Here is a 57,671-nt window from a genome sequence, read left to right on the forward strand (position 1 = left end):
CCGTGCGGTGAGCACCCGACCCTCCGGCGCGGTCAGCGCTCCGACGGAGGCCACGGCTTCGGCGAGGCCCACTTCGGCGTGCGGCCGTCACCGCTCGACGTGCCCCGGATCCGCCGCTGCACCCACGGCACGACGTGCGCCCGCGCCCACTGGGCGTCCTCGCGGGCCCGCTGGCGCAGCCGCGGCGCCGTGACGGCGGGCATCGGGTCGTCGAAGCGTTCGTCGTCCGGTGCGAGGCCGAGACCCACCAGCGCCGCGTTCGCGACGCGACGGTGCCCCTCGTCGGTGAGGTGGATCCGGTCGTCGGACCACATCCGCAGGTCGAACAGGGACTTCAGGCCCCAGTTGTCCAGCACGTACGCGCCGTGGCGGCGGGCGATCGACCAGATCGTGGCGTTGTACTGACCGACCCGCCCGCTGGTGAAGCTGAGGGTGCCGCCGGCCCGGAACCCGGTGCCCATCAGGACGTCGGTGCCGGAGGCGCGCAGCCGCCTCACCGCGTCCTCCAAGGTCGCCGTCAGGGCGTCGAGGTCGGCCTGGGGGCGCAGGATGTCGTTCCCGCCGCCGACGAGCGAGACGAGGTCCGGCTGCATCTCGAGCGCGACGGGCAGCTGCTCGTCCACGATCTGGCGCAGCTTCTTGCCGCGGATCGCGAGGTTGGCGTACTCGAGGACCTCGTCGCCGCGGCGTTCGGCCAGGTGGTCGGCGAGCCGGTCCGTCCAGCCGCGCTGCACCGCCGTCGTCTCCGTGCCGGCCGGGGCTCGCGTGCCGTCGTCGTACGGGTACGGGTCCCAGAGTCCCTCGGAGAACGAGTCGCCGATCGCGACGTAGCGGGACCACGGGGGGATGCTGTCGTGCGAACTCACGGGGCCATTCTGCACCCCTCGCGGGATCAGTTGCTCAGGGCAGCCGCCAGTCGACCGGCGTCCCTCCCTGCTGCTCGAGAAGGGTGTTGACCCGGGAGAACGGTGCCGACCCGAAGAACCCGCGGTAGGCGGCCAGCGGGCTCGGGTGGGCGGACTCGACGGTGGGCGTGCTGCCCAGCCAGGGCTTCAGCGAGGCGGCGTCACGGCCCCAGAGGATCGCGACGAGCGGTCCGCCGCGTGCCACGAGCGCCTTGATCGCGGCCTCGGTCACCTGCTCCCACCCCTTGCCGCGGTGCGAGGCCGGGCGGCCGGGCTCCACGGTCAGCACCCGGTTGAGCATCATCACACCCTGGTCCGCCCATGGGCTGAGGTCGCCGTTCGTGGGAGCCGCACCGCCGACGTCGGCGGTGAGCTCGGTGAAGATGTTCACCAGCGACTTCGGCAGCGGGCGGACGTGCGGCTGGACGGAGAAGGACAGCCCCATGGGGTGCCCGGGCGTGGGGTAGGGGTCCTGGCCGACGACGAGGACCCGGACGTCCGCGAGCGGGCGCCGGAAGGCCGCGAACACGTCCGCGGGGGCCGGCAGGTACTGGCGCCCGGCCGCCACCTCGGCGCGCAGGAAGTCGCCCATCGCGTGGATCTGCGGTTCGACGTCGGCCAGGGCGGCGGCCCAGTCCGGCGCCATGACCCGGTCCAGCGGCGGCCGGCCGGTCGGCGACGGGGCGTCCGACGGCGGTGCGGCGGCAGGTGCGGACGGGGCGGTGGCGGCAGGGTCCGGCGTCGTCTCCACGACGGCGACGCTAGCAGGGCGACGGCGAGGGGCGACGGCGAGGGGCGACGCGCGGGGCCGGGCTGCCGGAGGTGGCGCCCGGAGTGACCCATACTGGGCCGCATGAGCGAGATGCTGGTCCAGGAGGTCGACACCACGACGCAGGCTCCGGCGTCGGACGCCGCCGAGGCGCTGTCCGACCGCGACCGGGAGATCCTGGCTTTCGAGAAGCAGTGGTGGAAGTACGCCGGCTCGAAGGAGCAGGCCGTGCGCGAGCTGTTCGACATGTCGGCCACGCGGTACTACCAGGTGCTCAACGCGCTCATCGACACCCCGGAGGCGCTGGCCCACGACCCCATGCTGGTCAAGCGGCTGCGGCGGCTCCGTGCGACGCGTCAGCGGGCCCGCAGCTCGCGTCGTCTCGACGGTTCGCGGGGCTGACGCGGTGCGGCTGAACAGGTTTGGCCGCGTGCTGAACAAGCTCTGTACTTCGGCCCATCCCGACCCGCTACCCTGTGCGGCGTGACGAAGAGCCACTACCCGTACCCGCCTGACGAGTTCGACGTCCGCGGTCCCGAGGGGTCGCCCGTCGGCGTCCACCGCGAGCCCCGCAGCGGGTGGAGTTCGGCCTGGCCGTTCCTGCTGGTCGCCGTCGTCTTCGCCGGCCTGGCGGTCGCCGTCGTGGGGTTCCTGTCCGACGACCCGGGGGCCACCGAGAACCCGCCGGCCGCGCAGCAGGAGTCCGCCGCGCCCGAGTCCTCCGCAGAGGGCGAGGCGTCCGAGGATGACGGTTCCGGCGAGGAGTCCGGTGACGGCTCCGGTGAAGAGTCCGGCGAGGAGTCCGGTGACGGCTCCGGTGAAGAGTCCGGCGAGGAGTCCGGTGACGGCTCCGGTGAGGAGTCCGGCGAGGCGACCGAGGAGCCTGCCGAGGGCTCGGAGGAGCTGCCCGGCGATCCCGGTGCTGCCGACCTCTCTGCGCGTGTGGTCGTGTACAACGACGGCGCCGGCAACGGCGAGGCCGGGAATGCGCAGAGCGTCGTCGTGGGCGACGCCGGGTTCGCCGACGTCGCCATCGACAACGCGTCGAACGCACCCGTGGCGCTCGAGGGCGTCTACGGCACCACCACCGTCCTGTACGCCGACGGACGTGCGGACACGGCCTCTGCCGTCGCCGAGTCGCTCGGCGTCACCGGCGCGAACATGGAGCTGTCCGACGACCTGACGAACAGCCCGACCGACGCCGTGTGGGTCGTGCTCAAGGAGCCTGTCGGCTGACGCTGGTTCGCGGGGCCCGTGCTGGAGCCACGGTGCGCTGCCCCTCGGTGCGCTTCGCCCTTCCACGCCGGGGCCCTCGGACTCGTCCCGAGGTCATGAAGCACCCCATCTTGTCTAAAACGGACATACTCTGCCATTCTCCTCGAGAGGGGCGCAGTCGCTGCGCTCTTCGCTCGATCCCGTGCCGACTGTCGGCGTGGGCGGACTGAAGAGGATTCGATGGTGAATGCGTCTAGGCGCCTCATGGCGGCGCTGGTCGCGGCGTTCGTGCTGCTCGCGGGGGGTGTCGCTGTGGCTGCGCCCGCCAGCGCGTACGGCTATACCTGCAACGACCGGATCAACGGCTATGTGCCGGCGTACAACAACGGACTGAGCATCGTGGACGGGGGCTTCGCCACGCAGAGCTGCTATCAGAACTCGGGCCGCTACCGGTACGCCAGCACGGTCGGGATTCAGAAGAGCTTCAACAAGTGCTATGCCGAGAGGTACGGCTGGTCCAAGATCGCGGTCGACGGGATCTACGGGTCGAAGACCACGGCGGCCGTGGCGAAGGTGCAGCGCAAGCACGGCATCACGGACGACGGGAAGTACGGTCCGCAGACGGCGAGCTACTTCCGTTCGTATGTTGTGAACAGCTACTACAACGGCAGCTGCTTCCACTGGACGCCGTGACTCCCATGGGCAACACCGAGGGGACTCGGTCGCGAGACTTCCGGCGAACGTCTGAGGCCTTCATGTGACGCTGGAGCGATGCTCCTGTCGGGGCCGGTGCCCGACGACGCTCGTCGCGTCGCGGGTGCCGGCCTTCGCCGTTGCCGGCAGGGCGTGCGGGCAGGGGGCGTGCCGACGTCGGGCGCCGCTGAGCAGTGCCGTTGTGCGCCGGGGGCGAACATCTTGCACTCTCGGGGTGAGAGTGCCAATAATGTCTTAGCACTCTCGACTGTCGAGTGACAGCCGACCGGAGTGACCCACTCGGTCCATCGGTGAGGCTCGGTCGCGTGCGTGATGTGAACGCACGCGGACGGGTCGTCCGTCGCGGGCACCGGCAGACCACGACACGCCACAGCGGAGGATCAGTCCCCATGGCCAAGATGATTGCGTTCGACGAGGAAGCTCGTCGGAGCATGGAGCGCGGGCTCAACCAGCTCGCCGACACCGTCAAGGTGACGCTCGGCCCCAAGGGCCGCAACGTCGTCCTGGACAAGAAGTGGGGCGCCCCCACGATCACGAACGACGGTGTCTCCATCGCCAAGGAGATCGAGCTCGAGGACGCCTACGAGAAGATCGGCGCCGAGCTCGTCAAGGAAGTCGCCAAGAAGACGGACGACGTCGCGGGTGACGGCACCACCACCGCCACCGTGCTCGCCCAGGCGCTCGTGCGCGAGGGCCTGCGCGTCGTCGCCGCCGGTGCCAACCCGATCGCCGTCAAGCGCGGCATCGAGAAGGCCACCGCCGCGGTGACCGAGCAGCTGCTCAACGCCGCCACCGAGGTCGAGACCAAGGAGCAGATCGCGGCCACGGCCGGCATCTCCGCGGGCGACCCGGCGATCGGCGAGCTCATCGCCGAGGCCCTCGACAAGGTCGGCAAGGAAGGCGTCGTCACCGTCGAGGAGTCGAACACCTTCGGCCTGGAGCTCGAGCTCACCGAGGGCATGCGCTTCGACAAGGGCTTCCTGGCCCGCTACTTCGAGACGGACCCGGAGCGCCAGGAGGCCGTCCTCGAGGACCCGTACGTCCTGATCGTCGAGTCGAAGATCTCGAACGTCAAGGACCTGCTGCCGCTGCTCGACCAGGTCATGAAGACCAACCGGTCGCTGCTGATCATCGCCGAGGACGTCGAGGGCGAGGCCCTGGCGACCCTGGTGCTGAACAAGATCCGCGGCACCTTCAAGTCCGTCGCCGTCAAGGCCCCGGGCTTCGGCGACCGCCGCAAGGCCATGCTGCAGGACATCGCGATCCTCACCGGTGGTCAGGTCATCACCGAGACCGTCGGCCTCAAGCTGGAGAACGCCACCCTCGAGGAGCTCGGCCAGGCGCGCAAGGTCGTCGTCAACAAGGACGAGACCACGATCGTCGAGGGTGCCGGCGACGCCGACCTCATCGAGGGTCGCGTCCAGCAGATCCGCTCCGAGATCGAGAAGTCGGACTCCGACTACGACCGCGAGAAGCTCCAGGAGCGCCTCGCCAAGCTGGCCGGCGGCGTGGCCGTCATCAAGGCCGGTGCGGCCACCGAGGTGGAGCTCAAGGAGCGCAAGCACCGCATCGAGGACGCCGTCCGCAACGCGAAGGCTGCCGTCGAGGAGGGCATCGTCGCCGGTGGCGGCGTGGCCCTGCTGCAGGCCGGTGCCGTGGCGTTCGAGAAGCTCGAGCTGGACGGCGACGAGGCGACCGGTGCGCAGATCGTCAACGCGGCGATCTCGGCCCCGCTGAAGCAGATCGCCATCAATGCCGGCCTCGAGGGCGGCGTCGTGGCGGAGAAGGTCCGCAACCTCCCCTCGGGTCACGGCCTCAACGCCGCGACCGGCGAGTACGAGGACCTGCTGAACGCGGGCGTCAACGACCCCGTCAAGGTCACGCGCTCGGCGCTGCAGAACGCCGCGTCCATCGCCGCGCTGTTCCTCACCACCGAGGCGGTCGTCGCCGACAAGCCGGAGCCGGCCTCGGCCCCGGCCGGTGACGGCGGCATGGGCGACATGGGCGGCATGGGCTTCTGATCCCTGCGCGTCCGGCGCGGTCCTGACCGCGCCTCGCTGCGAACGACGGCGGCCGGTCACCTCTGCGGAGGTGGCCGGCCGCCGTCGTGCGTGGAGCCCCTCGACGTTGTGGGCATGAAATCTGCGCCCTCGGACCACGTCCGGCCCGCAGATTTCATGCCCACAACGATGGGGGAAGGCCGTGGTGTGGGTCAGCGGGTGGCGAACAGACGCGTGGCCTGGTTCTCCGCGTCGGAGTACGTCTGGGACGCCGCCTGCAGCGCGGCGGTGACCGAGTCCAGTGCGGCCTCGACCTGCGTCTGGGCGGACTGCCACTGCGTCATCACCCCGGCGAACGACGTCGCCGCGCTGCCGTGCCAGCTCGCCTGCAGGTCCTGCAGGTGCCGCATCAGGGCGCCGACCTCGGCGCGGATCGCCCCGACGGACCCGTTCACCGCCGCCCCGGCCTGCGCCACCCGATCGCTGTCGACCTCGTATCGCACGTGCTGCTCCTTCGTCGTGGGTCCCGGGAGGGCCGGGCTCGCCACGACGCTAGGTGTGCGGGCGCGCAGCAGGCCGCCGTCGTCCACAGGGTGTGGACGAGCGGCTGACCCGCGCAGGACCGCCCTGACTCGCGGAGGACGGTCCTGACTCGCGCAGGGACCGCCCTGACCCGCGCAGGACCGCCCTGACTCGCGGAGGACGGTCCTGACTCGCGGGAGCAGTGCGTGCGCCGGGCGGCTACTGACGGGCGGGGCCGGCCGGGGTCTGCGCCTCGAGCCGGCGACGCTCCTTGACCAGCCGGTGCATCTCGGCGTCCAGGTTCTGCCGCGCCGGCTCCTCCCAGGTGAGCCCGAGCGGGCTGACGTAGAGCTGGGGCCGTCCGAGGAGCTTGGAGATCACCTTGATGCGGGCGTCGAGGTAGTCCGGCAGCGGGATGTGCGCGTACTCGGCGCGGATCGCGGCGACGTACTCCTTGTAGCGCTGCGGCTCCGCGGCGAGCATGCCGAGGTCGGCGTCGTTGAGGACCGCCGAGTCGAAGTCGCCGGGCAGGGCCTTGTGCCGCGCCATGGACTCGACGAGCTCGGCGACACGGTCGGCCCGCCGCGCGGCCACCCCGAGCTCGACGAGCTGCTCGCGCGCCAGATCGGCGCTCAGGGTGGTCTGCTCACCGCCCCGCGTGGCGTACGCGACCTTGCGGTCGGCGTCGAAGACGGCGCCGTGGTACCAGGCGGCCAGCCGGACCAGGTCGGGCTCGTGCGTCTCGTGCGCGAGCTCGTCGACGCGGTGCAGGACCGCGGCCAGGTGACGCAGGTTGTGGAAGTGCCGGTCCGTCTCCGACCACCGGTCGATGAGCTCGGACCCGACCGCGCGGATCTCTTCCTCCGTGGCGGTGGCGCCGGCGCCGTGACACGTACGGACGAACGCGGAGAGGAACCACTGTGGTGCGTCGGCGTGGAGCACGCCCATCGCTATCAAGACCTTCGTCTAGGGGCCGGATGCTGTGACCAGCCGTAGTTCCAGATTACGCCGCCCCAGCGACGTTGCTGCGCAGGCGAACCGGAACCAGGCCGTCACGCATCGTAGTCCCCGGGGAGCGGAAGGTGAACTCGCACCGTCAGACCACCGCCGGGTGTCTCGTGCACCGAGGACCGGCCGCCGTGGGCGCTCAGGATCGCGGCCACGATCGCGAGCCCCAGACCCGAGCCCCCGGACTCGCGGTTGCGGGAGGAGTCCGCGCGGTAGAAGCGCTCGAAGATCTTGTCCGCCTGGTCCTTCGAGACGCCGGGGCCGTGGTCGCGCACCTCGACGACGGCGTCACCGTCGGGTGTCGTGCCCAGGGCCAGCTCCGCCGGGGAGCCCACCGGCGTGTGCCGTGCGACGTTGCCCACGAGGTTCGTCAGCACCTGCCGCAACCGGTCCCTGTCGCCCGTCACGCGGAGCGACGACGGTGCCGCCTCGCCAGGACCCAGCCCGGTCACGCTGACCACACGCTCCGGGTCCAGGGCGTGCAGGTCCTGGGCGGTGTCCCGGGCCAGCGCGACCAGGTCCACCGACTCCTGGCGCAGGGGCCGGCGCTCGTCCAGGCGGGCGAGCACCAGCAGGTCGTTGACCAGGGACCCCATGCGCCGCGCGGAGTCCTCGATGCGCCCCATGGTGTCCTCGACCTTGTCCGGGCTGTCGAGGGCACCCATCCGGTACAGCTCCCCGTAGCCCTTGACCGTGGCCAGCGGCGTGCGCAGCTCATGGCTGGCGTCCGAGACGAAGCGACGCATCCGCTGCTCGGAGGCCTCCTGGGCGGCGAACGCGGCCTCGACCTGGGTGAGCATCGCGTTCAGCGAGTGGGACAGGGAGCCGACCTCGGTGCTGGCGGGCTGGTCCTCGGGCACGCGGCGGGACAGGTCGCCGTCGGCGATCGCCGCGGCCGTGGACTCGATACGACGCAGGGGCCGGAAGGAGCGGCGCACCAGCCAGAACGCCAGGGCGCCCCCGAGCACCACGATGCCCAGACCGATCCAGAGCAACGCCTTGCCCAGGTACTCGCTCGTCTCCTCGACGTTCGACAGCGGCAGCGCGACGTAGGCGGCGCCCTCGACCTCGGCGCCGCGGAACGGGCTGCAGGGGATGGAGACCACCCGCCACTGCGACGGGTCGCTGCCACCCGTGGAGTCCACGGTGAAGGGGTCGATGCCCCGCGCGACGACGGTCTCGACCGACTCGTCGGGGATCTGCGGCTCGCCGAACCGGTCCAGGGTCTGCGTCCAGCCCACCGGGCCGCCGTCGAGCCCGTTGCAGCTGTGCAGCGTCACCGCGTAGTCGCTCGGGATGCGTTGGGTCGTCTCACCGGGGTTGAGCGTCGTCAGGCGTGCCACGCCCTGGGCCGACTGGGTGAGCTGCTCGTCCAGCTCGTCGATCAGGTAGTTCGACACGACGGTCCGCGCCGTCAGCCCCGCCAGCACGAGACCGGCGCCGAGCAGCAGCACGGTGATCGCCACCAGGCGGACACGCAGGGGCGTGCGGGCGAGCCAGCCCCACCGGCGCGCGCCGTCGGGGTGCGCGTCCGTCATCGCGGCGGCGTCCGCAGCAGGTAGCCCACACCTCGCTTGGTGTGGATCAGCGCGGGCAGCTCGACGTCGGTGCCGTCCGGTCCCGGGACGGTCAGGTGGTCGATCTTGCGTCGCAGGTAGGAGATGTAGGACTCGACGATGTTGGCGTCGCCACCCCAGTCGTACTGCCACACGTGGTCGAGGATCTGCGCCTTGGACAGCACCCGCCCGGCGTTGAGCATCAGGTAGCGCAGCAGCTTGAACTCGGTGGGGGAGAGGTCGACCTCGACGCCGGCGCGGTGCACCTCGTGGGAGTCCTCGTCGAGCTCGAGGTCGCCGACCCGGAGCACGGCGTCGTCCTCCGGCTCACCGCCCGCCGTACGCCGCAGCACCGCCCGGATCCGCGCCACGACCTCCTCGAGGCTGAACGGTTTGGTCACGTAGTCGTCGCCGCCGACCGTCAGCCCCTGGACCTTGTCCTGGGTGTCGTCGCGGGCGGTCAGGAACAGCACGGGGGTGTGCCGGCCCGTCGCGCGCATGCGCCGGGTGACGGTGAAGCCGTCCATGTCGGGCAGCATCACGTCGAGCACCACGAGGTCCGGCTGCGTGTCCGACACCAGCTGCAGGGCGCTCGCGCCGTCGGCGGCCGCATGCACCTCGAAGCCCGCGAATCGCAGGGAGGTGGACAGCAGCTCGCGGATGTTGGGCTCGTCGTCGACGACGACGAGCCGTGCCTCGGGGGCGTCGGCGTCGGTGGTAGCCATGACTCCAGTGTGCGCCGACTTGCTGGACGTTACCTGGACAGGCGCCGTGGACGGCCGACCCGTCCGTCCGGCGGGCCGGGGACGACCTCGGTAGGCTCGGCCCAGCAGTCCCGACCAGGGAGGACGTCCCCGTGACGCAGCACTCGACGCCCGAGCAGCCGGTGCGGTCGTCGCGGGCTCCCGTGGTCCGCCGCTGGGTCGCCGGGGCGATGGTCGTGGTCACCATGCTGCTCGTGGTGGCCTCGTCCCTCGTGGTGTGGGCGCACCGCACCGTGCTGGACACCGACCGGTTCATGGACACCGTGGGGCCCGCCCTGGACGACCCGGCGTTCGCCGACGCGCTCGCGGACCGCGTCTCCGACGAGGTGCTGCTCGCCCTCGACCTGGACGCCCGGGTCGCAGACCGGCTGGCCCAGCTCGACACCGCCCTCGTGGCGGCGCTCGTGGCGCGGGGCGACCTCGCGCCGGGGCCGCTGCTCGACGCGCTCTCCGGGGATGTCGACCGACCGACGCTCGCGGCGATCACGCCGCTGATCGTCGAGCCCCTGGAGCAGCGCATCGACGCGGCCGTGGAGCGGGTGGTGACGTCCGACGCCGTCGCGGACCGGGTGCCGGATCTCGTGGAGCGGGCGCACTCCGGAGTCGTGGCGCTGGCCCGCGCCGACGTCGCGGACCACCCGAACGTCTACCTGACCGACGACGCGGTCATGCTGAACACGCTGCCCCTCGTCGCCGACGCCGTGCGTGAGTCGCTCGGTGGTCTGGAGGACGTGCTCGGCGACATCACGCTCCCGGACGCCGTCTCCGAGAGGGCGCCAGAGGCTCGCGCCCAGCTCTCCGAGGCCCTCGGGGTGGAGCTGCCGGAGGGTATCGGCCAGGTGGAGCTCATGGACCGTGCGACCTTCGACGGGCTCCAGGGCGCCGTGACGACGGCGGACCGGGCCGGGTGGCTGCTGGTCGTGCTGACGCTCGTCGCCGTCGTGGCCACTCTGTGGATCTCGCCCGACCGGCGCCGGGGAGCCGTCCAGCTCGGCATCGGCGTGCTCGTCGGCGTGGTGATCGTGACCGCGCTGATCTCCCGGCTGCGCGGCGTCGTGGTGGACGTGGCGCGGACGCCCGACGGCGAGCGCGTCGCGACCGTGCTGTTCGAGTCCGTGGCCGGCGAGGTCCACGAGATCTTCTGGCTCGTCGCCGTCGTCGCCGCCGTGACGGTGGTCGTCGGCGCGCTGCTGGGCCGGCCGCGGTGGTTGGTGGACGCCGGACGTCGGTGGCCGTGGGTCGCCACGGTCACGGGGCAGGACGGCCGCCTGGGCCGGTGGGTCGCCACGCACGCGGACGTGCTGCGCCTCGCCGTGCTGGCCGTGGCGGTCCTGGTCGTCGTGGCGACCGGGTTCCTGTGGGTGGTGATGGTGCTGACGGTCCTGCTGGCGGCCGCGGCGCTGTGGGCGATCACGGTCACGCGGCGGTCCGCCGGCCTGCCGGGAGAGCGACGCGGCAGCGAGCGTCCGCCGGCCGAGCAACCGCGCGGCTGACGCCCGCCCGGCCGGGGACCGTCAGAGGAAGCGCAGCGGGTCGAACTCCTCGATCGGGATGATCCGCACGCGCGGCAGGGGGCTCGTGAACGCGTTGGCGTCGCCCTCGAGGTCGAAGATCTCCAGGCCGGACTCGGACAGCCCGGCGAGCTGCATGTTGACGAACTCGCGGAACGCCAGCAGGCCGACGCGGCGGTCCTGACCCAGCAGCCGCTCGACCTGCGGCAGGAAGTCGCCGTCGTGGCTGGCGAGCAGCACGTCGGCGTCGCGGTCGGCGATGGCGTCCAGGGTGCGCTGGATACCGACGTCGACGACCTTCTCGTCACCGCTGGCCGCCAGGGGGATCGGCCGGTAGCCCATCGCCAGCAGCGCCTGGACGAACGACATCGGCATCTGGCCGTTCGTGGCGTTGAGGAAGAACAGCGGGACGACGTCCTGGTTCCAGACGCGCTGGGCGAAGCCGGTGATGCGGTCCCAGCGCGGCCGCTCCTCGGGGTTGGGGCGCCGGTTGAGCACGTTCATGCCGAGGGTGGCGTCGATGTTCTCGCCGTCCACCAGCAGGTAGGTGGTGCGCGCGGTCCCGCGCGCGGGAACGGTGGTCGGCTCGGAGAAGGGGGAGGCCATGGGCACAGCGTACGCGGGGGGCCGGTCGACGGGGGGGGGGTGACCGACGGGGGCGTGCGGAGTAGTCTCAGCGCTCGTGTCCGAGATCGAGTTCTCAGCGGTGCCTCGTGTCACCGTGCTGCAGCACAGTTCCGACGTCCCCGTCGACCGGTTCCGCGGGCTGCTCGGCGACCTGCGCGTCGTCCGTCTCTTCGACGGCGACCCCGTGCCGACGCTCGACGAGTGCGGCGACGGCCTCGTGGTGCTGGGCGGTCAGATGAACGCCTACGCCGACGACGCCGCGCCGTGGCTCCCCGCGGTCCGGTCCCTGCTGGCCGACGCCGTCGCCGCCGACCTGCCCACGCTGGCCGTCTGCCTCGGCGCCCAGATGCTGGCGGTCGCCGGCGGGGGCACCGTGGCCGTGGGCGCCCCGCCCGGTCGCGAGGCCGGTGTCCTGCCGGTGTACTGGCGGGCCGAGGCGCTCGAGGACCCGGTGCTCGCCCCGCTCGCCCGGGCGGCGGGTGCCGAGACCGCGGAGGACCTCGACGGCCGGGGCGTCGCGACCTCGTTCGTGCAGATGCACGCCGACGCCGTCATCGAGCCGCCGGAGGGCGCGCAGTGGCTGGCGTGGTCCGAGATGTACCCCTACCAGGCGTTCCGCTGGGGGTCCGCGCTCGGGGTGCAGTTCCACCCGGAGGCGGGGCCGACGACGGCGGTCCGCTGGGCGCTCGGGTACACCGAGGTGGAGACCGCCGCCGTGCACGCGTGCGCGGTCGAGCACGACGACGAGCTGCGCCGGTCCGGCGAGCTGCTCGCCGGCGCGTTCCTCGACCACGTGCGCGCCGCGGTCGCCGCCCGTCGGCAGCGCGAGGAGGCCGCCGTCGTCGCCACCGGCCCGGACGAGCAGGAGGTCGACGGCAGCGCGGAGCTGCCGGAGTCCGTCGAGGCACCCGCGGCCTGAACGCACCGCCGCGCCGTGGGTCAGGGCCTCGACCCGCGAGTCAGGGCCTCGGGCCGTGGATCAGGGCTCGGGTGCGACCGGTCGGCATCCTGACCCGTCGCACCCGAGCCCTGACTCGGCCGGCGCGGTTCTGACTCGGCCGGCGCGGTTCTGACTCGGCCGGAGCTGACCCGCGGCGGCGGTCAGGACTCGATCTGGCCCGGCTGCGGCGACCCGGACTTGAGCGCCGCGAGACGGGCCTCCAGCTCCAGGTCCTCCATCGAGCCCTCCAGCTCGGCGAACTGCGAGTCCAGCGACGACGCCGCGATCTCCGCCTGGCCCATCGCGTGCGCCTCCTCGCGCCGCACGGCCTCCTCGAACCGGTTGAGCTCGCTGGTGGGGTCCATGACGTTGATCGAGCTGATGGCGCCCTGGACGGTCTGCTGGGCCTCGGCGGCCTTCTGGCGGGCCACGAGCTGGTCGCGCTTGGACTTGAGGTCGACGAGCTTGTCCTTCATCTGCGCCAGCCCGGTCTTCAGCTTCTCGACCGTGACCCGCTGCTGCTCGATCATCGGCTGGGCGGTCTTGACCTCGCTCTCGGCGTCGAGCTGCTTGCGCAGCGCCACCTTGGCGAGCTGGTCGAACTTGTCGGCGTTGGCCGCGTCACCCGCGGCCCGCCGCTCGTCGGCCTTGCGCGAGGCCGCCAGCGCCTTGGCGCCCCACTCCTGCACGGACTGCACGTCCTCGTGGTAGTCCTGCTCGGCCATGCGCAGGTTGCCGATGGTCTGCGCGATCGCCTGCTCGGCCTCCGCGATGTTGTTCGTGTAGTCGCGGATGAGCTGGTCGAGCATCTTCTGCGGATCCTCGGCGCGGTCCAGCAGCGCGTTGATGTTCGCCTTCGCGAGCTGGCCGATCCGGCCGAGGATGCTCTGCTTCTGGTTCATTGAGGTGCCTTTCTGGTGCCAGGTTGCCCGTCACTAGGTCCGACGTCGGTGGAGGCCTTGGGGTTCCCGCCGGCCGGGTCAGAAACGGCCTCCGGCACCGCCGCGGCCACTGCCGCCGAAGCCACCGCCGAAGCCGCCGCGGCCACCGCCGCCGAAGCCTCCACCGAAGCCGCCGCGGCCACCGCCCCCGAAGCCGCCGAACCCGCCCCGGCGTCCGCGCCGTCGGCCGCCGCGCATCATCGAGTCGATGAGGATCCCCCCGAGGATCATGCCCCCGATGTCGGCGCCGCGGCGCGAGCCGACCGTGCCCTGGCCGGCGTCCCACCCGCCGGTGTCCTGCTGGGCCATCTGCGCGGCCTGCTGGCCGTAGCGCTCGGCCTGCTGCGCCGTGGCCAGCGCCGCCTGGGGGTCGCTCGCCTGCTGCTCGCGGGCCTGGGCGACCAGGCGTTCGGCCTCCGCCAGCCGGGTCCGGGCGTCGGGGCCGACGGCGCCGCGTCGCGTCGTCACGTAGTCCCGGGTGGAGCGCAGGTGGGACTCGGTGCGCCCCAGGACGTCGCGCAGCAGCGCGCGGGCGCGGGCGTCGGCCTCGGAACGGTGCCGCGAGGGAGCCAGCGCGTCGTCGAGGGCGGCCTCGGCGGCGGCGAGTCGGCTCAGGGCGGCGAGGGGGTCGCCGCCGTCCTTGGCGGCACGGGCCTGGTCGACGGCGGCGCGGGCCTCGGCGGCTGCGTCGCGGACCCGGACGTCGTCCGGGGCGAGCCGGTCCGCGTCACCGATGTCGTGGGTGATCGAGGCGATGCCCGTGTCGAGGCTGGATCCCGCTGTCGCCAGGTCGTCGCCGGCGGTCGCCACGGCCTCGAGCAGGGTGACGGCCTGACCGAGCGCGTTCTGCGCGGCCCGGGCGTCGGCGACCGCGACGGCCCGGCGACGCCGGCGCACGGCGGCACGGCCGGACTCGATCATCTCGCGGGCGTTGGCGACCAGGGTCTCGGCCTGGTCGGGGTTGGTGCGGATCGAGGCCAGGGCCGTGTCCGGGTAGGTCGCGGTCAGCCCCGCCAGGGTGTGCCGGGCGAGCTCGACGCGGGCGGTGATCTCGGTGGCGCGCTGCTCGGCCTCGTCGAGGATCTCCGGCGCGCGGGCGCGGATGCGACGCAGCTCGTCGAACGCGTCGGTCTGCGCGTCCAGCGACGCGGCCGCGGTCTCGCACCGGGTGATGATCGCGGCCAGCTCGGCGTGCTCGCCCAGGGCGTTGCCCGGGGTCTCCTCGAGCACCTGCCGTTGGTGGAACGCCTCGGCGACCTCCTGGCGCGCGGTCTCCAGGGCGTCCCGGAACTCGCGGGTCTCCTCGACGCCGAACTCGGCCTCGGCGAACGCGAGCTCCTGCTCGGAGGTCTTCACGGCGTCGTCCACGGCGACGAGGGCGCTGCCGGCACGACGCCGCATCTCCTCCAGACCGAGCCCGGCGAACCGTTCCAGGTCCGGGCCTGCGGACTGGCGGCGACCGGCGGCGCCGACCACACGGCGGGCCCCTTCCGCGGCGCGGCGACGGCGGGCGGCCGCGGCAGCCGCGCCGCGCTCGGCGAGCTCGGCGTCCCGACGGCGTGCCCGGCGCACGAGGACGAACCCACCCACGACGACCACCAGGCCGATCGCGGCCCAGAGCACGACGTCGGGGATCCCCCCGCCGTCGTCCTGCCCGACGCCGGTGCCCGTGGTGGCGCCGGACCCCCCGGTGGTGGCGAGCAGGGCGTCGACGGCGGCGACGGTCGCGCCGGCCCAGTCGTCGTCCCGCAGCCGGTCGACGGCGGCGTCCCGGACGGCGTCGAGCTGGCCGTCGGTGAGGTCGACGTTCTGGTCCCAGCTCATGCCGTACAGCCGGTCCTCGGTCGCGACGGCGAGGAGGAGGTCGTCGGTGCCGAGCCGGGCCCGGTTCGCCGTGGCGTCGGCCCACTCCCGGCCGTCCAGGCCGTCGAAGCGCTCGACGTAGACGACGAACAGCTGGTAGGAGGTGTCGGCGGCGAGCTCGTCGAGCGCGGACTGCACCTCGGCGGTGCCCTCCTCGTCCAGGACACCCGCGACGTCGGTGATGTCCCCGTCGAGCTCGGACAGCGGGGCCTCGGCGGCGACGGGTCCCACCGCGTGCGTCGGACCGGCGGTCAGGGCGACGAAGGCGGCTACCGCGGAGGCGAGGGTGAGGACGGCGACGGCAGCTGAGACCGGACGTCGCCGCGCGGCCGGGAGGGACGGGGTCACGGTCTGCATCGTGGCGCGACCGGGGGTGCGACGCAATCCCGCAGCGGGTGAGGTTTGTGGCGGTTCCCGCCGTGACCCGGACGTGACCTGGGCCTGCTTCGATGCTCGTGGGTCGGGTCAGGGGACCCGCCGACCGACGACGGAATGAGTGGACACGTGCTGAGGACCAGGATCACCGCCCTGCTGACGGCGGGCGCCGTCGGACTGACGCTGTCGGCCTGTGCGGGAGCGGACGACGAGGCCGCCGACCCAGAGGTGTCGGCCGCCGAGGCCGCGGCCACCGCCGAGGAGGCCACCGGCGGGCGCCCCGTGGCGGGCGACGTCGTCGAGCTCTCGGAGCGGATGGCGCAGGCCCAGGAGGGGCACTCCACCGTGCACGTGGAGAGCGGTATCGCGGGTGAGGCGGTCGAGCTCGCGGGGATGGACGGCGTCTACCAGAACGCGGACATCGTCCTGGGTGCCACGCTCGACGAGATGCGGATGCGCATGACCACCGACGCGATGGGGATGACGGTCGAGGCCGTCATCGTCGACTCGACCATGTACATGGACATGAGCGGGTTCAGCGCCGGGGAGGTCGAGTACGTCGCGATCGACCTCGACGAGGCGCAGGAGGAGGCCGGTGTCGCCCAGGCGCTCGACCTCCTGGAGAACGCGGACCCCGCCGCGCAGGCCGAGATGATGGCCGACGCCGTGGAGTCCTTCGAGTACGTCGGGACGGAGCAGGTCGGGGGCACGGAGCTCGACGTCTACGCGGTGACGATCGACGCGGCGGAGGCCTTCGACCCCGCCCTGCTCGGCGTCGACCAGTCGACGCTCGACGAGATGGACGAGACCCCGGTGGACATGGTGTTCCGGCTGGACGGGGACGGCCTGCCGGTGTCCTTCGACATGACGATGACGGTCGAGGGCCAGGAGGTCGTGCTGACGACCACCTACTCCGACTGGGGCAAGGACATCAGCATCGAGGCGCCGCCGGCCGACCAGGTCGCGGACTACGAGGAGATGATGGGCTGACCACGTCGCGAGGCGCCGGGCCGGCGCTTCACGCCAGACCGTCGGCCCGGCGCTCGTCGACGGTGCGCGCGGCCTCCTGGGCGGCACGCAGGTTGCGGGACCGGCGTGACCCCTTCGGCGGCTGCCGGCCCGGGTCGCGCAGCATGTCGGAGTCGACGAGCTCGTGCCGGGTCAGGTAGGTGTTGGCGACGGCCTGGATCGTGGCGGCGATCGGCAGCGACAGGAACGCGCCCAGCGCCCCGAACACGGCGCCGAAGGCGAGCACGACGACGAAGCTGACGGCCGGGTTCATCTCCAGCGCCCGCGCGGAGATCTTGGGCGAGAAGTAGAGGTTCTCGAGCTGCTGGTAGGCGATGATGAACGCCAGCACGGCGACCGCCTGCGGCACCCCCTGCGACGTCAGGGCGACGGCCACCGGCAGCGCCCCGCCGATGTAGGTGCCGATCGTGGGGATGAACTGCGAGACCAGGCCGGTGAACAGGGCCAGGGGCAGGGCGTACGGCGTGCCCAGGATCACCAGGAACACGGCGGTGAACGCGGCGGACAGCGCTGCGAGCACCACCCGGGAGCTGATGAAGTCCGAGACCTTCACCTGCGTGATCTCCCACAGGCGCAGCACCTCGGTCTGCCGGTCCGGGCGGAGCCAGCGGCACACCGCCACCCGGAACCGCGGGCCCGCCGCCAGGAGGTAGTAGGTGACGAGGCCGATCGTCAGGGCGGCGAACACGAACCCGACGATGGTGGTGCCGACGGCGAGGGTGCCGGAGGCGACGTCGGAGCCGTACTCCTGGACGAGCTGCTGCAGCAGGTCGTCGGAGGACGGCAGGTCGACGTCGAGGTTGGCCTGCAGACGTTGCTGGGCCGCCACGTACACGTCGGGCAGGGTGCTGACGAGCTGGACGAGCTGCTGGATGAAGAGGTTGCCGAACAGCGCCAGGATGCCGATCCCGAGGATGACGGAGCCGAAGAACGCGGCGGCGGCCGCGGCTCCCCGTCGCCAGCCGTGCCGCACGAGCCATACGACGACCGGTTCGAGGGCGAGCGCGAGGAACCCCGCGATGAGCAGGTAGACGAGGACGGTGTTGAGCTGCTGGATCGCGCCCCAGACCCAGATGGCGGCGAAGACGGCGACGGCGCCCATGACGAGCACGCGCGGTACCCAGCGCGGGGGTCGGCTCGTGTCGTGCTGGAGCGGACGGTCGGTCCCCTCCCCGGTGCCGTCGTCCGGGGCAGGGGGCGCGGTCTCGCGGTCCGCGGCGGCGTCTTCGGCCATGCTGGCACCGTAGGGCTCCGCCAGACCGTTTGCCCGTTGTCACGCGCTCCCTGCCCGGGCGGCGGGCGGTCTACTTCACCTGGTCGAGGTCCTCGGCGTCGACGATGCGGTAGGCGTACCCCTGCTCGGCGAGGAACCGCTGGCGGTGCGCCGCGAAGTCCTGGTCGACGGTGTCGCGGGCGACGACGGCGTAGAAGTGCGCCGTGCGGCCGTCCTGCTTGGGGCGCATGACCCGGCCCAGGCGCTGGGCCTCCTCCTGCCGGGAGCCGAAGGATCCGGAGACCTGGATCGCCACCGACGCCTCGGGCAGGTCGATGGAGAAGTTCGCGACCTTGCTCACCACGAGCCGGGAGATCTCCCCGGCGCGGAACGCGGCGAACAACTTCTGGCGCTCGCGGACGGTGGTCGACCCGGTGATCAGCGGCGCGTCGAGGTGCGCGGCCAGCTCCTCGAGCTGGTCGATGTACTGGCCGATGACCAGCACCTGGTCGTCGGGGTGGTCGGCCACGATCTGCTCGACGACGCGGTTCTTGCCCGGGGCGCAGGCGGCGAGCCGGTACTTGTCCTCCGGCTCGGCGGTGGCGTAGAGCATGCGCTCGTGCTCGGGCAGGGTGAGCCGCACCTCGACGCAGTCGGCCGGGGCGATGTACCCCTGGGCCTCGATGTCCTTCCACGGGGCGTCGTAGCGCTTGGGGCCGATGAGCGAGAACACCTCGTCCTCGCGGCCGTCCTCGCGCACGAGCGTGGCCGTCAGGCCGAGCCGGCGGCGGGCCTGCAGGTCGGCGGTCATGCGGAAGATCGGGGCGGGCAGCAGGTGCACCTCGTCGTAGACGATGAGGCCCCAGTCGCGGGCGTCCAGCAGCTCCAGGTGGGTGTAGACGCCCTTCCGCTTGGTCGTCAGCACCTGGTAGGTCGCGATGGTGACGGGGCGGATCTCCTTGCGGGAGCCCGAGTACTCGCCGATCTCGTCCTCGGTGAGGGAGGTGCGGCGCACCAGCTCGTCGCGCCACTGCCGCGCGGAGACGGTGTTGGTCACCAGGATCAGCGTGGTCGTCTTCGCCTCGGCCATGGCCCCGGCGCCGACGATCGTCTTGCCGGCGCCGCAGGGCAGCACGACGACGCCGGACCCGCCGTGGAAGAACCCGTCGACCGCCTGCTGCTGGTAGGGCCGCGGCGTCCAGTCGGCGGCCTCCTCGCCCGGGTAGACGGGCGTCGTGGTGGTGCGCAGGTCGATCGCGTGCGCCTCGCCGTCGACGTACCCGGCGAGGTCCTCGGCGGGCCAGCCGAGCTTGACCAGGGCCTGCTTGAGGTTGCCGCGCTCGGAGGGGTGCACGACGACGCTGCTCGGGTCGAGCTTCTCGCCCACGAGGCCGGTGGTCCGCTTGGACTTGAGCACCTCGGCGAGCACGGCGGCGTCGGTGGACTCCAGCACGAGCCCGTGCGTGGGGTGCGAGTGCAGGGTCAGGCGGCCGTAGCGGCCCATCGTCTCGGCCACGTCGACCAGCAGCGAGTGCGGGACGGGGTAGCGCGAGTACTCGATGAGCGTGTCGACGACCTGCTCGGCGTCGTGACCGGCCGCCCGGGCGTTCCACAGCCCCAGGTTGGTCAGCCGGTAGGTGTGCACGTGCTCGGGGGCGCGCTCGAGCTCGGCGAACGGCGCGATGGCGCGGCGCGCCTCCTCGGCGCGCGCGTGGTCGACCTCGAGCAGGATCGACTTGTCGCTCTGGACGATCAGGGGGCCGTCGGGCATGCGTGTCCTTCCGCGGGGCAGGCGTCCAGGATGCCAACGCACCGGCCGCCCGTCGTGTTCCTGCGGGCGGTGAGCGGCGCGAGGGGGCGGATGTCGATTCCGTACCTGTCGGCGGTCCGTGAACCGTGACTGCTGCGTACGCACCAGTCACGGATGGCGTGAGATTCACGCTATCCGTGATCGGCGCGCGCCACGGTGCCGTGGATCCTGCGGAGCGCACAGGCCCCAGATCGAGTGTCGCCCGGAGCCGGGTCGTGCCGAGCTGGTCGTCCCGACCGACCATCGGCGACTCCCACGGCGGACCCGGTCGGCGGACCGAGAGGCTCAGTCGGTCGGCTGCACCGAGGCGATCCGGTGCACGGCGATGGTGAGCTCGGCCTCGCGCACGGGGTCCAGGGCCCGCAGCCGCCCGCCCTCGAGCCGCATCGGCCGCAGCTCGCGCCGCTCCAGCGCCCCGGACCCGCCGACCAGCTCCACCCAGACCGTCCGTCCGTCGCGCAGCGCCTCGCTCAGCTCGGCCTGCACGTCCCCGGGTTCGCGCACCGCCCGCCCGACGCCGACGCCCTCGCCGAACGGCGACGCCGCGTTGCCCCCGCGCCCGGGCCCGGGCACGGACCCGAACCCGGGTTCGGCGCCGGCCGGTGACGCCCCGGCGTCGGGGGAGCCCGCCGACGCCGACGTGCCGCCCCGGCTCGTGCCGCGGATCCGGGCGACGAGCTCGCGCCGCCCGGCGTCGGTCATGCCGCGCACCGACCCGCCGCCGCGTCGTCGCGACCAGGCGTCCCGGTCCAGGCGTGCCCCGCGCCGGACCCGGCCCAGCGGGCGGCCGTCCGGTCCCTCGAGCGCGGAGAGCAGACCGCGTTCGCGCAGCACCTCGTGCAGCTCGGCGGCCGGCACCGACGCCGCCAGCACGGTCGGGGCCAGTCGCACCAGTCCGAGGGAGGCCAGCCGCGGGTCGTCGGCCAGGCCCGCGAGCGTCGCCGGGTCGGCCGTGCGGACGTAGGACTGCGCGGACCCGACCCGGAGCGCCTCGTGCCGGCGGGCGGTGTCCTTGACCAGGTACTCCAGGGGCTGCGGCACCGGGACCGCCGAGCGCTGCGCGATCTCCGCGAGGAGGTCCTCGCCGCTGCGGCCGTGGTCGAGCGCCCGTGTCACGGACCCGGTGGTGAACCGCACGGTGGTGGCGGCCCCGCGGGACTCGACCTCGGCGGCCTGGTCGATCAGCCGGGCCAGCTCGGGCCCCGGGCGACCCGGCACGATGCCGGTCAGGTCACCCTGCAGGAGGAACTCGTGCACCTCCTCGGGGAACACCGTGCGCATGGCCCCGGCGAGGTCCTCCTCGCCGGGGTCGTCGCCCGCGGCGAGCACCGCGCGGCCGGGTGAGGACAGCACCCCCGCCCCGGTGACGCCCAGCAGCGCCGCCTCGCGCAGCAGCCCGGCCACGGCCGCCTCGGGGGGCACGGCCCGCGGTGACCGCCAGCGCAGCACCTCCAGGACGTCGTTCACCCCGAGGGCCACCCCCGGCTGGGCGGCCAGGACGGCGAGCACCTGCTCGCGCAGCCGCGGCACCCACGGCCGCTGCAGGTCCGCGGACAGCGGCGCCCGCACGGTGCCCTTCTCGTCACGGGTCCCCACCTGCCACGGCGTCCGCCGGGACCGGCGCCAGGCCGTCGCCAGCGTCGCCCACCGGTCGGCGTCCTCGGCCTCCTCCCAGCCGTCCGCCCGGGTGGTGGGCACGTACGACGCCGGGGCGTCGCCGTCGTCCGCGACGAGGCCGGCGCTCGCGGCGAGCTCGACGACGGTCGCGGCGGTGGCCTCGTCGGTCTCGAGCAGCCGGGCCGTGCGCCGCAGGTCGCGGACGGCGAGCCCGCCGGCGCGGAGCGTCGACGGCGGGGTGTCGTCCCAGGCGACGACGACGTGGGCCACCTGGCGCACGATCTCCAGCGCGGCGCCGGCGGCCTCGGCGTCGACGGTGGCGTCGGGGACGACCGTGCCCGCGGGTCGGGGCGGGTCGAGGTCGGGGGTGCGGTGCGTGCGGCCGCCGCGCAGCGCCAGTCCGACGTCGCGGGGGAGCAGGACGTGCCGGGTGTCGGAGCGCTCCAGCAGCCCGTCGGTCACGAGACCGTCGACCGCGACGCGCGCCGCCGACCCCTCCGGCGGGACGACACCGACGGGCGGTCCCCAGGTGAGCGCGTCCAGGACCTGCCGGGCTGCGGGGGAGAGTGCCGTGACGTCGACCGTCGGACCGTCGCCGTCCCGGGCGGGGCCGAGTCCGGCGGGGTACGGGCCGAGCACCTCCTCGAGGCCGGGCGAGGGATGCACGCCGTCGTCGTCGTCCCAGACCAGGGCGGCGTCACGGGCGTCGTCGAGCACGCGGGCGACCGGGCCGACGGCGTCCGGCGCGCCGAGTGCGGCGGCGATCCGTGCGGCGCCCACCGGGGGGCCGCCGTCCGACAGCGCGAGCAGCGACTCGAGCACCTGCAGCGTGCCGGCGTCGAGGTGCGCCACGGCGCGTTCGGTGCTGGTGCGGCTGGCGGCGCGGGCGGCCAGGGAGCGCAGCGTGGAGGGGGAGGGGGTGCCGAGGTCGGGTCGGGCGCGCAGCAGCGTCACGAGCTCGTCGTCCGTGCGCGTGCGCACCCACTCGGTGAACGTGACGGCCATCTGTTCGATGCTACGCCGATCGCCGAGCACCGGGACCAGGCCCCCGCGGGTTGTGGGCATGAAATCCACGTGTCGACCAAGGGCAGAGCTGCAGATTTCATGCCCACAGTACGACGTCAGTCGGCGGCCGTGGCCCGGCACACCTCCGGCCACGGGGTGGGGGCGATCCCGAACCGCTCCTGGGCGGCCGTCGAGTCGAGCACGTACGGCCGCTCCCACTGGTAGCGGAGCTCCCGCAGCTCGCGCACCAGCGGGGAGAACCAGGACGCCACCGCGAGGACGGGCCCGCGCAGCGCGCGGACCTTCACGGGGTCCTGCCCGACGGCGGCCAGCGCGTCGGTGACGGCCTGGCGCTGGGTGACGGGCGGGTTCGACGGCACGTGCCACACGCGCCCGTGCGCGTCGGGGTCGGCGGCCGCGGTAACGAGGGTGCGCGCGACGTCGCGCACGTCGGTGAAGGTGTGCGGCTGGTCGACGCGGCCGATCATCCCGACGGCGCGGCCGCGGCGGGCCGCCGGCAGCACGCGGGAGAGGTGCCCGTTGTCCCCGACCCCGGGACCGGCGTAGTCGGAGCCGCGCACCTCGACGGCGCGGAGGCGGCCGGCCCGGTGGGCGGCCAGAGCGTCCGCCCACATCCGGGCGCGCAGGCGGCCCTTGTGGTCCGTGGCGGCGTCGGGCAGCCCCTCGGTCATCGGGCCGTCGACGGGGCCGTAGGGATAGAGGTTGCCGGTGATCGCGTAGGTGGCGCCGAGCCGTTCGGCACTGGTCAGCAGCGAGGCGGCCAGCGGGGGCCAGATCTCGTCCCACCGGGTGTAGTCGGCGGGGTTGGCGCAGTTGTACAGCACGTCGGTCTCCCCGGCGGCGGCGCACAGCGCGTCGGGGTCGGCGGCGTCGACGGCGACGTGCTGGACGCCCGTCAGGCCGGTGTCCCGCCCGGAGCGGGTGGCGACGGTGACCTCCTCGCCGGCGGCGGCGAGCAGGGCGGCGACCTGGTGGCCGACGGCACCGGCCCCCACGACGAGATGACGGGCCATGACCGACCCTCCAATCCGAGAGCGGTGCTCTCCTCGGTGCGCTCAGCGTGGCACGGCCGGGCGCGGCGTGCCCCGGACCGGAGGGGGCGGACACCGTCGTCCACGGATGCGACGGGCCCGGCCCCACGCCGGTACTCTGGGACATTGCCCGGCATCCGTCGGGTCAGAGCAACGACGAGCACGAAGAGGTTCAGGTGCCCACCGGCAAGGTCAAGTGGTACGACGCGGATCGCGGTTTCGGTTTCATCGCCAGCGCCGACGGCGGTGAGGTGTTCCTGCACGCCTCCGCGCTGCCGGCCGACGTGCCGAGCCCGAAGCCCGGTACCCGCGTCGAGTTCGGCGTCGCCGACGGGCGCCGCGGGCCGTCCGCCCTGTCGGTGCGGGTCGTCGACCCGCAGCCGTCCGTGGCGAAGGCGAAGCGCAAGCCGCCGTCGGAGATGGCCGGCATCGTCGAGGACCTCATGCGTGTGCTCGACCGCACGGGAGACCAGCTCAGGCGCGGCAAGTACCCGGAGGGCGAGGCGGGCAAGCGCGTCGCCACGATGCTGCGCGCCGTCGCCGACAACCTCGATTCCTGAGAGCGAGACGAATCATGGCATCCGCCGAGGCGCCCGCGAAGGCACGCCGCGTGAGCTCGCGCGCCCGCAACGACGCCGTCCTGCTGGGCGCCGTCGAGCTGGCGCGCGCCGCGGCGCTGGAGGTCGCGTCCGGACCGGACGACGTCGGCGAGCACCTGGGGACGGTCGCCGAGGGCGAGCGGCTGATGTCCCACCGGTTCGCGGCGGGGATGCGCGGCTACCAGGGCTGGCACTGGACCGTGACGGTGGCCCGCGTCCCGCGCGGCCGCACGGCCACGGTGTGCGAGGTCGAGCTGCTGCCGGGCGACGACGCGATCCTCGCCCCGGCCTGGGTGCCCTGGTCGGAGCGTCTGCGCCCCGGGGACGTGCGCCCGGGCGACAAGCTGCCGTTCCGCGCGGACGACCCGCGCCTGGAGCCGGGCTGGACGCCGACCGGTGACGAGGAGCAGGACGAGGTCGCGATCGAGGAGCTCGCGCTGGCCCGCCAGCGGGTGCTGTCCCCGCAGGGCCGGGACGAGGCCGCCGAGCGCTGGTACCGCGGCTCGCAGGGCCCGACCTCCCGCGGGGCGGTCGCCTCGGACGCCGAGTGCACGACCTGCGGGTTCCTGGTGCCGCTGCAGGGCCCGCTGGGCCAGCTCTTCGGGGTGTGCGCCAACGCGTGGTCGCCCGACGACGGCAAGGTCGTCTCGCTGGACCACGGGTGCGGGGCGCACTCCGAGACGGACGTGAGCCGGCGCCGCAGCGAGTGGCCGGACCCGGACCCGATCATCGACGAGTCCACGGTCGAGCAGGTGGACCTGGGGACGCCGGGTCCGGACGAGCCGGACCGGTCCGACGAGCCGGAAGGTGACGAGCGCGCGTGACGACAGACGTCTTCGGGACCGCCGCGCTGCGGCACGCGGTCACGGAGGCGTGGCTCGGGTCCGCCACACGCTTCCGTGAGGACGCGAACTCGGAGGAGGACCACGCCCGCGGTCACTACCGGGACCGCGTCGTGGTCGAGCTCCTGCAGAACGCCGCCGACGCCGCGGCCCGCGCCGGGGTCCCCGGCCGCGTGGAGATCGCCCTCGACACGAGCACGCGCGTGCTGCGCGTGGCGAACACGGGCCACGCCCTGGATGCCGACGGGGTGGCCTCCCTGGCCTCCCTGCGCGCCTCGGCGAAGGACGGCGCCCCCGGCGAGGTCGGGCGGTTCGGCGTCGGCTTCGCGGCCGTCCGCGGCGTGTCCGACGACGTCACGATCAGCTCGCGCGACGGCGGTGTGCGGTTCGACCTGGACGAGACCCGCACCGCGCTGGCCACGCTGACCTCGGGTGACGTCGGCCCTGACCGGCAGCGGCTCGCGGCTGACGTCGCGGGGCGCGGCGACGACCTGCCGGTGCTGCGCCTGCCGTTCCCGGCGCCCGCGCTGGACGCCGGCTCCGCCGCGGACACCGTGGTCGAGCTGCGGCTGCGCGACACCGCCGCGGTGGAGGCGGTGCGCCGCCAGCTCGCCGAGCTCGACGACGTGCTCCTGCTGGCGTTCCCCGCTGTCGACCACCTCTCCGTCGCGGTGACGACGGCGTCCGGCACCGAGGACGAGCGCACCTGGGACCGCTCGGCCCGCACGGCGGCTCCGCAGCTCGACCGGAGCGGACGGTTCACCGCCGCGGACGTCGCCGACCTGCCCCGCGAGCACCGGCGCCCGGACTGGTCGCTGGTCTGGACCCTGCAGGAGGGGCGGCGCGTGTTGCACGCCCCCACGCCCACGGACGTGGTCATCGACCTGCCGGCCGTGCTGCTCGCGACGTTCCCGGTCGACGCCGGACGCCGTCGCGTGCTGCCCGGCCCGGCCACCGACCGGCTGGCCGCCGAGGCGGGTGCCGCCTACGCCGAGCTGCTCGGCTCGCTGGCCGCGGACCGCGCCACGGACCCGGCCGCTGCGCCGGACCCGCTAGACCTGGTGCCGACCGGCTTGCCGGGCTCCGAGCTGGACGCCGCGGTGCGCGAGTCCGCGACGGCGGCGCTGCGCGGCACCCCGCTGCTCGGCGCGTCCGGCGCGGAGGATGGCGGTGCCGCGCTCGAGGCGCCGCAGGACGCGCTGGTCGTCGCCGGCGACGCCGGCGGTGACGCGGACCTGGTCGCCGCGCTCGCCCCGGTGCTGCCCGGGCTGGTGCGCGTCCCGGCACGCCACCAGGCCACGGTGCGCAGCCTCGGGGCGACCGTCGTCGCGCTGGCGGACCTCGTCGACGACCTGCCGGCGGGGCTGCCCGCCGCCCGGTGGCACGACCTGCTGGACTCGCTGGCGCCGTACGCGAACGAACCCGGGGTACTGGAGTCGCTCGCGGGGGCCCGGGTCCCGCTGGCGGACGGCCGCGTGGCCGGCGTGCGCAGCGCCGTCGTGCTGCCGGAGGGGTCGGTGGACGACGGCGACGAGGCCTCCCTGGCGGCCACGGCCCGGGTGCTGGGCCTGCGCGTCGTCCACCCCGACGTCGCCCACCCGCTGCTGGTGCGCGCCGGTGCGGTGGCGACGGACGCCCACCGGATGCTGCAGGACCCGGAGGTCCGCCGTGCCGCGCTGGACGCCGCCGAGGCGGTCCTGGACGGCGACGGCGACGACGGCGCTCGCGAGGTCGTCGCGTCGGCGCTGGCGCTGGTGCGGCTCACCGGGGGAGCGGACGCCCCGTTCTGGACGGGTGAGCTGCCCGTGCCGACGGCGGACGGCGAGCTGGTCGCGCTGCGCGAGGCCACGCTGCCGGGGACGTGGGCGGCCGAGGTGCTCGACGGTCTCGCACCGGTCGGCGCCGAGTACGTGGCGCGCTACGGCGCCCCCGTGCTGACCGCGGCCGGTGCACGCACCGACCCGGACGTCTACATCGTCCCGGACGTCATCACCCCGGACCCGGACGAGGCCGACGACGACGGCGGTCCGGACGACGCCGCGGGCTGGCTCGGCGGGTGGTCGGACTACCTGCGGCTGCTGACGGCGCGGTTCGGTCCCGGCGTGGCCCTCGGCGACCTGGTGGCGGTGGCCGACCTGGACGCCGTGGCGGACGACGCCTGGCCGCGGGTGCTGGCCCGGCTGGCCGGTGACCCGGACACGCGCCGCGCCCTGCTGACCCCGGTCCGGCGCGGACGGGCCGCGGCGCCCTCGTACTCGGCGTGGTGGCTGCGCGAGCGGTTCGGCGCCCCCTTCGCCCTGCACGACGGCGTCCCGCTGCTGCCGCCCGAGCCGCGTGCGGTGGCTGGGCTCGACGTCGCGGTGCGTCGTGCCCTGGGCGGGGCGGACGCCCTCGGCGATCTCGACCCCACGGACTGGCCGGCCGCGCTGGACCGGCTGCCCGCGGTCGGCTCGCCGCTGCCGCTGCGGGACGCCCTGGTGGTGTGGCGCGGGCTGACGAGTCTGGCGGAGCGGCTGGACGCCGCGGACCGCTCGACGGCGCTGGACCCCCTGCCGGACCGCCTGCCCGTGCTCGACGCGAGCGACGTCGTCGTGCAGCCCGCCGAGGACGTCGTGGTGGCCGGGACCGCCCGCTGGGCGGCGCTCGGCGCCGTGGTGCCCGCACCGGAGAGCGAGGCCGAGGGGCTGGCCGAGCTGCTGGACCTGCCGCTGGCGGGTCAGGACGGGCTGCCGTCCCCGGACCAGCTCGGCACCGAGCAGGAGCTGGACCCGCGTCTCGCGGTGCTGGACCACCGGCTGCCGGCCGTCTGGTTCGAGCACGAGCGGCTGTCGGTGGCGGGCCGCCCGGTGCCGTGGTGGGTGGACGCCCAGGGGCGCGTGCACGCGACGTCGGCTGCCGGGCTGGCCGCCGGGCTCGCGGACGTGCTGGGACGCCCGGACCGGGTGGCGCTGCTCTCGGCGGTACTGCGCGAGCCGGAGCGCGCGGTGGCGCTCTGGGCCACGACCGCCTGGGGCTGATCCGCCGCATGGCGGGGATGTTCGGTTAATTCAGGTGTTCCGTTGGTGACGGAACCGAGGTATTGTCTGAATGTGCAGCGTGGACAAGAGGCACGGCGACCTGGCGGCGACGAGGTAGCCCGCCGTGCACAAGAACTCCTTCGCACTCGACTGCCGTCGAGGTGGGCGCTCACCGAGGCTCCGCTCAAGGGCCTCTCGGCCGACACCTCATGGGAGATTGAATCCCCTGATGGGCGCCGGGCCGGGATCGGTGTCGTCCTGAAACCTGCTCTCGGTGTGCGCGACCTGGTCGACGTCGCAAACCGCGCGACCAGGATCAGGGACCGCTACGACGCCGATGCGGTCGTGGTCGCGGCACGCTATGTCTCGACGCAGGTCGGCGAGGGGCTCGAACGTCAAGGCATCGGATATGTCGACGCGACGGGCAACATGCGTGTCAGTCTGACGCTGCCCGGCTTGTTCGTCGCTGACAAGGGGGCGACCGCCGACCCGTGGCGCGGCCCAGGGCGTCGGCGCGACACCCTCAAGGGAGAGCCGGCAGCACGAGTCGTCCGAACACTTGCTGATCGCGTCGGGCCGTGGCGCATCAGTCGGCTCATCAAGGAGTCGGGAGCGTCAACAGGGTCCGTCTATCGAGTCGTCGAACTCCTCGAGGCCGAGGGGCTCGTCCGGCGCACTTCGGATGGCGAGATCGCGGTCGAAGACTGGCCGAACATGCTTCGGCGCTGGGCCTCCGATTACCAGTTTCTCGAGACCAATGCGATCACGCGGTGGACTGCTCCGCGCGGAGTAGAAAGTGTGCTGCACAAGCTGAGTCAGGGTACAACGGGCGGCTACGCCGTGACGGGTTCCTTTGCTGCGTCTGCGTGGGAAAGCTATGCGCCGGCTCGTTCGTTGTGGATCTATGCAGAGAATCCCGATGGACTGGCAGGAAGCGTAGGTCTTCGGGAGTCGGAGACGGGTGTCAACGTGCTCGTCGCCAGACCCGCCTATCCGGTGGTCATGACTGCGGGTTCCCGAACACTGGACGGGGTGCGTTTGTCGTGTCCGACGCAGGTCGCCGTTGACCTCATGAACGGACCGGGTCGAGCGCCGTCAGAGGCAGAGGCACTCATGACGTGGTTGGAGAGGAACACAGATGAATGGCGAGTCCCCTGATCTCCTGGTCCGTTCAAGGTCGGCGTTGCTCGACGCCGCGGAGGCGTTGGGCACCCAGCGCGGATCTGTCATCGTCATCGGGGCTCAGGCGGTCTACCTGCACACAGGGTCTCTCCGCGTGGCACTGGCCGAGGCGACGAAGGACAGCGATGTCGTCCTCGACCCTCGGCTACTCCACGAGGACCCGCTGATCGAAGACGCCATGAAGGAAGCGGGGTTCGTGCCGACCGATCAGCCTGGCTCGTGGGTCACGTCGGACGGGGTACTTGTCGACCTCATGGTTCCCGAAGCGCTGGCCGGAAGCGGAGGTCGGCCGGGGGCACGGATTCCGCCCCACGGGAACCGGGCAGCCCGTCGGGCAGTCGGCCTCGAGGCAGCGCTCGTCGACAATCATCTGATGTCCGTGAGTGCGCTTGCGGCCGATGACCCGCGTGAGGTCACCTTGAAGGTGGCTGGTCCCGCGGCGCTGATGGTTGCGAAGATGCACAAGATCGCGGAGCGTCTCGGGGGCCCGCGGTCGAGCGACAAGGACGCCCACGACGTCTACCGACTCTTCCGTCAGTTCGAGACGGACGAGCTCACGGACCCGTTCACGCGACTCTTGGCGGACGACGTCAGTGCCGAGGTGACAGAACTGGCCCTGCAGCACGTGGGGAGTCTGCTGGCCACAGGGCCAGAAGCTGAGGCATCGGTGATGGCGGGACGGGCGGAAGCCGGTGTCGGCAACCCGGAGGAGGTGTCGGCCTCCGTGGCATTCCTCGCTGCCGATCTCATGGAGGCGCTGGGGCGCTGACGGTCAGTCGCCGCGGTGGCGGCGGGCCCAGGGCAGGCCGAGCAGCCCGAGCACGATGCCGGCCCCGCAGATGATCACGACGTCGACCGGGACCAGGTCGACCGCGGCGAGCACGCCGGTGACCACCAGGGCCACCACCCAGCACGCGATCCCGAGGAGCGTGACGCGAGACAGGTCGATCGCCGGCGGCCCGGGCGTGGGACGGCGGCGTTCCGGGTGGAGCAGCAGCGTCATGACGGAGGGCACGGTTCGATCGTACGTCGCGGGCCCGGAACGAGGTCGGCGTCACGCCCGAACTGTCCGGACCGTGTCCCGTCGACCGGCACGGCTCTGGCACGATGTGTGCCCATGGCGAACCAGACCAGCGCGCCCACCGAGGGTCTCAGCGCGATCGACCGCTTCTTCCAGATCACCCAGCGAGGGTCGAGCATGGGGGCCGAGGTCCGCGGCGGCCTGGTCACGTTCTTCGCGATGAGCTACATCGTGGTGCTGAACCCGCTGATCATCGGCACCGTGCCGGACGGCACGGGGCAGTTTCTCGGGGGTGGCGACGCGCCGAACCTCGGGATGGTCGCCGCGGCGACGGCGCTGATCGCCGGCATCGTGACGATCGCGATGGGCGTCTTCGCCAACTTCCCGATCGGCCTCGCCGCGGGTCTGGGCCTGAACGCCGTCGTCGCGTACTCGATCGCCGGCCTGCCGGAGATGACCTGGGCGGACGCCATGGGCCTGGTGGTCATCGAGGGCCTGATCATCCTCGTGCTGGTGCTGACCGGGTTCCGGGAGGCCGTGTTCAACGCGGTGCCCGTCGAGCTCAAGACGGCGATCAGCGTCGGCATCGGCCTGTTCATCTCGCTCATCGGTCTGGTCAACGCCGGGTTCGTCGTGCCGGGTGACGGCACCCCGGTGGCGCTCGGCAACCTCGCCACCTGGCCGATGCTGGTGTTCGTCGTCGGGCTCGTGCTGACGATCGTGCTGTGGGTCCGCCGGATCCGCGGAGCCCTGCTCATCGCGATCCTCACGGCGACGGCGCTGGCCGTGGTGCTCGAGAACACGCTGAGCATCGGCGCCAAGGCACCCGACGGCTCGAACCCGACGGGCTTCAACCTCAACGCCCCGGCCTTCTCCGGCGTCGTCGAGGTGCCGGACTTCGGGCTGCTGGGCCAGTTCTCGCTGCTGGGGTCGTTCGACAAGATCGCGGCGGTGTCGGTCGCGCTGCTGGTCTTCTCCCTGCTGCTGGCGGACTTCTTCGACACGATGGGCACGATGGTCGCCGTCGGTGCCGAGGCGAAGCTGCTCGACGAGAAGGGCAACCCGCCGCAGGCCCGCGCGATCCTGGTGGTCGACTCGTTCGGCGCGATCGCCGGTGGTGCGGGCTCGGTGTCCTCGAACACCGCCTACGTGGAGTCGACGACCGGTGTCGGCGAGGGCGCCAAGACCGGGTTCGCCTCGGTGGTCACGGGCGCCGCGTTCCTGCTGGCGACGTTCCTGTCCCCGCTGGTGGCACTCGTGCCTTACGAGGCGGCCGCGCCGGCGCTGGTGCTGGTCGGGTTCCTCATGATGGCGCAGGTGGCGGGCATCAACTGGCGGAACATGGAGATCGCCATCCCGGCGTTCCTGACGATGATCATCATGCCGTTCACGTACTCGATCGCGGACGGCATCGGGGCCGGGTTCATCGCCTTCGTGGTCATCAAGCTGGCGCTGGGCAAGGTGCGGAGAATTCACCCGCTCATGTGGGTGTCCTCGCTGCTCTTCGTCGTGTACTTCCTGCTGGAGCCGATCCAGGACGCTCTGTCCTGACTCGGTTGTGACCTCCTTGTGACCGGGGGTGTACAGAAGCGTTCCCACGGCAGATAACATGTGCCCCGGCTGACGATCCGAGGGCTGAGAGCGGGAGAACGATGCGGGCACGACGGGCGGGGTGGTGGACGACCGCCCGGAAAGCTGCCTGGCACCTGCGGCACGGCGGACCGCAGCAGGTCCGGATGTTCCTGCGCCGCCGGCGCATCCTCGGTGACCACACTCCGCGCGGTGCCCGGATGACCAAGAAAGGCCTCGTCCACGAGCCGTGGACGACGGTGGAGCGTCCGTCCGCCCGCCCCCTGCGTGTGGGTGTGGTCCTGGACGACTTCTCGCGGCTCGCCTTCGGGGACGAGTGGGACCAGGTGCTGCTCAAGCCGTCCACGTGGACCGAACAGCTCGACGGCCTGGACCTGGTGTTCGTCGAGTCGGCCTGGGCCGGCAACGGGGGCGCCTGGACGTACCACCTCACCGGGCCGACGGCGCCGCGCCCGGCCGTGACCGAGATGCTCGCGGCGTGCCGCGAGCGAGGCATCCCCACGGTCTTCTGGAACAAGGAGGACCCGGCGCACTTCGAGGACTTCCTCGACACCGCGCGGCTCTTCGACCGGGTGTACACGACGGACGTGAACCGCCTGCCCGCCTACCGCGAGGCGCTGGGGCACGACCGCGTGGGCGTCCTGGCGTTCGGTGCCCAGCCGGCGATCCACAACCCGATCCGCACCCACGGCGCCGGACCGGAACGGGACGTCGCGTTCGCAGGGACGTGGTTCGCGCACAAGTACCCGGAGCGGCGCGATCAGATGCACCTGCTGCTCGGCGGTGCGCTGGACGCGTCGCCCACGATGGACCTCGGTCTGGAGATCTACTCCCGGTTCGCGGGCAAGGACGACCGGTACGAGTTCCCCGAGCCGTACGCCTCCCGGGTGGTGGGATCGCTTCCTTACGAGCAGATGCTGACGGCGTACCGGGACCACAAGGTGTTCCTCAACGTGAACTCCGTGGTCGACTCGCCGAGCATGTGCGCGCGGCGGATCTTCGAGATCACCGCGTGCGGCACGCCGGTCGTCACCACGCCGAGTGCTGCCACGGGGGAGTTCTTCCCCGGCGACGAGGTCTTCGACGTCGCGACGCGGGACGAGGCCGCCGCGACCGTGCGCGCCCTGGTCCGCTCGCCCGAGCTGCGGGACCGTGCGGTGCACCGGGGGCAGCGGCGCATCTGGCGTGAGCACACCTACGGTGCGCGGGTGCAGCGGGTGCTCCACGATGCCGGTCTGGCGGACTCCGCCGTCGTGCCCCGGCCGCGGGTGACGGCCCTGGTGTCGACGAACCGGCCGCACCAGCTCGACCACGTACTGCGCTCGGTCGGGTCGCAGGAGGACGTGGACGTCCAGCTCGCCCTGCTCACGCACGGTTTCACCGAGGACGAGGACGCGCTGCGGCTCCGCGCCACGGAGGCCGGGGTCGAGGACCTGGTGCTCCTGCAGGCCGACCAGGACGTGCCGTTGGGCGCCTGCCTCAACCGGCTGGTCGACGTCGCCGACGGCGACGTCGTCGCCAAGATGGATGACGACGACCTGTACGGTCCGCAGTACCTCAGCGACCAGCTCTACGCCCTCGACTACGCGGCGGCCGACGTGGTCGGTAAGCAGGCGCACTACATGTACCTGGAGTCCCAGGACGCGACGCTGCTGCGGTTCGCGGACCGGGAGCACCGGTACACGGACTTCGTCATGGGGCCGACGATCGTGGCGCGCCGTGACCTGGCGGCGCGCGCTCGCTTCGCCGAGACCTCGACGGGCGAGGACACCGGGTTCCTGCGGGCTGTCGCGGACGCCGGGGTGCGGATCTACTCCGCCGACCGCTACAACTTCGTCCAGATGCGGTCCGGGGTGGGCCGCCACACCTGGACGGTGACCGACGCCGAGCTGCTCGCGGGCGGCACGGTGACCACCTACGGACGTGCCGAGCGGCACGTCCTCGTCTGAGGGTGCACATGGAGATCAACACCGTCGGCGTGATCGGGCTGGGCTATATCGGGCTCCCGACCGCCGCCATCCTGGCCTCGAAGGACGTGAAGGTGACTGGCGTGGACGTCCGTCCGTCCACCGTCGAAGCCGTCAACCGCGGCGACGTGCCGTTCGTCGAGCCGGACCTCGCGACCTATGTCAGCGGTGCCGTGCAACAGGGCACCCTGCGCGCGACGACGACGCCTGAACCGGCCGATGCCTTCATCCTGGCCGTTCCGACACCGTTCGCCGACGACCACGAGCCGGACCTCTCCTACATCGAGGCAGCGATGAGAGCGGTCGCTCCGGTGCTGCGGGGTGGTGAGCTGGTGATCCTCGAGTCCACGTCTCCGCCCGAGGCCACCCGCAAGATGGCGCAGTGGCTCCTCGACGAGCGGCCGGACCTGTCGTTGGACGGTGCGGACGGCCGGCCTGTCGTCCACGTGGCGCACTGCCCGGAGCGCGTGCTGCCGGGCCGCGTGATGATCGAGCTTGTCACCAACGACCGCGTCGTCGGCGGGCTGACGCCCGAGGCCGCAGAGCACGCCAAGGCTCTGTACGAGGTGTTCTGCCAGGGCGAGATCCTGACGACGGACGCGACGACCGCCGAGATGGTCAAGCTCGCCGAGAACTCGTTCCGTGACGTCAACATCGCCTTCGCGAACGAGCTCTCGCTCATCGCCGACAAGGTCGGGGTCGACGTCTGGGAGCTCATCCAGCTCGCCAACCGGCACCCGCGGGTGAACATCCTGCAGCCGGGGCCGGGTGTGGGCGGACACTGCATCGCCGTGGACCCGTGGTTCCTCGTGGACGCCGCGCCGGACCAGGCACGTCTCATCCGGTCTGCGCGTGAGGTCAACGACAGCAAGCCCGAGTGGGTCGTCCAGAAGGTGCTCGACGCCGTCGAGGGCATCGAGAACCCCACGATCGCCGCGCTGGGACTCAGCTTCAAGAAGGACATCGACGACCTGCGGGAATCGCCGGCGGTCGAGATCGTGGCCAAGATCGCCGATCACTGCCCCAGTGGTGCGGTGCTTGCCGTGGAGCCGCACATCGACGCGTTGCCGCCAGTGCTGGCGAACCGACGCAACGTCACGTTGCGCACCATCGACGCCGCCCTCGGGGAGGCTGATGTCACCGTGGCGCTCGTCGATCACAGCTCCTTCCGCTCCGGCCTCGCCAACGTTGCCGTTGGGCACAGCGTCATCGACACCCGGGGCATCCTCGGATGAATCGCTTCGTGACGGCCGCGCGATCGCGGCGAGGGATCTTCGCGCTAGCGGCGGTCGGCATGGCGGTAGTTTCCGGGGTTCTGGCGGCCGCCGCCGTGGCGAGCCCCCGCCCCTGGCTGGTCTTCGCCGCCGTCGTGGGGTTCATCGTGGCCACGGGACTGAGCACGGCGGTCGTGGGCACCTGGCTCATCGCGCGATCCGAGCGACGTATCACCCGGCGGATCGACCGCGTCGAGTCCAGCGTCGAGGGAAGCCGTGCCAAGGCCTCCCGTCACGAGTACCACCAGGAGCAGTCTCTGGAGCGACTCGAGAGGAAGACGCGTGAGGTAGCGGCGACGACGGCAGGACTCGCATGGTTCGCGCCGCGTTCGGAACCTGACAAGACCCAGTCGTCAACGGCGCCTCACGTGCTGTTCGTGACGAGCAACGGCGGCGGGATGGGCCACATCGCGCGCTGCTCTGCGGTCCTCCGACACTCGGGCGAACAGCTCACCGGGCGGATCCTCACACTGTCGACTGCCGGGCGAACGGTTCGGGACGCGGGATTCGATGTCGACAGCTTTCCCAGCCCCACCGCCTCAGGCGAATCACTACCTCGTTGGCGTCGGCAGTTCATGCGCAGGCTTCTGCACGAACTGTCGGAACGCCCGGCCGACGTGGTCGTGTTCGACGGGACCTGGGTCTTCCCGGTGCTCACCGACGTCGCCGAGTACGTAGATGTGCCGCTCGTGTGGCTGCGCCGTGGGCTCTGGCGTCAGGATGCCGATCTGACGCAGGTCGAAGAGTGGCGGGAGCACGTCGACGCGGTGGTCGTTCCGGGTGATCTGGCAGAGACCCGGGAGACGGCACTGGCCCCCTTCCGTGACGCGACCTGGACCGACCCGGTTTCTCTGGCGCCGGGCGAGCGGACCTCGCGCGACTCCGCCTTGACCGCCCTGGGTCTGGAGCCCTCCAAGAAGTACGCGCTGGTACAGCTCTCCGGAGGGAACAGCGATGGATCGGCGACCACGTCCGCGGTCGAGGCGATCAAGGCGGCCGGCGACGTGGTACCCGTCGTGGTCCGGTCACCCCTGCTGAGCCCATCCGTCGCCACTGAAGCAGTGAGCATCGAGAGTCGGTTCCCTCTGGTCGATCTCTCGGCGGCCTGGGAATTCACTGTCACACAGGCGGGGTACAACTCGGTGCACGAGAACCTGCACACAGCGACCCCCGGAATCTATCTGCCGAGTGCATCGACTTTGATGGACGATCAGCACCGACGCGCACGCGGCGTCGCCCAGGCTGGCCTCGGCCTGATTGCCGATGGAGAGAACGACCTCGGCCGCGTTGTCGCGGACCTGGCAGATCGCAGCCGTGCCGACGACATTCGCGGAGCGATCCGCGAACGAAACCTCCCTCAGGGAGCCCCTGCTGCGGCGCGTGCGATTGCCAACGTGCTCGCCGCTCGCTGAACGGCGACCCACCCAGTACTCCCGAACGAAACACCCCTTTGGACCGCGAAGTTAGGAACTTGAACCTGATGACCGACCGCACGAACTCTCACGTCGCGCACGATCACGATGCCGGTCGGCCGCGCGTCTCGGTGCTGGTTCCCACGTTCAACGTGGAGCCGTACCTCGAAGCCGCGCTCGACAGTCTGATCAACCAGACGATGGAAGACCTCGAGATCGTCTGTGTCGATGACGGCTCCACCGACTCGAGCCCGGAGATCCTCGCCAGGTACGCAGAGGCCCACAGCGACCGTCTGAAGGTCGTCACCCAGTCGAATGCTGGATACGGCGTGGCGATGAATGTCGCACTGCGGCACGCGACAGGTGAGTACATCGGCATCCTCGAACCGGATGACGTCGTCCGCCCCGGGATGTTCGAAACGCTCTGGCAGGCCGGGCACGACCACGACCTCGACATCGTCAAGGCGGACTACCTGCGGTTCCGGGGCAGGGGGGAGTCCCGCACCGAGGTGATCGTGCCGTGCGCGAACAACTCTTCTGCGTACGGGGAGGTCATCGACCCCTCCGAGCGGCTCGCCATCTTCCGGTACCCGATGAACACCTGGTGCGGGGTGTACCGCCGCCAGTTCCTGATCGACAACGACATCTGGCACCACGAGACTCCCGGAGCCTCTTACCAGGACAACGGCTTCTTCTTCCAGACCATGTGCCAGGCGCGACGCGTCATGTACATCAACGAGGTCTTCTACGAGAACCGCCGTGACAACCCGAACTCGTCGGTGAAGTCCACTGGCAAGGCGGACGTTGCCCTCCAGGAGTACGACTGGATCCGGGAGTGGCTCCTGGAGCACCCCTCGCTCGCTGAGAAGTTCACCGGGGTGTACGGCCTGAAGCGCTGGCACAACATCGACTTCACGATGAAGAGGCTTGCCCCTGGTATCCGGCGCGAGTTCTGCCGGATGGTGTCCGACGTGCTGAAGAAGGACGCCGAGCGCGGAGTCCTGGTGCAGTCGGCCTTCGGAGTCGGCGAGTGGAACCGTGTGCAGTGGATCATGCGGGACCCCGACGAGTACTACTACCAGCACGAAGCTGCGCGCGTGAAGGTCTCCGTCGTCATGCCGGTCTACAACGGCATGCCGCACCTGGAGGAGTGCCTGGCGTCGTTGCGAGACCAGTCGCTCCGCGACTTCGAGGTGATTCTGGTCGACGACGGATCGACCGATGGTTCGTACGAGGTCCTTCGGGACTTCGCTGAGTCCGATGCCTACGATCGCGTGATCCTCCTCAGCCAGGAGCATCAAGGTGCCGGGGCCGCGCGCAACCTCGGCCTCGAGCAGGCACAGGGCGAGTACGTGGCGTTCCTGGACGCAGACGACGTGTTCGACAAGGGGATGCTCGGCCGCGCGTATGGCAAGGCCAAGGCCGACCGCGCCAACATCTGCGTCTTCAGGTCCCGCAACCTGGACTCGATGACCGGCAAGACCAGCCCGATCAAGCATGCCGTCAAGATCGACAAGCTGCCGAAGGCTCGCCCCTTCGCCGGCATGCACATCAACGACAACCCGTTCTTCAACTTCGTCGGATGGCCGTGGGACAAGCTGTTCCTGCGTACATACCTGCTGAACACCGGGCTGCGGTTCCAGCCACTGACGTCGACGAACGACGCGTACTTCGTGTACTCGGCCCTTCTCCTCTGTGACCGGATCACGATTCTGGATGAGGAACTGATCTCGCACCGCAGGAACGTGGCGACATCGATCTCCAACTCGACGTCCAAGTCTCCCGACAATGCCTACCGGGCGCTGCTCGCCATCCGAGACCAGCTGGAACTGAGCGGAATCTATCCTCAGCTGCAGCGCAAGTTCGTCAACTACGCTCTGCACCTGCTCCTGTGGCATCTCAACAACCTGCCAGAGGAAGCGCGTGAGGACTTCTACTCCACTCTGCAGTCGGAGTGGTTCCCCGAGCTCGGCGTCTCTGACAAGCCGCTGGACTTCTTCACCCAGCCGAAGGAGCGGGCGACCCTGGGCATGATGCGGTACTCGCAGGAGCACGGTAGCGGCTCGTACTGGGACATCGCCTTCTTGCAGACCGGCCCCGGCCGAGCAGCCCAGGCCGAACGCGACCGGTCGGCGTGGGACGACGCGAACACGGAGTCCGAGGCTGCCGAGACCATCCGGCGGCTGGAGCGTGTCGTCGCTCAGCGCGACGCGAAGATCGAACAGATCCGCAACTCCGAGTCATGGCGCGTCGGCCATGCGATCGTCGCTGCTCCGCGGTCGATCCTGAACATCTTCGGACGCCAGGGAGGGCAGTCGAATGGACGTTGATCTCGTCGTCGTAGGTTCGGGCTTCTATGGGCTCACGGTGGCCGAGAGGGTCGCCAAGCAGCATGGTCGGAAGGTGCTCGTCATCGACCGTCGTCCCCACATCGGGGGCAACGCATACAGCGAGAACGAGAAGACGACCGGCATCGAGGTCCATCGGTATGGTGCTCACTTGTTCCACACCTCGAACGAGCGTGTGTGGTCGTATGTCAACGAGTTCACCGCCTTCACGGACTATGTGCACCGTGTGTACACCACGCACAAGGGCGAGGTGTTCCCGATGCCGATCAATCTCGGCACGATCAACCAGTTCTTCCGTTCGGCCTACGGCCCGGATGAGGCACGGGCGCTGATCCGCCAGCAGGCAGCCGAGCTCGGGGACAAGCAGCCTGCGAACCTCGACGAGCAGGGTGTCTCTCTGATTGGCCGGCCGCTCTATGAAGCGTTCATTCGCAACTACACGGCGAAGCAGTGGCAGACGGACCCGACCGAGCTCCCGGCGTCGATCATCTCCCGGCTGCCGGTGCGGTACACGTACGACAACCGGTACTTCAACGACAAGTACGAGGGCTTGCCCGTCGACGGGTACACCGCTTGGCTCGAGCGGATGGCCGATCACCCCAACATCGAGGTCCAGTTGAACGTGGACTTCTTCGATGCCTCGCAGCCGGTGAACAAGGGCAACGTCGTTGGCAACGTTCCCGTGGTCTACACCGGACCAGTGGACCGGTACTTCGACTACGCCGAGGGTGAGTTGTCCTGGAGAACGCTCGACTTCGAGGAGGACGTCCTTCCGACTGGGGACTTCCAGGGCACCTCGGTGATGAATTACGCAGACATGGACGTGCCATATACGCGCATTCATGAGTTCCGACACTTCCACCCTGAACGTGACTATCCGGATGACCAGACCGTTATCATGCGAGAGTACTCACGCTTCGCGGAACGCGGGGACGAGCCGTATTATCCGATCAACACCGCCGAGGACCGGAAACGCCTGCTCAAGTACAGGTCTCTGGCGGGCTCTGAGCGCGATGTGACTTTTGGTGGAAGGCTGGGTACCTACAAGTACCTGGATATGCATATGGCGATTGGAGCTGCGCTATCAACGGTCGATAATGAGATCGCACCAATTTTCGGTCGGGTTGGCTCGACATCGATCGTTGGCGGGGAGTGAAGTGTTGGGGACTAAAGACGATGAAGTCTCGTCCACAGGCATTGTTGATCCGAACGGTGCAGGCGTTGGGCTCACCATCGGAATTACGACCTATGAGCGCCCAGAAGGGCTTGCCCGAGCTTTGGAGTCGATCTTTTCTCAGAGACTAGATGGCGATCACCGTGTCGAGGTGATCGTCGTTGATGATGGATCGAAATCCGAGAAGTTCCACGACTACTGGGATTTGCTATCGAACCGAGAGGTCGATTGCAGATTCAGTCTGATCATGTTGCGCAACCCTGTACAAAGTGGCGGGCCGTCTGCTGGACGAAATCTTGTCATTGATAAAGCGACATCTGACTACATTCTCTTCATGGACGACGACGATCGCCTTGCAGAGGATTCACTGGGGCCTCTCTGTGATTACTTGCTTCAGAGTGACGCTCAGCGAATTTCGCTCCGTTACCGGCGAGGGTCGCGTTCTTCATACTTGCGCCCCGACGTTCGTCACGAGCGGCTCGACATCGTTGAGTCGCTTTGGACGATGCTACCTGGTTCTGTGTATCGAACCGCTGATGTCCGACATAGCGGCAGTCGGTTCCCAGAAGGGGTTCACTACGGCGAAGACAGCGAGTTCGTTCTTCATTTCTCGACGCGTTCGGAAAACTTTGCTGCACTATGTGATCGAGACTACATCATCATGGGCGACCCGCTACCTGGCGAATCGGGCCACCTTTCGCAGGGTCGCGGCTCTTGGGAGGACTTCCTAAGGAATCTCCTAGCGCACATCGGCAGGTTTAGCAGGATCATTGAAGCGTCGAGCCTTCCGCTGTACGTGCGGGACCAGTTGGCTATCAAGGCACTGGTGCATCGACCGGTCTTGTCATATCAGATCATCAGGCGTATTAGTGATCACGGCGACGACGACTTCGCGACAGAACTCTTGACTGAGTATTCCATGGTGATCAAGCAGAGGCTGCCGCGCGGCATCATACTGCGAGAGTCGGAGAAGTTGGGAATTAGGCCCGAGATGACTTGCGTGCTCGACGTTGACCTGAAGAATCTACGGAAAATTCGACAGGAGAAGGGGGATCAATAGCCTCCCCTGAGTTGAGTCCCCGACAGTGGTGTAGCGCGGTCGCCGGGATCATCGTCGACGAGACGTAGTGCGGCCACCGCGTGATCCTTCGAGTGAACCCTTCACAGCACCCTCGAACGGAGCATCACGATGACCGCAGCTCACACTGTCGACCCTGCCGGCCTGGTTGGCGAGGCCTTCGCGGAGGCGTCCCCGGACCTGATGCGCAACCTGCTGTAGACGGTGATCAACGCCCTGCTGTCCGCGGACGCCGATGCGGTCGTGGGCGCGGAGTGGGGCCAACGGTCCGCGTCCCGGACGGCGCAGCGCAGCGGCTACCGGCACCGCGACCTGGACACTCGGGCCGGCACGACCGCCGTCGCGGTCCCGAAGCTGCGCTCGGGGACCTACTTCCCCGAGTGGCTGCTCGAGCGCAGGAAGCGGGCCGAATCGGCGCTGATCACGGTGGTGGCGGACTGCTACCTCGCCGGGGTCTCGACCCGGCGGATGGACAAGTTTGTCAAGACCTCGGCATCAACCGCCTCTCGAAGTCGCAGGTGAGCAGGATGGCCACCGACCTGGACGAACAGGTCGAAGCGTTCCGCCACCGTCCCCTGGACGAGACAGGCCCGTTCACATTAGTGACCGCCGACGCCCTGACGATGAAGGTCCGCGAAGCGGGCCGCGTCATCAACGCCGTCGTCCTCGTGGCGATCGGGGTCAACGGTGACGGGCACCGGGAGGTCCTGGGCATGCGGGTCGCCACGAGTGAGACCGGGCCCGCGTGGGACGAGCTCTTCGCCGATCTGGTCGCCCGCGCCCTCGCCGGAGTCAAGCTCGTCACCAGCAATGCGCACGCCGACCTCGTCGAGGCCGTGGCCGCGAACCTGCCCGGCGCGGTCTGGCAGCGATCCGCACGCACTACGCGGCCAACCGGATGAGCATCTGCCCCAAGAGTATGTGGCCCGCCGTGAAGGCGATGCTGCACTCGGTCTACGACCAGCCCGACGCCACCGCGGTGAACGCCCAGTTCGACCGGCTGCTCGACTACGTCGGCGACAAGCTGCCCGAGGTCGCCGAGCATCTGGACGCCGCTCGCGCCGACATCCTCGCGATCACCGGCTGCCCGAAGGACGTGTGGTCCCAGATCTGGTCGAACAACCCGACCGAACGACTCAACCGCGAGACCCGCCGCCGCACCGACTCGGTCGGCATCTTCCCGGACCGCGACGAGATCGTCCGTCTCGTGGGAGCCGTGCGGGCCGAACAGACCGACGAGGGGGCCGAAGGACGCCGCTATCTCGGCCTCGAAGTCCTGGCCCGATGCCGCCTGAGCCCGGTCACGAACACCTCGACGGAGGTGAACACCGACCGGATGCTCGAACTCAGCGCCTAACCCAAGAAGGATCACCGAGCGCTATACCACGCCCAGGGGCTTGACCCTCCCCTGAGCGATGCCCGGAATGTAAAACATCGATCGTCGGGGTATCGTAGCCGACTTCGATGCGAGGGTTCCGATGTCCCGCTGCACAGACCGAGTGGCGTTCACTCGATACCCGTAGTGATACCGCCCTGGAGACAGTCGATGGGCCGATTTGGCGCCGCTCAATTCAGCCATTGCTGCATCGGGCGTTGAGACAAATCCTCTGCTGACCGCAAACCAAGTCGGAGGACGGGTCCTAATAGACGGGCCCTCACGCGGCAGTTCAGGGCACGTCAGCCTGATTGGCCCTTCTACGCGAGTCGGGGAACGTACTTGGCGGAGCCGCGATTCCGTCAAGTACGTCCCCGACCACGAGAGAAGCTCGGGACAAGACAGGACCTGTCGGGCGATCCGATGAAGTTCTGAACTCGGAGCCCTCAATCTACCTTCTGTCTAGCGCGCGACTCTGGACATCATGCAAAGACAAAGACACTGAGCGCGCATGACCGGCCTGCGCGCCACCAGAATAGATCGACGTGTCCATTGCACATCAGCATGAGACGCGCTCTCGAAATCGACTCGCGATTGACTGCGGCCAGGCATTTTCTCAATGTTGAGGCGAACTTCCTAGTGCAAACTACTGGATGGGAGCCAACTGATAGTCCAGCATATGGTCTAGGGCGGCAGCGCGATCAAGTGAACTGATATTGGCCCCATAGTCTCGGACCAGGTGTGCCATCGTGGATCGGTCCGGGAAATTTGCGTGGCCCTCTCCCCAGTTCCGGGTGTACACAGTGAGTCCCCGCGAACGATCCACATACGCGCGGTCTTCGTGAATGTGCCACTGGCCGTTGATCATTAAGGGCTCGAGATGAGCCTGGACGTGCCAATCGCTTGCGTTCTGTGCGATCAGGAAATCGTCCTTGGACCAGGAACCATTCGTGATGTCGTGTGCCAAGCCCAGATCGTTGAGGATCTGTTCTGCCTCTTCCGCGGTCTCGGCCTTCGTGGGGCGACCAGTAGCGGCGCTGAGGTAATCGTTCACGTGGCCGAGTGCGTATCGCGACACAGACGTTTGCGGGTTCAGTACTATCCCAGATACGCCCCTTCGCATGTACTGCGCGATGTTGAGGCAGGCGAAGCCTCCGCCTGATCCGCCCATCAGGAGAATCTCGACGCCAAACCGTTCTGAAATGACGTCCATGAGTTCTGCGATTTCTTGGGGCACGGTGTTCCGATACTTGTGGCCCAAGTACCAGCCAATCGAAACGTCTGATCCAAGCGCGAGCGAGGGGTCAGATATGCTGACAGTTGGAAGTCCCGTTAGACGCGCAGTCTCTCGGCCGGAGAAGAACGGGCCCTTGAGTTGTCTTCGCTGTCCCACTAGACCGCCGAGAACGACGAGCAGGGTTCTGCCAGCACGCTCGTCGTGCAGTGCCTCTGCGTTCGATACTAGTAGATCGATAGGGGCTGACTGATCTCCAAGCCGATATAGGCCGTCTTGGTCGATGCTAAGCGGTCCAAGATCGCCGCTGCTCCCTCCGAAGCACTTGCCAAACTGGGAGTAGTCATAATCAGCTTCCCTAGCCAAGGTCGGGATACCGTTGGGTAGGACAATCTCCCGCGACGCGACCGTTGAGCCTTGTTCGGGGTCGTCCTCGAGATCCTCTCTTGCAGACTCAATACTCGAGGCGATGCGCTTGATGAAACCATCGTCAACGATCTTGTGGGGGATCTGTTCTCGGAGGAGTGAGACGCGGTGCCTGTCGGTGATTGCACGGTTGATTGGCGTCTGCCGCACCCGAAGCCTTTCGGTGAAACTGTCGAATGCCTCCTTGTCGCGCGGGAAGAACTGAACCTCGATCTCGTCCTCATCTGAGACGAGATCGAATGCGTAGATTACGCCGTCATGCTTAAACTCATGGACGGACGCGGGCCCGCCCTGCCAGATCCAGTGGCGATGCCACTGCCCAGGAAGCAGTCGGTGCAGACCTAGATTGACGGCCTTTAGCTGATTAGCTGCCAGTGCTGATGATTCTGGATCGATCGAAGTCTCTGGCGAGGATTGCCGAATGTTGAGACTGTCGGGAGTGGACTTCGTTTCGACGCCCGTCGCTTTCTCAACTTGCTCAGCATTGCCTGAAAGGCTTTCGTGCTCGAAATTTTCTGAGGGGCCCTGGGGGTCGAACCCGATGAGCTGTGTGGTAGCTTCTCGGTAGACGGAGTCAGAGTAGTGGAAAGGCGCCTCGCCCCATGGGTGACTATTTGACGAGGATACTTGAGAAATGGGGACTCGAATTAGTTTTGCTGCGAGCGCGTCGGCAGCGAAGGCAGCGTACTGCGGGAAGATCTGGTTCGCTTCGTGCGCGGTGACTCCGAAGCTCGCGGTGCTTGGCTGACCATCATCGGTGTATTCGGCCCATGGAATGTCTAGAAGAGCGACGCCTGCCTTCGGGGCTGCTTCGAGTAGCATGTTGCCGACAGACTGGATTGCTGCAGACCAGTACTCAAAGTGCTTTTCGGTTCCGAATGGGATGTGAATCGATCCTGCCGGCAGGGAATGCTCGGCCCCGGACTGTATAAGTTCTATCGAGCGTGTGACAACGGATCCGTCCGGCAGTACATAGATGCCTAGGCGCTCGTCAATAAGGTCGACGACAAACAGATCAATGTGACTGCCCCATTTGTTCATCTGTGAGCGCAGGTCTGATTGGAAATCTCCGCGCACCATGCGACTCTGAAAATCAGACTCTAAGTCGGGCGGCAGGATTATATCCACAGGCTTGGCGTATGCGCTGATGGCGGACTGTCGCGCGACATAATGCAGTAGTTGGAAGTGTTCTGCTGGGAAGCGTTCGAAGGTGTCGCGCGAGACGCACGATCCGTAGATAAACACGTTGGTCTTACTCATACCTTGCCTTCTGTCCACTGATCTGCTCGCGGGCCGATCCCCAGGAGATGTGCGATCGCCATGACCGCGCGCCTCGCGCCGCCGCCGTCGCCGTAGGGGTTGATGACGTTGGCCATGGCTTCGTACTGCTCGCGGGAGTCTAGAAGACCGCTCACCGCATCCACCAAGTGGTCCTCGTCCGTCCCGACCAGGCGCACAGTACCTGCGTCGACGGCCTCGGGCCGCTCGGTGTTGTCGCGCATGACGAGCACAGGTATTCCGAGGCTCGGCGCCTCTTCCTGGATGCCTCCCGAATCGGTGACGATGATGTCCGCTGCGTTGAGCAGCCGGGTGAACTGCCCGTACGGCAGGGGCTCCGTCACGGTGATGTTCTTGGCCCCGGCCAAGTGAGGTAGCACCGCTTCGCGGACGACAGGATTACGGTGGGCGGGGAGGATCACTTCGGCGTCGGGGTACGTGTCCGCCACGCGGCGCAGCGCGCGGCCGACCCCATGCATGGCCGACCCCCAGTTCTCCCTGCGGTGCGTCGTGACGAGCACGATACGGCGGCCGGATCGGGCGATGTGGACGAGGGCCGGGTCGTCGAAGTCGGGAGCCTGATGAACCGTAGCCAGCAAGGCGTCGATGACTGTATTGCCCGTGACCACGACCGTATCGGGAACGACGCCTTCTGCAAGAAGGTTGTCCCGGCTCTTCGTAGTTGGTGCCAGATGCAGTGCCGCGATCTGAGTCGTCAGTTTGCGATTCGCCTCTTCGGGGAACGGGGAGCTGATGTCACCGCTGCGGAGGCCCGCTTCCAGGTGGACGACGGGGATCCCGCGGTAGAACGCTGCGAGTGCCGCGGCAGTCGACGTCGATGTGTCGCCCTGGACGAGAACCGCCGACGGGCTCTCCATCTCCAGGACCTTGTCCACCCCTTCGAGGACGCGGCTGAAGATCTGCGCCAGCGATTGTCGGTGGCTCATGATGTTCAGGTCATGATCAGGCGTGATCCCGAAGACCATGTTCACCTGGTCCAACATCTCGCGGTGCTGGCCGGTGACGACGGTGACGGAGTCGAGAGTCTCGCTTGCCTCCAGGGCCCGGACCACTGGGGCGACCTTGATCGCCTCGGGTCGTGTGCCGTAGACGGTCATGATGCGTGGCCGTGCTGGCACCCTTACTCCTTCTCGTCGCGGGCGGGAACGCCGCGTGGACGGCGGTGCCGGGGATTGTAGAGACGTGGCTTCACGGCGTCCTCGACCTGGACATAGGTCTGCTCCCGCTCGGCGAAGGCGTTTTCGATGATCTTCCTCGCCTCGTCGGGTTTGTCCTTTGCCACGGCCCACGCCCACTTGCGGTAGCGCAACGCGACGTCCTCCGCCGTACCGTCGAGGACGAGTCGGCCGTGGTTGAGCCAGATCGCGCGGGTGCAGCTCTCCTCGATGGTTTGCGCCGCGTGGCTGACGAGGAACACGGTGCCGGCGCTCTGGCGGAGGCGCTGCATGCGTGCCTCGCTGCGCTCCTTGAACGCCGCGTCACCGGTGGCGAGGGCCTCGTCGATGAGCAGGATGTGCGGATTGGCCGCCGTCGCGATGGCGAATCGCAGCCGGGCACCCATGCCGGAGGAGTACGTCTTCATCGGCAGGTAGATGGACTTGCCCAGGCCCGCGAGCTGCTTGACGTCCGGCACGGCCTCCTCGGCCTGCTCCGGGGTGAGCCCCATGGCGAGACACCCGAGCCGGATGTTGTGCTCACCCGAGAGGTCCGGCACGAGGGCGGCGTTCACACCGATCAGCACTGGCGTGCTCTCCGCGAGGACACGGCCCTTGGCGGGGTTCTCCAGGCCGGCGATGATGCGCAGCAGCGTGCTCTTGCCGGAGCCGTTCTGGCCCACCAGTCCGATCTGTTCTCCGGACTTCGCGACGAAGGAGATGCCGGACAGCGCGCGGACGAGCACCTTGGGGTCGTTGCCGAGCACCGTGCGTGCCGCCCGCCGGACGAAGTTCGCTCCGCGGCGGCGCTCGGCGGCGTCGGTCGACGGGACGCGGTAGCGGACGTGCACGTCCTGGACCGCCACCGTCGCATGGGAGAAGGGGTTGTCCTCACGCCTGGCCATAGGACTCCTCCCCCTGCCAGAAGAAGAGGAACCCGAGGACGAGCGCGCCGACCGACCAGGCCCCGAGCCCGATCCAGGTGCCGGCGTCTGGCACCGTGGCGTAGAGCAGGCAGTCCCGGGCGGCGTCCAGGACCATGTACATCGGGTTGGCTTCCATGATCCCGACGATCGACGGGAACTCCTTGAACCGGTCCACCGAGAAGAACACGGCCGACGCGTAGAGCCAGATGCGCATGCCGACACCGATGAGCTGGCCGATGTCCGGCAGCACGGTGGTCATGCGGGCGAAGAGGAGTGCGAGCCCTGTCGCGAGCAGCACCTGAAGGACAAGGACGGCGGGGAAGAGGAGTGCCGCCGGCGACCAGCTCTCGGCCGGCGGGAGCAGGACGATGATGAGGAGCATCGCCGCGATCGTCGGGATGAGGTTGAGGATGCTCCGCAGCACCACCGAGATCGGCAGCGAGGCGCGGGGGAACGTGAACGCGCGGATGAGGTTGCGCCCGCTCTGGATCGACTTCGCGCCGTTGGTCACGCACTGCGTGGTGAACTGAAAGAGGAAGACCCCGATGACGAGGTACCCGAGGAAGTTCTCGATGCCGCGGCTCGTGTTGAGGATCAGGCCGAAGATCAGGTAGTAGGCGAGTCCGTTGAGGATGGGGTTGAGGACGAGCCATGCCTGGCCGAGCAGCGTCTCCCGGGTCCCGCTGGTGACCTTGGCCCGGGCTTCCGCCCAGAGGAAGTACCGACGGCCCCAGAGCTGGCCCAGGTACGTCGAGATCGGTGGGCGCGCTCCGACCTGCGTCAGCCGGTCGGTCGAGACGACCTCGAGAGCCTTCTGCTGCCCCGTGAAGATCTCCTTGTAGAGATCCGCGACATCGGCCGACGTCGCGGACGACGCCGACTGCTGCGCGGGGACCTGAGCACTCATCGCGTGCATCCTAGAGGGTTTCTTTGCTGTACCTTCGTCGGCGACGACGAGGAAGGGGTGCGCGAGCGTGAAGATCTCTGTGATTGGTCTGGGCTACCTGGGGGCGGTCCACGCGGCGAGCATGGCGAGTCTGGGCCATGAGGTGGTCGGCGTCGACGTCGACCCGGCGAAGGTCGAGGCGCTGTCGGCCGGCAAGGCGCCGTTCTACGAGCCGGGATTCGAGGCGCTCCTCGAGGAGGTGGCGCAGACGGGTCGCCTCACCGTCACGAGCGACCTCGCCGCCGTCGCGGGCTCGAGCGTCCATTTCGTCTGCGTCGGCACGCCGCAGCGCAGTGATGGCTACGCGGCCGATCTCACCTATGTCGACGCAGCGATCCGCAGCCTCAGCAGTCACCTCTCGCCGGGTGAAATCGTCGTGGGGAAGTCCACTGTGCCCGTCGGGACCGCCGCTCGCCTCGCGGAGATCGTGTCGAAGGCGGAGCCGGGTGCCGTCCTGGCCTGGAACCCGGAGTTCCTTCGGGAGGGCTTCGCGGTGAAGGACACGCTTCACCCGGACCGCATCGTCTACGGCGTGCCCGAAGGCGAGTCCGGCCGGCGGGCAGCGCAGGTCCTCGACGAGGTCTACGCCGTGCCGCTGACCGACGGCATGCCGCGCATCGTGACGGACTACCCGACGGCCGAGCTCGTGAAGGTCGCGGCGAACTCCTTCCTGGCGACCAAGATCTCCTTCATCAACGCGATGGCGGAGCTGTGCGAGGTCGCGGGTGGCGACGTCACCCAGCTCGCGGACGCCATCGGTCATGACGCCCGGATCGGTCGGCGCTTCCTCAACGCCGGTCTGGGGTTCGGCGGTGGCTGCCTCCCGAAGGACATCCGTGCCTTCATGGCCCGCGCCGACGAGCTCGGCGCGGGTGAAGCGGTGGCGTTCCTCAGCGAGGTCGACGAGATCAACCACCGGCGCCGCGTGCGCATGGTCGACCTGGCGTCGGACGTGCTTGGCGGCACCGTCGAGGGCGCTCGCATCACGGTTCTCGGCGCTGCGTTCAAGCCTGACAGCGACGACGTCCGAGACTCGCCGGCTCTGGACGTCGCCGTGAGGCTGCACGAGAACGGAGCCCACGTGGTCGTCCACGACCCGGAAGCCGTCGAGAACGCTCGCCTCAAGCAGCCCTCTCTGTCCTACGAGCCCGAGGTGTACGCGGCACTCGACGGGGCGGAGGCCGTGCTCGTCCTGACCGAGTGGCGGCAGTACCGCGACCTCGACCCGGACAAGGTCGCGGAATACGTCGCTCAGCGGAACGTCGTCGACGGCCGCAACGCTCTCGACCGAGATGCCTGGAAGACTGCCGGTTGGCACTACCGCGCTCTGGGGCGTCACTGACCAGGTGAGAGCCGGCGATCCGTGGGGGAATGAGTCATGCGGGTACTCGTCACCGGCGGCGCCGGCTTCATCGGCGCGAACTTCACCCTGCAGACCCTCCGGGACCGCCCGGACGCGCAGGTGACGGTGCTCGACGCCCTGACCTACGCGGGCGACCGGAGGTCGCTGGGGCCGGTCGCCGCGCAGATCGAGTTCGTGCACGGCTCCGTCACCGACGCCGACCTCGTCGACGAGCTCGTCGGCCGGGCCGACGTCGTCGTCCACTTCGCCGCGGAGTCGCACAACGACAACTCCCTGGACGACCCGACGCCGTTCGTGCAGACCAACCTCTTGGGGACGTTCACCCTGCTCGAGGCCGTGCGCCGGCACGGCGTGCGGTTCCACCACGTCTCGACCGACGAGGTCTACGGCGACCTCGCGCTGGACGACCCGGCGAGGTTCACGCCGGACACGCCGTACGACCCGTCGAGCCCGTACTCGGCGACCAAGGCCGGCTCCGACCATCTCGTGCGCGCATGGGTGCGGTCGTTCGGCGTGCAGGCCACCCTCTCGAACTGCTCGAACAACTACGGGCCGTACCAGCACGTCGAGAAGTTCATCCCGCGTCAGATCACGAACCTCCTCGACGGGGTGCGGCCCCGCTTGTACGGCGCGGGCCTGAACGTGCGCGACTGGATCCACGTCGAGGACCACAACACGGCCGTGTGGGCGATCATCGACCGGGGTCGCATCGGCGAGACCTATCTGATCGGTGCGGACGGCGAGAGGAACAACGTCGAGGTCGTGCAGACGCTGCTGGAGATCTTCGGCCGCGACGCCGACGACTTCGACCACGTCCCGGACCGTCTCGGCCACGACCTGCGGTACGCGATCGACGCGACGAAGCTGCGCGACGAGCTCGGCTGGACGCCCCGGTACACCGACTTCCGCTCCGGCCTGGAGGCGACCGTCGACTGGTACCGGGAGAACGAGGCGTGGTGGCGCCCGGCCAAGGCCGCCGTCGAGGCGAAGTACGCCCGGACCGGCCAGTGAGTGCTCAGCGGCGCCGCAGCGTCGCCACGTAGTCCTCGACGACCTCGACGGCGGGCAGCAGACCCTGCGCCTCGGCCTCGGCCAGCGTCGGAGCCGCCGCGTCCTTCTCCGAGAGCTGCGGGGTGATCGGCGACCCGTCGCGGGCCGTCGTCGGCCACTCGATCCCGATCGCCGGGTCCAGGGGATGCACCCCGTGGTCCGCCGCGGGGTCGTAGCCTGCTGAGCACAGGTACATCACCGTCGAGCCGTCCTCCAGGGACAGGAAGGCGTGGCCCAGGCCCTCGCCGATGTAGACGGCCCGCCGGTCGACGTCGTCGAGCAGCACGGAGTCCCAGCGGCCGAACGTCGGCGACCCGACCCGGAGGTCGACGACGACGTCGAGCACCGCGCCGCGGGGGCACGTGACGTACTTGGCCTGGCCGGGCGGGACGTCGGTGACGTGGATGCCGCGCAGCACGCCGGCCGCCGAGACCGAGCAGTTCGCCTGCTGCAGGTCCAGCTCGTGGCCCAGGTGATCGGCGAACGTCGACGCCTTGAACCACTCCAGGAAGACGCCCCGCGGGTCGCCGTGCTGGCGGGGGGTGATCTCGTACGCGCCGGACACTCCCAGCTCACTGAACTGCACGGACGGCCTCCCGGTGTCGATGGTCCCGCCCCTAGGATGCTACGCATGGCTCCCGTCGATCGGGCCCAGCGTTGGGCCGTCCTGGGTGCGGGCGGCATGCTCGGCCGCGACCTCGTCGACGTCCTCACGGACGCCGGCGCCTCGGTGCGGGCGTTCACGCACGCCGAGCTGGACATCACCGAGGCCGACGCCACCCGACGGGCGGTCGCCGGGGCCGACGTCGTGGTCAACGCCGCCGCCTGGACCGACGTCGACACGGCCGAGACGCACGCGGCCGAGGCGATGGCCGTCAACGCCGTCGGTGCCGCCCACGTCGCCCGGGCCGCCCGGTTGGCCGGTGCGCGGCTGGTCCACCTGTCCACCGACTACGTGTTCGACGGCCACCACGCCAGCCCGTACCCGGAGAACGCCGCGACGGCCCCGGAGTCCGTCTACGGGCGCTCCAAGGTCGCGGGGGAGCTGGCTGTGCGCGACGAGGCCTTCGACCACCTGGTCGTGCGGACTGCCTGGCTCTACGGTGCCCACGGACGCTGCTTCCCCCGGACGATCGCCCGCCTGGCGACCGAGCGCGACCGTCTCGCGGTGGTGCACGACCAGGTCGGCCAGCCCACCTGGTCGCGCGACCTGGCCGACCTCATCGTGCGGCTGGTCGCCGCCCGGGCACCGGCGGGCACCTACCACGGCACGGCGTCCGGCCGGACGTCGTGGCACGGGTTCGCACGACGTGTCCTGGCCGCTGCCGGGTCGTCGGTCCCGGTCGACCGGGTCCCGAGCGCGGCGTTCCCGCGGCCGGCGCGGCGCCCCCAGTTCTCCGTGCTCGGCCACGACGCGCTGCGCCGTGCCGGGGTGGAACCGATCGGCGACTGGGCGGATCGTTGGGACGTCGCCGCGCCGTCGGTCCTGGCGGGGATCGTCGACGTGCGAGGGGTCCGGGAGGTCGGCTATCCGTCGAGCAGCGTGAGCAGGTAGGTGCCGTAGCCGGACTTCACGAGAGGCTCGGCCCGGGCGCGCAGCTCGTCGTCGGACAAGAACCCGCGGCGCCACGCCACCTCCTCCGGAGCGCAGATCTTGAGGCCCTGGCGCTGCTCCACCGTCCGCACGAAGTCGCTGGCGTCGATGAGCGAGTCGAACGTGCCGGTGTCCAGCCACGCGGTGCCCCGGGGCAGCACCTCGACGTGCAGGCGCCCCTGGTCCAGGTAGTGCCGGTTGATGTCGGTGATCTCGTACTCGCCGCGGGCCGACGGCGTGAGGCCCTTGGCGACCTCGACCACCTCGGAGTCGTAGAAGTACAGACCCGGCACCGCGTACCGCGACCGTGGCCGGGCGGGCTTCTCCTCGATGGACCGGGCGATCCCGTCGTCGTCGAACTCGATGACGCCGTACGCCGTCGGGTCGGCCACGCGGTAGGCGAAGATCGAACCGCCGTCGACGTCGGTGAAGCGCTGGAGCTGGTCGCCGAGGCCCTGGCCGTAGAAGATGTTGTCGCCCAGCACGAGCGCGGCCGGCCCGCCGGCGAGGAACTCCTCGCCGAGCACGAACGCCTGCGCCAGGCCGTTCGGCTCCTCCTGCACGGTGTACTCGAGCGAGATGCCGAACTGCGAACCGTCCCCGAGCAGCCGCCGGAACTGCTCGGCGTCGTGCGGGGTGGTGATGACGAGGATGTCCCGGATCCCCGCGAGCAGCAGCGTCGACAGCGGGTAGTAGATCATCGGCTTGTCGTAGACGGGCACGAGCTGCTTGCTCACCCCGAGCGTGATCGGGTGCAGCCGCGTGCCGGACCCGCCGGCCAGGATGATGCCGCGCATGGTGCCGATCGTGCCACGGTGGTAGCCAGATCGACCCTCCGAATCGGCAGGTTCCGAAGGGGTGGTCCAGCCTTTGGAGAGGTTAGGGTCGGTCGCGAAGCTTCTCGACCTCGTCCAAGGAGATCACGCGCATCTTGCGACGAGGCCGCCCGGGGCCCCTCCGTCTAGCGGTCGGTTCGGAGCCCGTGTGGCCAAGTGCCGTGAGAAGAGGACGAGCGTGCTGCTCACAGAGGTCGGCAGTAGCAGGTTCGCGGCCTTCCTCGATGATCGTGAAGGTCTTCGCGCGGACGTTCCGCCGCTTGCAGACGTCGCAGATCTTGACGGTTACCTCGGCCAATGCTGAATGTCCCCTCACCTTATGACCTGCTTGTGCGGCAACTTGAACATGGTGTGACCCGTATCCTATCGTCACTTGCCTATTGGAATGCATGGGCCGGTATCGACGGAGGCAGTGGTGGCAGCTCCCAGCAAGATTCAGAACGTGGGCGAAGCGATCCAGTGGATCGAGTCGGGATGGACTTATCAGGAGATCGTCGACGAGTATCGCCGCAAGTACAACATCGAGACGACGTTGTCGATGTGGTCGAACTTTCGCCATCGTCGGGGGCTTGCCCGTCGGATCAACCGCGATGACGAACTCATCCCCTGGGCCGTGGACCCGCGTCACCGCAACAGCTACCACCTGGCCATGCTCCGCGTGGAGAGTCGTCGAAGGAACGGCTGGGAGCTTCGGGAAGTAGACGCGTCTCGCCTCGCGTCGTGGAAGCGCGACGTTGTTGCCCTAGACGCCGTCGTGCACTACGACCCGCGGACACCCGACGGCTTCCATCTCATCCCGCGCGAGTCTCAGGATCACGACTTGATCCGGCAGCCCACGGCTGGTCGCACGAAGCGCCATCGCGCCGAATGAGGGGACCGTGCCTACGCGCGTTCGAGGTGGATGGCCTCGGCCAGCTCCTCTATCGCCCGTGAGACCGCCGACCACTCTTCCTGGAGGGCGGCCAGGGGCAGCCTGTCGGAGAGCGTGTCGACGGAGCCCTGCTTGAGCGGGACGCCGAAGATCTCCGCCAACCGCGCCGGGAACGTCAGCAGGTCCGCCGTCGGGATCCCGGCCTTCACCGCCTGCTGGTGCAGCCAGCCCGGGTAGGCGGTGCCGTCGGTGTCCAGGACGAGCACGGTGAACGGCGCTCCGCCACGGGGGTTGAGCACCTTGACCACCACGCTGGAGCTCAGCCGGTCCTGCACCACGAACCGCGGGTCGGCGTCGAACTGCCCCAGGGCACGTCGCACGAACTCGACGGTCGACGGCGGCACCCGCCGCGCCATCGCGCTGAGCACCTCCTCGCGGCTCAGCCGGCTGCGGGACGCGGGGGAGTCGTCCTGCGGCACGGTCACCGACACGTCGACGTTCGCCTGGGGTGCGACGTCGACCCGCACCACGGCCCGCACGACCTCGCGGGTCTGCGCCACGACGGACGGCACGGCGACCCGCAGGCCCCGGGCGGCATCCTCGAAGAGCGCCAGCTCGACCAGGGCGAGCCGGTAGTGCAGCTGCGGGGTGTGCTGCAGGTAGTCGGCCATCGCCTCGACGTCCTCGCGGATGCCGTCACCGACGACCAGCAGCAGCATCCGCCCGTCACGCAGGTTCTTCGCGACGGAGTCGACGAACCGGCGCTCGTCGTCGGCGCCCGCCGCCCAGGCGAGCTCCCACAGCGTTTGCCCGGACCGGGCGCGGCAGACGGTGTCGAGGTCCTCGTACGACCAAGTGGCCAGGGCGCTCGCGTAGTGGACCACCTGCCCCAGGACCTCGCGGCGAGCCTCCGGGTTCCGCCACAGCTTCGCCTCGACCACCGTCAGGCCCCCGTGCGGCGAGACGTACAGCGCGTCGATTGGTCCGGCGGCGGTGCCGACCTCGCGGCCGATCGGGACCGGGGGAGCGAACTCCTCGTCGAGGTCCGCGACCGGGAGCACCTCGGGGTGCTCGAACACCAGCCGTTGGACCGCATCCTCCGAGACCGTCGTCCGTTCGAGCCGGGCGGGTTCGTCGTCGAACAGCACCACCGGTTCGCCGGTGTTCGCGCGCATCGGCCACCTCCTCGTCGGTGGCCACACCCTATGGCGGGGGAGGTCTGGACGCCCTCGCACCGGCCCCGCTAGCGTGACGCCCACCACAACCGAAAACGGCCCGTGCCAGAGGCGGCAACCTCTGACCGGGCCTGACCAACGAGAGTGAGCAAGCACTCTGATGGCTACGGCCGACGATATCAGCGCGCCCCCGCCACCCCCGGTGCGCCTCAACGCCCACGCGCCCCTGTGGCGCCTCGTCGACGCCCTGGCCGCCGCCGGCTGGGGCGACCTGCGCGACGCCCCGCAGAGCGTGCGCAGCTACCTGCCCGCCCTGGCCCGCCTCGCCGACCCGCGCTCCGCCGTCGCCGAGACCACCGATGCCCAGGCCGCCGAACGCGCGGGCGTCTCCGTGCGGACCGTCATCCGGGCCCGCACCTGGCTCCAGCACCGCGGCGTCGTGGTGATGCTGCGGCGCGGCGCCCGCCAGGGTCTGCGCGGGGTGCCGTCCCTGCTGCGCGTGACCAAGCGGGCGCTGGTCGCGCTGCTGCCCGCCGCCCGGCGTGCCAAGGACGCCCGTGCCCGACGTCGGGCCGCCCGGCCGGGCGGAGCACCCGGTCTGCGCGTCCCCAACCTGACACGGTGGCAGGCCTTCCCCTCCTGGCGGAGGAAGACGGCGCCGCCCGCCGCGCCGCCGTCGTCGGGCGCCCGCCGACGGCCGTCGCCTGTCCAGGAACGCCTGCGCGCCGAGGCCGCGGCGGCCTGCGCGCACCCGCCGCGCGCCGCGACGATCGCCGCCGCCCGGGCGGCGGTGCGCTCCCTGTCGGTGGCTGCCGAAAGGGTGAGCGTGTGACCCCGAGTAGCGAGGCTGGTCACGCCGCAGCCTGCTCTCCATGCGCAGGGCCGCAGAGTTCTGGCCGACCGAGACTGAATGTGTGCACCAGGTTGGTGCACCATTGCCCTTCCCCGCGCCCCATGGTGGGGGTCAGGGGCCGAGCATCCTGACGGGGATCACGTGCACTCCGTCCTCACGGCGACGGTAGGCGATGCCGCCGTTCGTGATCACGGCGGCGAAGGCCGGCTCACCGCTGCGTGAGGTGTCGACCTTGTCGCGCAACGTCGTGAGGCCGTGGGCGGCCCGGTCGATCGTCTCCGGGCGGGAGCCGAGCTTGACCTCGATGGCCGCCCACCGACCGTCCGGCAGCTCGACCACCACGTCGGCCTCCAGGCCGCGCTCGTCGCGATAGTGCAGCACGCGTCCACCGAGCGGCTGGGCGTAGACACGGAGGTCTCGGGTGACCAGAGACTCGAAGAGGAACCCCAGGGTCTGCAGGTCCTCCGTGAGCGGCCCGGCATGGATACCCAGGGCGGCTGCTGCCAGGGCGGGGTCGACGAAGTGCCGCTTCGACCGTGACGCAACACGTGTGCGCGACCGGAGGTGCGGGGACCATGCAGGCTGGTCCTCGACGATCCTGAGCCGCCGCATGGCGTCGAGGTGCTCGGTGGCGGTCGCCCGGTGGGTCGCGTCGGCGCCCGAGTCCGGGTCGCCCTCGCGGACGTCCCTGGCGATCGTGGCGTCCCCGGCGAGAGTGGCCACGTTCCGGGCGAGAGAGCGCATGACACGCCACGCCTTGTCCGGATCGCGGCGGACGCGCGACACCTGGGGGATGTCGTAGTTCCGGATGATGTCCAGGTAGTCGCGATTGGCGCGTGCTGCGGCACGAACCGGCTTGTCGACGTTGGTGGGCCATCCGCCCCCGACGACCCGTTCGGCGATCTCGTGGACGGCGTCGGTCGGGTTCCAGGCGCTGTCGTACCCGTCGGCATCCGCGCCGTCGAACAGGCCTGCCAGCGACACCTCACCGCTGGAGTGGCCGCTCTCGGCGAGGGCCATCGGCCGCATCTCGATGATGGTGAAGCGTCCGGCACCGCTGTGACGGCGGATGTCGTCGTCGGGCGTCGAGGACCCTGTGAGGATGAACTGCCCCGGGTGCTCCCGCCGGTCGACCTCACGGCGGACCAAGTTCCACAGGTCGGGCGCCAGCTGCCACTCGTCCAGGAGGACGGGGGTCTCGCCCCGCAGCAGCAGCGACGGATCCACCTCGAGGGCGGCGGTGATCCGCGGATCGGCCACGTCGTCGAGGTGGACACGCGTCCCCGCGACCCGGTGGGCCGACGACGTCTTGCCGCAGGCCTTCGGCCCCTCGACGAGCACGGCTCCAGCGGTCTGCAGGCCGTCGGAGATCTCCTCGTCGACGACGCGCGGTCGGTACATGTTGCGCCTCCCATCAGCGATCCTGGCCTCAATGTACACCTGTCGCAGCCTAGTGATAAGCACTTTACGCAGGTTTCCGGTGGGCAGCTGTCGCAGGCGACACCGTCGTCCGCCTGCCACAATGACGCTGTGACGCGAGACACGCCGTCGGCCGAGCGTGCCTACCGCCGCACCCTCGCCCTGCTGACCCTCGTCGTCGCCCTGTGGTCGGTGGCCTGGGCGGTGCTC

General features: G+C 70.1%; 47 protein-coding genes and 1 pseudogene (1 of these 48 cut by a window edge). 26 read left to right on the plus strand and 22 right to left on the minus strand.

Translation table 11 applies throughout. From position 1 onward, the window contains the following. Window positions 1-32: 32 nt before the first annotated feature. Both Q6347_RS12660 and Q6347_RS12665 read right to left on the minus strand, forming a co-directional pair. Window positions 33-866 (minus strand): SGNH/GDSL hydrolase family protein, encoded by an 834-nt coding sequence (locus Q6347_RS12660; RefSeq protein ID WP_304603130.1) that lies wholly within the window; start codon window positions 864-866, stop codon window positions 33-35. A 34-nt stretch (window positions 867-900) separates the two neighbouring features. Beyond that, entirely contained in the window at window positions 901-1,563 is a 663-nt protein-coding gene (locus Q6347_RS12665; RefSeq protein ID WP_304607627.1) for a uracil-DNA glycosylase, read from the minus strand. A 204-nt stretch (window positions 1,564-1,767) separates the two neighbouring features. On the opposite strand from Q6347_RS12665, the gene Q6347_RS12670 reads away from it, so the two are divergent. The 4 genes from Q6347_RS12670 to groL all read left to right on the plus strand — a co-directional run bounded on the left by Q6347_RS12670 (window position 1,768) and on the right by groL (window position 5,624). Beyond that, the gene (locus Q6347_RS12670) at window positions 1,768-2,076 is read left to right on the plus strand and encodes a DUF3263 domain-containing protein (protein ID WP_246246557.1); all 309 of its coding nucleotides are present in this window, start codon (window positions 1,768-1,770) and stop codon (window positions 2,074-2,076) included. Window positions 2,077-2,157: 81 nt separating this feature from the next. Further along, a complete protein-coding gene (locus Q6347_RS12675) occupies window positions 2,158-2,910 on the plus strand; it encodes a LytR C-terminal domain-containing protein (RefSeq protein WP_304607527.1) in 753 nt (250 codons plus the stop codon). 222 nt (window positions 2,911-3,132) lie between these two features. Further along, the gene (locus Q6347_RS12680; protein ID WP_304607528.1) at window positions 3,133-3,582 is read left to right on the plus strand and encodes a peptidoglycan-binding protein; all 450 of its coding nucleotides are present in this window, start codon (window positions 3,133-3,135) and stop codon (window positions 3,580-3,582) included. A gap of 410 nt (window positions 3,583-3,992) precedes the next feature. Further along, complete coding sequence (gene groL, locus Q6347_RS12685) at window positions 3,993-5,624, plus strand: chaperonin GroEL (RefSeq protein ID WP_171247039.1); 1,632 nt, start codon at window positions 3,993-3,995, stop codon at window positions 5,622-5,624. A 191-nt stretch (window positions 5,625-5,815) separates the two neighbouring features. On the opposite strand, the gene Q6347_RS12690 is transcribed toward groL, so the two are convergent. The 4 genes from Q6347_RS12690 to Q6347_RS12705 form a co-directional block, all read right to left on the minus strand. Further along, on the minus strand, window positions 5,816-6,106 hold the full coding sequence (locus Q6347_RS12690) for a WXG100 family type VII secretion target (RefSeq protein ID WP_304603132.1): 291 nt from the start codon (window positions 6,104-6,106) through the stop codon (window positions 5,816-5,818). Between the two features lie 238 nt (window positions 6,107-6,344). Further along, window positions 6,345-7,073, minus strand: a complete 729-nt coding sequence (locus Q6347_RS12695; RefSeq protein ID WP_304603133.1) for a hypothetical protein — start codon at window positions 7,071-7,073, stop codon at window positions 6,345-6,347. A gap of 104 nt (window positions 7,074-7,177) precedes the next feature. Next, window positions 7,178-8,671, minus strand: a complete 1,494-nt coding sequence (locus tag Q6347_RS12700; RefSeq protein ID WP_304607529.1) for a cell wall metabolism sensor histidine kinase WalK — start codon at window positions 8,669-8,671, stop codon at window positions 7,178-7,180. Further along, the gene (locus Q6347_RS12705) at window positions 8,668-9,414 is read right to left on the minus strand and encodes a response regulator transcription factor (RefSeq protein ID WP_171247043.1); all 747 of its coding nucleotides are present in this window, start codon (window positions 9,412-9,414) and stop codon (window positions 8,668-8,670) included. The genes Q6347_RS12700 and Q6347_RS12705 overlap by 4 nt, the downstream gene beginning before the upstream one ends. A 131-nt stretch (window positions 9,415-9,545) precedes the next feature. On the opposite strand from Q6347_RS12705, the gene Q6347_RS12710 reads away from it, so the two are divergent. Next, a complete protein-coding gene (locus Q6347_RS12710; protein WP_304603135.1) occupies window positions 9,546-10,946 on the plus strand; it encodes a hypothetical protein in 1,401 nt (466 codons plus the stop codon). 21 nt (window positions 10,947-10,967) lie between these two features. Here Q6347_RS12710 and Q6347_RS12715 read toward each other — a convergent pair whose 3' ends face one another. Then, window positions 10,968-11,570 (minus strand): NYN domain-containing protein, encoded by a 603-nt coding sequence (locus Q6347_RS12715; RefSeq protein WP_171247045.1) that lies wholly within the window; start codon window positions 11,568-11,570, stop codon window positions 10,968-10,970. Window positions 11,571-11,646: 76 nt separating this feature from the next. On the opposite strand from Q6347_RS12715, the gene Q6347_RS12720 reads away from it, so the two are divergent. Beyond that, window positions 11,647-12,510 carry a type 1 glutamine amidotransferase gene (locus Q6347_RS12720; RefSeq protein WP_304607530.1) on the plus strand — a complete coding sequence of 288 codons (864 nt, stop codon included), beginning with the start codon at window positions 11,647-11,649 and terminating at the stop codon, window positions 12,508-12,510. A 182-nt stretch (window positions 12,511-12,692) separates the two neighbouring features. On the opposite strand, the gene Q6347_RS12725 is transcribed toward Q6347_RS12720, so the two are convergent. Both Q6347_RS12725 and Q6347_RS12730 read right to left on the minus strand, forming a co-directional pair. After that, window positions 12,693-13,433 (minus strand): PspA/IM30 family protein, encoded by a 741-nt coding sequence (locus Q6347_RS12725; RefSeq protein WP_304603137.1) that lies wholly within the window; start codon window positions 13,431-13,433, stop codon window positions 12,693-12,695. A gap of 78 nt (window positions 13,434-13,511) precedes the next feature. Further along, entirely contained in the window at window positions 13,512-15,692 is a 2,181-nt protein-coding gene (locus tag Q6347_RS12730) for a YgcG family protein (protein ID WP_304607531.1), read from the minus strand. A 147-nt stretch (window positions 15,693-15,839) separates the two neighbouring features. Here Q6347_RS12730 and Q6347_RS12735 point away from each other — a divergent pair, with 147 nt between their 5' ends. After that, the gene (locus tag Q6347_RS12735; RefSeq protein WP_304607532.1) at window positions 15,840-16,700 is read left to right on the plus strand and encodes a hypothetical protein; all 861 of its coding nucleotides are present in this window, start codon (window positions 15,840-15,842) and stop codon (window positions 16,698-16,700) included. Window positions 16,701-16,728: 28 nt separating this feature from the next. On the opposite strand, the gene Q6347_RS12740 is transcribed toward Q6347_RS12735, so the two are convergent. The 4 genes from Q6347_RS12740 to Q6347_RS12755 all read right to left on the minus strand — a co-directional run bounded on the left by Q6347_RS12740 (window position 16,729) and on the right by Q6347_RS12755 (window position 23,418). Continuing rightward, window positions 16,729-17,973, minus strand: coding sequence for an AI-2E family transporter (locus Q6347_RS12740; RefSeq protein ID WP_304607533.1), 1,245 nt, complete (start codon window positions 17,971-17,973; stop codon window positions 16,729-16,731). A 70-nt stretch (window positions 17,974-18,043) separates the two neighbouring features. Continuing rightward, entirely contained in the window at window positions 18,044-19,723 is a 1,680-nt protein-coding gene (locus Q6347_RS12745) for a DNA repair helicase XPB (RefSeq protein ID WP_304607534.1), read from the minus strand. Window positions 19,724-20,047: 324 nt separating this feature from the next. Beyond that, window positions 20,048-22,384 (minus strand): helicase-associated domain-containing protein, encoded by a 2,337-nt coding sequence (locus Q6347_RS12750; protein WP_304607535.1) that lies wholly within the window; start codon window positions 22,382-22,384, stop codon window positions 20,048-20,050. A 116-nt stretch (window positions 22,385-22,500) separates the two neighbouring features. Then, the gene (locus Q6347_RS12755) at window positions 22,501-23,418 is read right to left on the minus strand and encodes an NAD-dependent epimerase/dehydratase family protein (RefSeq protein WP_304603144.1); all 918 of its coding nucleotides are present in this window, start codon (window positions 23,416-23,418) and stop codon (window positions 22,501-22,503) included. A 194-nt stretch (window positions 23,419-23,612) separates the two neighbouring features. Between Q6347_RS12755 and Q6347_RS12760 the strand changes: the two genes are divergently transcribed. From Q6347_RS12760 to Q6347_RS12780, 5 genes are all read left to right on the plus strand, one after another. Then, on the plus strand, window positions 23,613-23,996 hold the full coding sequence (locus Q6347_RS12760; RefSeq protein WP_171247054.1) for a cold-shock protein: 384 nt from the start codon (window positions 23,613-23,615) through the stop codon (window positions 23,994-23,996). Window positions 23,997-24,010: 14 nt separating this feature from the next. After that, window positions 24,011-24,859: a DUF3027 domain-containing protein gene (locus Q6347_RS12765; protein ID WP_171247055.1), complete on the plus strand. Its 849-nt coding sequence runs from the start codon at window positions 24,011-24,013 to the stop codon at window positions 24,857-24,859. Next, window positions 24,856-27,894, plus strand: a complete 3,039-nt coding sequence (locus Q6347_RS12770) for a sacsin N-terminal ATP-binding-like domain-containing protein (RefSeq protein ID WP_304607536.1) — start codon at window positions 24,856-24,858, stop codon at window positions 27,892-27,894. Before Q6347_RS12765 ends, Q6347_RS12770 begins: the two co-directional genes overlap by 4 nt. A 276-nt stretch (window positions 27,895-28,170) precedes the next feature. Next, complete coding sequence (locus tag Q6347_RS12775) at window positions 28,171-29,052, plus strand: helix-turn-helix domain-containing protein (protein ID WP_304607537.1); 882 nt, start codon at window positions 28,171-28,173, stop codon at window positions 29,050-29,052. After that, entirely contained in the window at window positions 29,033-29,845 is an 813-nt protein-coding gene (locus tag Q6347_RS12780) for a GSU2403 family nucleotidyltransferase fold protein (RefSeq protein ID WP_304607538.1), read from the plus strand. Before Q6347_RS12775 ends, Q6347_RS12780 begins: the two co-directional genes overlap by 20 nt. A 3-nt stretch (window positions 29,846-29,848) precedes the next feature. Here the strand turns inward: Q6347_RS12780 and Q6347_RS12785 are convergent, their stop codons facing one another. Beyond that, window positions 29,849-30,091 (minus strand): DUF2530 domain-containing protein, encoded by a 243-nt coding sequence (locus Q6347_RS12785; protein WP_304607539.1) that lies wholly within the window; start codon window positions 30,089-30,091, stop codon window positions 29,849-29,851. Window positions 30,092-30,193: 102 nt separating this feature from the next. On the opposite strand from Q6347_RS12785, the gene Q6347_RS12790 reads away from it, so the two are divergent. The 8 genes and pseudogenes from Q6347_RS12790 to Q6347_RS12825 all read left to right on the plus strand — a co-directional run bounded on the left by Q6347_RS12790 (window position 30,194) and on the right by Q6347_RS12825 (window position 42,297). Further along, window positions 30,194-31,648, plus strand: coding sequence for an NCS2 family permease (locus Q6347_RS12790; RefSeq protein ID WP_304607540.1), 1,455 nt, complete (start codon window positions 30,194-30,196; stop codon window positions 31,646-31,648). A gap of 239 nt (window positions 31,649-31,887) precedes the next feature. After that, window positions 31,888-33,636 carry a glycosyltransferase gene (locus Q6347_RS12795; RefSeq protein ID WP_304607541.1) on the plus strand — a complete coding sequence of 583 codons (1,749 nt, stop codon included), beginning with the start codon at window positions 31,888-31,890 and terminating at the stop codon, window positions 33,634-33,636. A gap of 8 nt (window positions 33,637-33,644) precedes the next feature. Further along, window positions 33,645-34,889 carry a UDP-N-acetyl-D-mannosamine dehydrogenase gene (gene wecC / locus Q6347_RS12800; RefSeq protein WP_304607542.1) on the plus strand — a complete coding sequence of 415 codons (1,245 nt, stop codon included), beginning with the start codon at window positions 33,645-33,647 and terminating at the stop codon, window positions 34,887-34,889. Continuing rightward, entirely contained in the window at window positions 34,886-36,340 is a 1,455-nt protein-coding gene (locus Q6347_RS12805) for a hypothetical protein (RefSeq protein ID WP_304607543.1), read from the plus strand. The genes wecC and Q6347_RS12805 overlap by 4 nt, the downstream gene beginning before the upstream one ends. Before the next feature lie 68 nt (window positions 36,341-36,408). Then, complete coding sequence (locus Q6347_RS12810) at window positions 36,409-38,670, plus strand: glycosyltransferase (RefSeq protein WP_304607544.1); 2,262 nt, start codon at window positions 36,409-36,411, stop codon at window positions 38,668-38,670. After that, window positions 38,660-39,844 carry a UDP-galactopyranose mutase gene (gene glf, locus Q6347_RS12815; protein WP_304607545.1) on the plus strand — a complete coding sequence of 395 codons (1,185 nt, stop codon included), beginning with the start codon at window positions 38,660-38,662 and terminating at the stop codon, window positions 39,842-39,844. The genes Q6347_RS12810 and glf overlap by 11 nt, the downstream gene beginning before the upstream one ends. A gap of 4 nt (window positions 39,845-39,848) precedes the next feature. Beyond that, window positions 39,849-40,922, plus strand: a complete 1,074-nt coding sequence (locus Q6347_RS12820) for a glycosyltransferase family 2 protein (RefSeq protein ID WP_304607546.1) — start codon at window positions 39,849-39,851, stop codon at window positions 40,920-40,922. 129 nt (window positions 40,923-41,051) lie between these two features. Then, window positions 41,052-42,297, plus strand: a pseudogene (locus Q6347_RS12825) (IS256 family transposase). Window positions 42,298-42,961: 664 nt separating this feature from the next. Here the strand turns inward: Q6347_RS12825 and Q6347_RS12830 are convergent. From Q6347_RS12830 to Q6347_RS12845, 4 genes are read right to left on the minus strand one after another with little or no spacing between them, the layout of a single operon-like run. Continuing rightward, a complete protein-coding gene (locus Q6347_RS12830) occupies window positions 42,962-45,235 on the minus strand; it encodes a DUF6270 domain-containing protein (protein WP_304607547.1) in 2,274 nt (757 codons plus the stop codon). Further along, entirely contained in the window at window positions 45,232-46,371 is a 1,140-nt protein-coding gene (gene wecB / locus Q6347_RS12835; protein ID WP_304607548.1) for a non-hydrolyzing UDP-N-acetylglucosamine 2-epimerase, read from the minus strand. Before wecB ends, Q6347_RS12830 begins: the two co-directional genes overlap by 4 nt. A 23-nt stretch (window positions 46,372-46,394) precedes the next feature. After that, window positions 46,395-47,333 carry an ABC transporter ATP-binding protein gene (locus Q6347_RS12840; RefSeq protein ID WP_304607549.1) on the minus strand — a complete coding sequence of 313 codons (939 nt, stop codon included), beginning with the start codon at window positions 47,331-47,333 and terminating at the stop codon, window positions 46,395-46,397. Further along, window positions 47,320-48,261, minus strand: coding sequence for an ABC transporter permease (locus Q6347_RS12845; protein ID WP_304607550.1), 942 nt, complete (start codon window positions 48,259-48,261; stop codon window positions 47,320-47,322). Before Q6347_RS12845 ends, Q6347_RS12840 begins: the two co-directional genes overlap by 14 nt. Window positions 48,262-48,328: 67 nt before the next feature. Between Q6347_RS12845 and Q6347_RS12850 the strand changes: the two genes are divergently transcribed. Together Q6347_RS12850 and rfbB are read left to right on the plus strand one after the other, a co-directional pair. Beyond that, a complete protein-coding gene (locus Q6347_RS12850; protein ID WP_304607551.1) occupies window positions 48,329-49,642 on the plus strand; it encodes a UDP-glucose/GDP-mannose dehydrogenase family protein in 1,314 nt (437 codons plus the stop codon). Window positions 49,643-49,678: 36 nt separating this feature from the next. After that, on the plus strand, window positions 49,679-50,674 hold the full coding sequence (gene rfbB / locus Q6347_RS12855) for a dTDP-glucose 4,6-dehydratase (protein ID WP_304607552.1): 996 nt from the start codon (window positions 49,679-49,681) through the stop codon (window positions 50,672-50,674). A 4-nt stretch (window positions 50,675-50,678) separates the two neighbouring features. Here the strand turns inward: rfbB and Q6347_RS12860 are convergent, their stop codons facing one another. Then, a complete protein-coding gene (locus Q6347_RS12860; protein ID WP_304607553.1) occupies window positions 50,679-51,299 on the minus strand; it encodes a dTDP-4-dehydrorhamnose 3,5-epimerase family protein in 621 nt (206 codons plus the stop codon). A 45-nt stretch (window positions 51,300-51,344) separates the two neighbouring features. Between Q6347_RS12860 and rfbD the strand changes: the two genes are divergently transcribed. Beyond that, window positions 51,345-52,268, plus strand: coding sequence for a dTDP-4-dehydrorhamnose reductase (gene rfbD, locus Q6347_RS12865; protein WP_304607554.1), 924 nt, complete (start codon window positions 51,345-51,347; stop codon window positions 52,266-52,268). Here rfbD and rfbA read toward each other — a convergent pair. After that, window positions 52,241-53,104: a glucose-1-phosphate thymidylyltransferase RfbA gene (rfbA, locus tag Q6347_RS12870; protein WP_304607555.1), complete on the minus strand. Its 864-nt coding sequence runs from the start codon at window positions 53,102-53,104 to the stop codon at window positions 52,241-52,243. The genes rfbD and rfbA overlap by 28 nt on opposite strands. 454 nt (window positions 53,105-53,558) lie before the next feature. On the opposite strand from rfbA, the gene Q6347_RS12875 reads away from it, so the two are divergent. Further along, window positions 53,559-54,014, plus strand: coding sequence for a hypothetical protein (locus Q6347_RS12875; RefSeq protein WP_304607556.1), 456 nt, complete (start codon window positions 53,559-53,561; stop codon window positions 54,012-54,014). Window positions 54,015-54,025: 11 nt separating this feature from the next. Here the strand turns inward: Q6347_RS12875 and Q6347_RS12880 are convergent, their stop codons facing one another. Beyond that, window positions 54,026-55,189, minus strand: a complete 1,164-nt coding sequence (locus tag Q6347_RS12880) for a hypothetical protein (protein ID WP_304607557.1) — start codon at window positions 55,187-55,189, stop codon at window positions 54,026-54,028. Window positions 55,190-55,349: 160 nt separating this feature from the next. On the opposite strand from Q6347_RS12880, the gene Q6347_RS12885 reads away from it, so the two are divergent. After that, the gene (locus Q6347_RS12885) at window positions 55,350-56,021 is read left to right on the plus strand and encodes a hypothetical protein (protein WP_304607558.1); all 672 of its coding nucleotides are present in this window, start codon (window positions 55,350-55,352) and stop codon (window positions 56,019-56,021) included. Window positions 56,022-56,153: 132 nt separating this feature from the next. Here the strand turns inward: Q6347_RS12885 and Q6347_RS12890 are convergent, their stop codons facing one another. Then, the gene (locus Q6347_RS12890) at window positions 56,154-57,443 is read right to left on the minus strand and encodes an ATP-binding protein (protein WP_304607559.1); all 1,290 of its coding nucleotides are present in this window, start codon (window positions 57,441-57,443) and stop codon (window positions 56,154-56,156) included. 129 nt (window positions 57,444-57,572) lie between these two features. Here Q6347_RS12890 and Q6347_RS12895 point away from each other — a divergent pair, with 129 nt between their 5' ends. After that, a protein-coding gene (locus Q6347_RS12895; RefSeq protein ID WP_304607560.1) for a DUF2142 domain-containing protein crosses the window boundary here: on the plus strand, window positions 57,573-57,671 show its 5' portion. The gene runs 1,497 nt beyond the window's last position; the window shows 99 of its 1,596 coding nt (coding positions 1-99); its start codon is at window positions 57,573-57,575; the stop codon falls past the right edge of the window.

The sequence above is a fragment of the Isoptericola sp. b408 genome, from assembly GCF_030588085.1.
Classification (GTDB): domain Bacteria; phylum Actinomycetota; class Actinomycetes; order Actinomycetales; family Cellulomonadaceae; genus Isoptericola; species Isoptericola sediminis.

Excerpts from the sequence above, each read along its gene's own strand:
- Q6347_RS12730 (WP_304607531.1), bottom strand. The coding sequence starts at position 15,692 with ATGCAGACCGTGACCCCGTCCCTCCCGGCCGCGCGGCGACGTCCGGTC.
- Q6347_RS12840 (WP_304607549.1), bottom strand. The coding sequence starts at position 47,333 with ATGGCCAGGCGTGAGGACAACCCCTTCTCCCATGCGACGGTGGCGGTC.
- Q6347_RS12890 (WP_304607559.1), bottom strand. The coding sequence starts at position 57,443 with ATGTACCGACCGCGCGTCGTCGACGAGGAGATCTCCGACGGCCTGCAG.
- rfbB (WP_304607552.1), top strand. The coding sequence starts at position 49,679 with ATGCGGGTACTCGTCACCGGCGGCGCCGGCTTCATCGGCGCGAACTTC.
- Q6347_RS12790 (WP_304607540.1), top strand. The coding sequence starts at position 30,194 with ATGGCGAACCAGACCAGCGCGCCCACCGAGGGTCTCAGCGCGATCGAC.
- Q6347_RS12740 (WP_304607533.1), bottom strand. The coding sequence starts at position 17,973 with ATGGCCGAAGACGCCGCCGCGGACCGCGAGACCGCGCCCCCTGCCCCG.
- Q6347_RS12780 (WP_304607538.1), top strand. The coding sequence starts at position 29,033 with ATGAATGGCGAGTCCCCTGATCTCCTGGTCCGTTCAAGGTCGGCGTTG.
- Q6347_RS12795 (WP_304607541.1), top strand. The coding sequence starts at position 31,888 with ATGACCAAGAAAGGCCTCGTCCACGAGCCGTGGACGACGGTGGAGCGT.
- Q6347_RS12845 (WP_304607550.1), bottom strand. The coding sequence starts at position 48,261 with ATGAGTGCTCAGGTCCCCGCGCAGCAGTCGGCGTCGTCCGCGACGTCG.
- Q6347_RS12755 (WP_304603144.1), bottom strand. The coding sequence starts at position 23,418 with ATGGCCCGTCATCTCGTCGTGGGGGCCGGTGCCGTCGGCCACCAGGTC.
- rfbD (WP_304607554.1), top strand. The coding sequence starts at position 51,345 with ATGGCTCCCGTCGATCGGGCCCAGCGTTGGGCCGTCCTGGGTGCGGGC.
- rfbA (WP_304607555.1), bottom strand. The coding sequence starts at position 53,104 with ATGCGCGGCATCATCCTGGCCGGCGGGTCCGGCACGCGGCTGCACCCG.
- Q6347_RS12885 (WP_304607558.1), top strand. The coding sequence starts at position 55,350 with ATGGCTACGGCCGACGATATCAGCGCGCCCCCGCCACCCCCGGTGCGC.
- Q6347_RS12715 (WP_171247045.1), bottom strand. The coding sequence starts at position 11,570 with ATGGCCTCCCCCTTCTCCGAGCCGACCACCGTTCCCGCGCGCGGGACC.
- Q6347_RS12750 (WP_304607535.1), bottom strand. The coding sequence starts at position 22,384 with ATGGCCGTCACGTTCACCGAGTGGGTGCGCACGCGCACGGACGACGAG.
- Q6347_RS12745 (WP_304607534.1), bottom strand. The coding sequence starts at position 19,723 with ATGCCCGACGGCCCCCTGATCGTCCAGAGCGACAAGTCGATCCTGCTC.
- Q6347_RS12695 (WP_304603133.1), bottom strand. The coding sequence starts at position 7,073 with ATGGGCGTGCTCCACGCCGACGCACCACAGTGGTTCCTCTCCGCGTTC.
- Q6347_RS12805 (WP_304607543.1), top strand. The coding sequence starts at position 34,886 with ATGAATCGCTTCGTGACGGCCGCGCGATCGCGGCGAGGGATCTTCGCG.
- glf (WP_304607545.1), top strand. The coding sequence starts at position 38,660 with ATGGACGTTGATCTCGTCGTCGTAGGTTCGGGCTTCTATGGGCTCACG.
- Q6347_RS12705 (WP_171247043.1), bottom strand. The coding sequence starts at position 9,414 with ATGGCTACCACCGACGCCGACGCCCCCGAGGCACGGCTCGTCGTCGTC.
- Q6347_RS12765 (WP_171247055.1), top strand. The coding sequence starts at position 24,011 with ATGGCATCCGCCGAGGCGCCCGCGAAGGCACGCCGCGTGAGCTCGCGC.
- Q6347_RS12725 (WP_304603137.1), bottom strand. The coding sequence starts at position 13,433 with ATGAACCAGAAGCAGAGCATCCTCGGCCGGATCGGCCAGCTCGCGAAG.
- Q6347_RS12810 (WP_304607544.1), top strand. The coding sequence starts at position 36,409 with ATGACCGACCGCACGAACTCTCACGTCGCGCACGATCACGATGCCGGT.
- Q6347_RS12880 (WP_304607557.1), bottom strand. The coding sequence starts at position 55,189 with ATGCGCGCGAACACCGGCGAACCGGTGGTGCTGTTCGACGACGAACCC.
- Q6347_RS12700 (WP_304607529.1), bottom strand. The coding sequence starts at position 8,671 with ATGACGGACGCGCACCCCGACGGCGCGCGCCGGTGGGGCTGGCTCGCC.
- groL (WP_171247039.1), top strand. The coding sequence starts at position 3,993 with ATGGCCAAGATGATTGCGTTCGACGAGGAAGCTCGTCGGAGCATGGAG.
- Q6347_RS12830 (WP_304607547.1), bottom strand. The coding sequence starts at position 45,235 with ATGAGTAAGACCAACGTGTTTATCTACGGATCGTGCGTCTCGCGCGAC.
- wecB (WP_304607548.1), bottom strand. The coding sequence starts at position 46,371 with ATGACCGTCTACGGCACACGACCCGAGGCGATCAAGGTCGCCCCAGTG.
- Q6347_RS12670 (WP_246246557.1), top strand. The coding sequence starts at position 1,768 with ATGCTGGTCCAGGAGGTCGACACCACGACGCAGGCTCCGGCGTCGGAC.
- wecC (WP_304607542.1), top strand. The coding sequence starts at position 33,645 with ATGGAGATCAACACCGTCGGCGTGATCGGGCTGGGCTATATCGGGCTC.